The 57,671-nt window shown below is 35.4% G+C and carries 50 protein-coding genes, 2 tRNA genes, 2 pseudogenes and 1 riboswitch (1 of these 55 running past the window's edge); of the genes and pseudogenes, 48 read left to right on the top strand and 6 right to left on the bottom strand.

Annotation, left to right across the window (positions count from 1 at the left end; translation table 11 throughout):
* The 5 genes from asd to FYJ58_RS08160 form a co-directional block, all read left to right on the top strand.
* A protein-coding gene (gene asd, locus FYJ58_RS08180; protein WP_154519253.1) for an aspartate-semialdehyde dehydrogenase crosses the window boundary here: on the top strand, nt 1-742 show its 3' portion. The gene continues 344 nt to the left of window position 1, outside the view; the window shows 742 of its 1,086 coding nt (coding positions 345-1,086); the start codon falls outside the window, past its left edge; the stop codon is at nt 740-742.
* 17 nt (nt 743-759) lie between these two features.
* Nucleotides 760-1,203, top strand: coding sequence for an ACT domain-containing protein (locus FYJ58_RS08175; RefSeq protein ID WP_154519252.1), 444 nt, complete (start codon nt 760-762; stop codon nt 1,201-1,203).
* Nucleotides 1,204-1,221: 18 nt separating this feature from the next.
* Nucleotides 1,222-2,424: a homoserine dehydrogenase gene (locus FYJ58_RS08170; protein ID WP_154519251.1), complete on the top strand. Its 1,203-nt coding sequence runs from the start codon at nt 1,222-1,224 to the stop codon at nt 2,422-2,424.
* A 61-nt stretch (nt 2,425-2,485) separates the two neighbouring features.
* Nucleotides 2,486-3,688 carry a cofactor-independent phosphoglycerate mutase gene (locus FYJ58_RS08165; protein ID WP_154519296.1) on the top strand — a complete coding sequence of 401 codons (1,203 nt, stop codon included), beginning with the start codon at nt 2,486-2,488 and terminating at the stop codon, nt 3,686-3,688.
* A 21-nt stretch (nt 3,689-3,709) separates the two neighbouring features.
* Complete coding sequence (locus FYJ58_RS08160; RefSeq protein WP_154519250.1) at nt 3,710-4,921, top strand: aspartate kinase; 1,212 nt, start codon at nt 3,710-3,712, stop codon at nt 4,919-4,921.
* A gap of 58 nt (nt 4,922-4,979) precedes the next feature.
* Here the strand turns inward: FYJ58_RS08160 and FYJ58_RS08155 are convergent, their stop codons facing one another.
* Nucleotides 4,980-6,104, bottom strand: a complete 1,125-nt coding sequence (locus FYJ58_RS08155; protein WP_154519249.1) for a hypothetical protein — start codon at nt 6,102-6,104, stop codon at nt 4,980-4,982.
* A gap of 343 nt (nt 6,105-6,447) precedes the next feature.
* Between FYJ58_RS08155 and FYJ58_RS08150 the strand changes: the two genes are divergently transcribed.
* Genes FYJ58_RS08150 through FYJ58_RS08140 form a run of 3 tightly spaced genes read left to right on the top strand, consistent with a single transcriptional unit; the run spans nt 6,448 to nt 8,351 of the window.
* On the top strand, nt 6,448-6,936 hold the full coding sequence (locus FYJ58_RS08150; RefSeq protein WP_154519248.1) for a hypothetical protein: 489 nt from the start codon (nt 6,448-6,450) through the stop codon (nt 6,934-6,936).
* A 30-nt stretch (nt 6,937-6,966) separates the two neighbouring features.
* On the top strand, nt 6,967-7,776 hold the full coding sequence (locus FYJ58_RS08145) for an N-acetylmuramoyl-L-alanine amidase family protein (protein ID WP_154519295.1): 810 nt from the start codon (nt 6,967-6,969) through the stop codon (nt 7,774-7,776).
* 20 nt (nt 7,777-7,796) lie between these two features.
* Nucleotides 7,797-8,351, top strand: a complete 555-nt coding sequence (locus FYJ58_RS08140; protein WP_154519247.1) for a DJ-1 family glyoxalase III — start codon at nt 7,797-7,799, stop codon at nt 8,349-8,351.
* Here FYJ58_RS08140 and FYJ58_RS08135 read toward each other — a convergent pair.
* Complete coding sequence (locus FYJ58_RS08135) at nt 8,332-9,651, bottom strand: alanine/glycine:cation symporter family protein (protein ID WP_154519246.1); 1,320 nt, start codon at nt 9,649-9,651, stop codon at nt 8,332-8,334. The genes FYJ58_RS08140 and FYJ58_RS08135 overlap by 20 nt on opposite strands.
* A gap of 265 nt (nt 9,652-9,916) precedes the next feature.
* Here FYJ58_RS08135 and FYJ58_RS08130 point away from each other — a divergent pair, with 265 nt between their 5' ends.
* Nucleotides 9,917-11,734 carry a helix-turn-helix domain-containing protein gene (locus FYJ58_RS08130; protein WP_154519245.1) on the top strand — a complete coding sequence of 606 codons (1,818 nt, stop codon included), beginning with the start codon at nt 9,917-9,919 and terminating at the stop codon, nt 11,732-11,734.
* Here FYJ58_RS08130 and FYJ58_RS08125 read toward each other — a convergent pair.
* On the bottom strand, nt 11,731-11,880 hold the full coding sequence (locus tag FYJ58_RS08125; protein ID WP_154519244.1) for a hypothetical protein: 150 nt from the start codon (nt 11,878-11,880) through the stop codon (nt 11,731-11,733). The two genes, FYJ58_RS08130 and FYJ58_RS08125, sit on opposite strands and share 4 nt — an antisense overlap.
* A gap of 209 nt (nt 11,881-12,089) precedes the next feature.
* Here FYJ58_RS08125 and FYJ58_RS08120 point away from each other — a divergent pair, with 209 nt between their 5' ends.
* From FYJ58_RS08120 to yihA, 10 genes are all read left to right on the top strand, one after another.
* Entirely contained in the window at nt 12,090-12,353 is a 264-nt protein-coding gene (locus FYJ58_RS08120) for a hypothetical protein (RefSeq protein WP_154519243.1), read from the top strand.
* 237 nt (nt 12,354-12,590) lie between these two features.
* The gene (locus tag FYJ58_RS08115) at nt 12,591-12,815 is read left to right on the top strand and encodes an alpha/beta-type small acid-soluble spore protein (protein ID WP_154519242.1); all 225 of its coding nucleotides are present in this window, start codon (nt 12,591-12,593) and stop codon (nt 12,813-12,815) included.
* 502 nt (nt 12,816-13,317) lie between these two features.
* Nucleotides 13,318-15,024 carry a methyl-accepting chemotaxis protein gene (locus FYJ58_RS08110; RefSeq protein WP_154519241.1) on the top strand — a complete coding sequence of 569 codons (1,707 nt, stop codon included), beginning with the start codon at nt 13,318-13,320 and terminating at the stop codon, nt 15,022-15,024.
* A 263-nt stretch (nt 15,025-15,287) separates the two neighbouring features.
* Complete coding sequence (locus FYJ58_RS08105) at nt 15,288-17,645, top strand: InlB B-repeat-containing protein (RefSeq protein WP_154519240.1); 2,358 nt, start codon at nt 15,288-15,290, stop codon at nt 17,643-17,645.
* Between the two features lie 284 nt (nt 17,646-17,929).
* A complete protein-coding gene (glmM, locus tag FYJ58_RS08100) occupies nt 17,930-19,276 on the top strand; it encodes a phosphoglucosamine mutase (protein ID WP_154519239.1) in 1,347 nt (448 codons plus the stop codon).
* Nucleotides 19,277-19,390: 114 nt separating this feature from the next.
* The gene (tig, locus tag FYJ58_RS08095; RefSeq protein ID WP_154519238.1) at nt 19,391-20,677 is read left to right on the top strand and encodes a trigger factor; all 1,287 of its coding nucleotides are present in this window, start codon (nt 19,391-19,393) and stop codon (nt 20,675-20,677) included.
* A gap of 45 nt (nt 20,678-20,722) precedes the next feature.
* The gene (gene clpP / locus FYJ58_RS08090) at nt 20,723-21,307 is read left to right on the top strand and encodes an ATP-dependent Clp endopeptidase proteolytic subunit ClpP (protein WP_154519237.1); all 585 of its coding nucleotides are present in this window, start codon (nt 20,723-20,725) and stop codon (nt 21,305-21,307) included.
* Between the two features lie 41 nt (nt 21,308-21,348).
* The gene (gene clpX / locus FYJ58_RS08085) at nt 21,349-22,647 is read left to right on the top strand and encodes an ATP-dependent Clp protease ATP-binding subunit ClpX (protein WP_154519236.1); all 1,299 of its coding nucleotides are present in this window, start codon (nt 21,349-21,351) and stop codon (nt 22,645-22,647) included.
* 85 nt (nt 22,648-22,732) lie between these two features.
* Nucleotides 22,733-25,075 carry an endopeptidase La gene (gene lon, locus FYJ58_RS08080; RefSeq protein ID WP_154519235.1) on the top strand — a complete coding sequence of 781 codons (2,343 nt, stop codon included), beginning with the start codon at nt 22,733-22,735 and terminating at the stop codon, nt 25,073-25,075.
* A 22-nt stretch (nt 25,076-25,097) separates the two neighbouring features.
* On the top strand, nt 25,098-25,700 hold the full coding sequence (gene yihA, locus FYJ58_RS08075; RefSeq protein ID WP_154519234.1) for a ribosome biogenesis GTP-binding protein YihA/YsxC: 603 nt from the start codon (nt 25,098-25,100) through the stop codon (nt 25,698-25,700).
* Between the two features lie 138 nt (nt 25,701-25,838).
* On the opposite strand, the gene FYJ58_RS08070 is transcribed toward yihA, so the two are convergent.
* Genes FYJ58_RS08070 through FYJ58_RS08060 form a run of 3 tightly spaced genes read right to left on the bottom strand, consistent with a single transcriptional unit; the run spans nt 25,839 to nt 28,469 of the window.
* Nucleotides 25,839-26,357: a DUF4364 family protein gene (locus tag FYJ58_RS08070; RefSeq protein WP_154519233.1), complete on the bottom strand. Its 519-nt coding sequence runs from the start codon at nt 26,355-26,357 to the stop codon at nt 25,839-25,841.
* Between the two features lie 37 nt (nt 26,358-26,394).
* The gene (locus FYJ58_RS08065) at nt 26,395-27,321 is read right to left on the bottom strand and encodes a TIGR01212 family radical SAM protein (RefSeq protein ID WP_154519232.1); all 927 of its coding nucleotides are present in this window, start codon (nt 27,319-27,321) and stop codon (nt 26,395-26,397) included.
* Nucleotides 27,315-28,469 (bottom strand): NAD(P)-dependent malic enzyme, encoded by a 1,155-nt coding sequence (locus FYJ58_RS08060; protein ID WP_154519231.1) that lies wholly within the window; start codon nt 28,467-28,469, stop codon nt 27,315-27,317. The genes FYJ58_RS08065 and FYJ58_RS08060 overlap by 7 nt, the downstream gene beginning before the upstream one ends.
* Nucleotides 28,470-28,711: 242 nt before the next feature.
* Between FYJ58_RS08060 and rho the strand changes: the two genes are divergently transcribed.
* The 29 genes and pseudogenes from rho (at nt 28,712) to FYJ58_RS07915 (ending at nt 57,440) form a co-directional block, all read left to right on the top strand.
* Nucleotides 28,712-30,250 carry a transcription termination factor Rho gene (gene rho, locus FYJ58_RS08055; RefSeq protein WP_154519230.1) on the top strand — a complete coding sequence of 513 codons (1,539 nt, stop codon included), beginning with the start codon at nt 28,712-28,714 and terminating at the stop codon, nt 30,248-30,250.
* Nucleotides 30,251-30,408: 158 nt separating this feature from the next.
* Entirely contained in the window at nt 30,409-30,618 is a 210-nt protein-coding gene (gene rpmE, locus FYJ58_RS08050; protein WP_154519229.1) for a 50S ribosomal protein L31, read from the top strand.
* 159 nt (nt 30,619-30,777) lie between these two features.
* Entirely contained in the window at nt 30,778-32,022 is a 1,245-nt protein-coding gene (locus tag FYJ58_RS08045) for a DUF1385 domain-containing protein (protein WP_154519228.1), read from the top strand.
* Nucleotides 32,019-32,846, top strand: coding sequence for a peptide chain release factor N(5)-glutamine methyltransferase (gene prmC, locus FYJ58_RS08040; RefSeq protein ID WP_154519227.1), 828 nt, complete (start codon nt 32,019-32,021; stop codon nt 32,844-32,846). The genes FYJ58_RS08045 and prmC overlap by 4 nt, the downstream gene beginning before the upstream one ends.
* 20 nt (nt 32,847-32,866) lie before the next feature.
* Complete coding sequence (gene prfA, locus FYJ58_RS08035) at nt 32,867-33,943, top strand: peptide chain release factor 1 (protein ID WP_154519226.1); 1,077 nt, start codon at nt 32,867-32,869, stop codon at nt 33,941-33,943.
* A 262-nt stretch (nt 33,944-34,205) separates the two neighbouring features.
* Nucleotides 34,206-34,442 carry a KilA-N domain-containing protein gene (locus FYJ58_RS08030; RefSeq protein WP_154519225.1) on the top strand — a complete coding sequence of 79 codons (237 nt, stop codon included), beginning with the start codon at nt 34,206-34,208 and terminating at the stop codon, nt 34,440-34,442.
* Between the two features lie 314 nt (nt 34,443-34,756).
* A pseudogene (locus tag FYJ58_RS08025) lies at nt 34,757-35,514 on the top strand (methyltransferase domain-containing protein).
* Between the two features lie 316 nt (nt 35,515-35,830).
* Nucleotides 35,831-37,204 (top strand): TrkH family potassium uptake protein, encoded by a 1,374-nt coding sequence (locus FYJ58_RS08020; RefSeq protein ID WP_328597818.1) that lies wholly within the window; start codon nt 35,831-35,833, stop codon nt 37,202-37,204.
* 20 nt (nt 37,205-37,224) lie between these two features.
* Complete coding sequence (locus FYJ58_RS08015) at nt 37,225-37,878, top strand: potassium channel family protein (RefSeq protein WP_154519224.1); 654 nt, start codon at nt 37,225-37,227, stop codon at nt 37,876-37,878.
* Between the two features lie 20 nt (nt 37,879-37,898).
* Nucleotides 37,899-38,684, top strand: a complete 786-nt coding sequence (locus FYJ58_RS08010; RefSeq protein WP_154519223.1) for a TrmH family RNA methyltransferase — start codon at nt 37,899-37,901, stop codon at nt 38,682-38,684.
* Between the two features lie 164 nt (nt 38,685-38,848).
* Entirely contained in the window at nt 38,849-42,823 is a 3,975-nt protein-coding gene (locus FYJ58_RS08005) for an efflux RND transporter permease subunit (RefSeq protein ID WP_154519222.1), read from the top strand.
* A 37-nt stretch (nt 42,824-42,860) separates the two neighbouring features.
* Nucleotides 42,861-43,496, top strand: coding sequence for a TetR/AcrR family transcriptional regulator (locus tag FYJ58_RS08000; RefSeq protein ID WP_154519221.1), 636 nt, complete (start codon nt 42,861-42,863; stop codon nt 43,494-43,496).
* Between the two features lie 92 nt (nt 43,497-43,588).
* Nucleotides 43,589-44,032, top strand: coding sequence for an NfeD family protein (locus FYJ58_RS07995; protein ID WP_154519220.1), 444 nt, complete (start codon nt 43,589-43,591; stop codon nt 44,030-44,032).
* Nucleotides 44,023-44,964: an SPFH domain-containing protein gene (locus tag FYJ58_RS07990; protein WP_154519219.1), complete on the top strand. Its 942-nt coding sequence runs from the start codon at nt 44,023-44,025 to the stop codon at nt 44,962-44,964. Before FYJ58_RS07995 ends, FYJ58_RS07990 begins: the two co-directional genes overlap by 10 nt.
* Nucleotides 44,965-45,080: 116 nt before the next feature.
* A pseudogene (locus tag FYJ58_RS15040) lies at nt 45,081-45,407 on the top strand (N-acetylmuramidase domain-containing protein); the annotation flags it as partial.
* A gap of 47 nt (nt 45,408-45,454) precedes the next feature.
* Nucleotides 45,455-47,791 (top strand): Tex family protein, encoded by a 2,337-nt coding sequence (locus FYJ58_RS07980; protein ID WP_154519217.1) that lies wholly within the window; start codon nt 45,455-45,457, stop codon nt 47,789-47,791.
* 427 nt (nt 47,792-48,218) lie between these two features.
* Nucleotides 48,219-49,949, top strand: coding sequence for a methyl-accepting chemotaxis protein (locus FYJ58_RS07975; RefSeq protein WP_154519216.1), 1,731 nt, complete (start codon nt 48,219-48,221; stop codon nt 49,947-49,949).
* A 61-nt stretch (nt 49,950-50,010) separates the two neighbouring features.
* Nucleotides 50,011-50,133, top strand: a riboswitch (FMN riboswitch).
* Between the two features lie 190 nt (nt 50,134-50,323).
* On the top strand, nt 50,324-50,935 hold the full coding sequence (locus FYJ58_RS07970; protein WP_154519215.1) for an ECF transporter S component: 612 nt from the start codon (nt 50,324-50,326) through the stop codon (nt 50,933-50,935).
* 183 nt (nt 50,936-51,118) lie between these two features.
* Nucleotides 51,119-51,622 carry a YcxB family protein gene (locus FYJ58_RS07965; protein WP_154519214.1) on the top strand — a complete coding sequence of 168 codons (504 nt, stop codon included), beginning with the start codon at nt 51,119-51,121 and terminating at the stop codon, nt 51,620-51,622.
* An 8-nt stretch (nt 51,623-51,630) separates the two neighbouring features.
* A complete protein-coding gene (gene tsaE / locus FYJ58_RS07960) occupies nt 51,631-52,062 on the top strand; it encodes a tRNA (adenosine(37)-N6)-threonylcarbamoyltransferase complex ATPase subunit type 1 TsaE (protein WP_154519213.1) in 432 nt (143 codons plus the stop codon).
* Entirely contained in the window at nt 52,059-52,784 is a 726-nt protein-coding gene (gene tsaB, locus FYJ58_RS07955) for a tRNA (adenosine(37)-N6)-threonylcarbamoyltransferase complex dimerization subunit type 1 TsaB (RefSeq protein ID WP_154519212.1), read from the top strand. Before tsaE ends, tsaB begins: the two co-directional genes overlap by 4 nt.
* Entirely contained in the window at nt 52,771-53,229 is a 459-nt protein-coding gene (gene rimI / locus FYJ58_RS07950) for a ribosomal protein S18-alanine N-acetyltransferase (RefSeq protein WP_154519211.1), read from the top strand. The genes tsaB and rimI overlap by 14 nt, the downstream gene beginning before the upstream one ends.
* A 93-nt stretch (nt 53,230-53,322) precedes the next feature.
* Entirely contained in the window at nt 53,323-53,547 is a 225-nt protein-coding gene (locus tag FYJ58_RS07945) for a hypothetical protein (RefSeq protein ID WP_154519210.1), read from the top strand.
* Nucleotides 53,548-53,572: 25 nt separating this feature from the next.
* A complete protein-coding gene (locus tag FYJ58_RS07940; RefSeq protein ID WP_154519209.1) occupies nt 53,573-54,487 on the top strand; it encodes a ribonuclease Z in 915 nt (304 codons plus the stop codon).
* A gap of 30 nt (nt 54,488-54,517) precedes the next feature.
* Nucleotides 54,518-55,120: a DUF6715 family protein gene (locus FYJ58_RS07935; protein WP_154519208.1), complete on the top strand. Its 603-nt coding sequence runs from the start codon at nt 54,518-54,520 to the stop codon at nt 55,118-55,120.
* An 85-nt stretch (nt 55,121-55,205) separates the two neighbouring features.
* Nucleotides 55,206-56,234 carry a tRNA (adenosine(37)-N6)-threonylcarbamoyltransferase complex transferase subunit TsaD gene (gene tsaD, locus FYJ58_RS07930; RefSeq protein WP_154519207.1) on the top strand — a complete coding sequence of 343 codons (1,029 nt, stop codon included), beginning with the start codon at nt 55,206-55,208 and terminating at the stop codon, nt 56,232-56,234.
* Nucleotides 56,235-56,386: 152 nt separating this feature from the next.
* Complete coding sequence (ispD, locus tag FYJ58_RS07925; protein ID WP_235912587.1) at nt 56,387-57,112, top strand: 2-C-methyl-D-erythritol 4-phosphate cytidylyltransferase; 726 nt, start codon at nt 56,387-56,389, stop codon at nt 57,110-57,112.
* Between the two features lie 98 nt (nt 57,113-57,210).
* A tRNA-Ser gene (locus tag FYJ58_RS07920) sits at nt 57,211-57,296 on the top strand.
* A gap of 55 nt (nt 57,297-57,351) precedes the next feature.
* A tRNA-Ser gene (locus FYJ58_RS07915) sits at nt 57,352-57,440 on the top strand.
* Nucleotides 57,441-57,671 lie beyond the last annotated feature (231 nt).

Raw genomic sequence — 57,671 nt, 5'->3', positions numbered from 1 at the left:
TGCTCACAGATGGACAAAAGATGTTCCAATGGTTGTACCGGAAATTAACCCGGAACATTTTGAGATAATTGAAGCTCAAAAGAAACGTTTAGGCACAAAAAAAGGATTTATTGCTGTAAAACCAAACTGCTCTATTCAAAGCTATGCACCGGCTTTAACAGCTCTGATGGAATTTAAGCCAAAAGTTGTAGTTGCGACTACATACCAGGCTATCTCAGGAGCCGGAAAGACATTTAAGGATTGGCCTGAAATGGAAGGAAATATTATCCCATATATTGCTGGAGAAGAAGAAAAGAGTGAACAGGAACCATTGAAATTATGGGGAAAAGTTGAAAATGGTGAAATTAAAAAAGCGGACGGACCATTGATTACAACCCAATGTATTCGTGTTCCGGTATTAGATGGACATACGGCAGCAGTTTTTGTTTCATTTGAAAAGAAACCTACCAAAGAAGAAATAATCGACCGCTGGGTGAATTTTAAAGGTCTTCCACAGGAATTGAACCTTCCAAGTGCGCCAAAGCAGTTTATTCAATATTTAGAAGAGGATAATCGTCCACAGGTTGTCTTAGATCGGGATTTTGAGCGTGGTATGGGAGTTTCAATGGGACGTCTTAGAGAAGATACAGTATACGATTATAAATTTGTTGGACTTTCCCATAACACAGTTCGCGGAGCAGCAGGTGGAGCAATTCTTTGTGCCGAGTTATTGAAAGCACAAGGTTACATTGCGAAAAAATAAGAAAATGGAGTGAAAAGATGCACGATAAGGATAAATACTTTATTGTAAAACGAAAAGCACTTCCTGACGTATTAGTAAGAGTGGTGGAGGTTAACCGCATCTTAGAGTCTGATAAAACAATGACCGTTCAGGATGCTGCGGATGCGGTTGGAATCAGCCGAAGTTCTTATTATAAATATAAAGATGATATAGTACCATTTCATGATACTGCGAAAGGAAAAACAATTACATTTATGCTTCAGATGGCAGATCAGCCAGGCTTGCTTTCTATGGTATTAAATGAGATTGCAAAAGACGGGGCAAATGTACTGACAATTAACCAAAGTATTCCAATCAATGGGATTGCACCTGTGACAATCAGTGTGGAAATTCTTCCAACAACAGTGGATGTGATGGTAATGTTAGATGCAATTGAGAGCATTAGGGGGATTCATTCCCTTAAAATATTAGCAAGAGAGTAATGAACTAGGAGGGTAGTAATGATACAAATCAGCGTATTAGGATATGGCACAGTTGGAAGCGGTGTAGTTGAAGTATTAAATACGAATAAAGAAAGCATTGCCAAACGTGCCGGTCAAGAAATTAATGTAAAATATGTGTTAGATTTGAAAGACTTTGAAGGGGATCCAATTCAAGAAAAAGTCGTTCATGATTATAGCTTAATAGTTAACGACCCGGAAGTGAAAATTGTGGTAGAAACTATGGGAGGAGTAAACCCAGCTTATGAATTTGTGAAGGAAGCTCTTTTAAAGGGGAAGAGCGTTTGTACTTCCAATAAGGAACTTGTTGCATCACATGGTGCAGAGTTATTAGAGGTTGCGAAAAAGAATAAAGTAAACTTTTTATTTGAAGCAAGTGTAGGAGGCGGAATACCAATTATCCGTCCTTTAAATCAATCTTTGACAGCTGATGAGATTCAGGAAATTACAGGTATTTTAAACGGAACAACGAATTATATCCTTACTAAGATGAGCCAAGAAGGGGTTGGCTTTGAAACCGCATTAAAAGATGCACAGGAAAAAGGGTATGCAGAGAGAAATCCGGAAGCTGACATAGAAGGGTATGATGCCTGCAGAAAGATTGCAATTCTTACTTCATTGGCATATGGAATGCATGTGAATTTTGAAGATATCTATACAGAAGGAATTACAAAAATAACCGATGTTGATATCCGTTATGCGAAAGAAGCCGGTGCAGTTATCAAAATGTTTGGTACAAGTAAAAAAGTTGATAATAAAGTTTTTGCAATGATTTCTCCGGTTATGATAAATAGTACCAATCCATTATATAGTGTAAATGATGTGTTCAATGGCATCTTTGTAAAAGGAAATTTGTTAGGGGATGTTATGTTCTATGGAGCAGGAGCTGGAAAACTTCCAACTGCCAGTGCTGTAGTTTCAGACGTAGTAGATGCAGTAAAACATTTGGGAATAAACATTATGCAGATTTGGAGCAGTAAACCATTGGAGCTTGCAGATATAAATGACTCTGTCCATCGTTATTTTGTCCGTATTCCAAAAGAAGAGGAAGATAAAGCAAGAGAGGTATTTGGTGCAATTGAAACTATTGATGCAGGTGTATATGGTGATTTTGGATTTATAACAGGAGAAATGACAGAACGCGAGTACAAAGAAAAAGCAGAAAATCTAATTATTCGAAATATGATTCGTGTGGCGTTCTAAATAAGAAACTGGAAAATTATAAGTGTGGTCAACATAGAAAAGGGGAACAAGGGTGAATGATATGAAATATATTATTGTACTTGGAGATGGCATGGCAGATGATCAAATTGAAATGCTGGGAGGAAAGACTCCGCTTGCCTATGCAAAGACACCAATGATGGATCAGTTATCGAAATATTCGGAGATTGGGATGGTACATACAATTCCAGAAGGGATGAGTCCGGGAAGTGATACGGCAAATCTTGCTGTAATGGGCTATAATCCCAGAAAGTACTATACAGGTCGCTCACCATTGGAAGCATTGAGTATCGGCGTGCCAATGAAGGATACCGATATTGCATTGCGCTGTAACATTGTTACATTATCAGAAGAAGATGTCCCATACGAACAGAGGACAATGATTGATCACAGTGCAAGTGAAATATCGACAGAAGAAGCCCGAATTTTAATTGAAGCAGTTAAAAAAGGACTGGAAAATGAAGAGTTTTCATTTTATACTGGAACTAGTTACCGCCATTTGACAATATGGGATCATGGTAAGGTTATACCACTTACACCTCCGCATGATATCTTGACGAAAAAAATTGGTGCGTATCTTCCAACAGAAGAAAAGCTAAAGGTAATGATGGAGAAAAGTTTTGAGATATTAAAGAATCATCCAATTAATCTGGAACGGGAAAGCAAAGGACTTCATAAAGCCAATTCCCTTTGGTTTTGGGGAGCAGGCACAAAGCCTGCACTTGATTCCTTTGAAAGTAAATTTCAAAAAAAGGGAGCTATGATTTCAGCTGTTGATTTATTAAAAGGAATTGCTGTCGGTGCTGGTATGAAGGTGATTAAAGTAGAAGGTGCAGATGGAACTCTTCATACGAATTATGAAGGGAAAGCGAATGCAGCGGTCAAAGCTCTATTACAAGAAGATTGCGACTTTGCATATATTCATGTTGAAGCCCCAGATGAGATGGGACATCAAGGTAATATTAAAAACAAAGTTCTTTCGATTGAATACTTAGATCAGAGAATAATAAAACCGGTTGTAGAGAAGATGAACCAGTCCGGTCTGCCATATCGGCTATTAGTATTACCGGATCATCCAACTCCGATTGCAATTCGTACACATACAGCCGGTTCTGTACCATATATGCTATATTCCAGTGCCGAAACCATAAAAAAGGACTGGGACTATAATGAAAAAGAGGCAGAAAACAGCGGTAACTATATAGAAGAGGGTTATACTCTGATAGAAAGACTATTTGAGGGATAACGGGCAATATAGGAGGAAATTATGCTAATAGTTAAGAAATTCGGCGGTACATCGGTAGGTGATAAAGATAGAATTTTTAACGTAGCCAGACGATGTATTGAAGATTATAAAAAGGGAAATCAGGTTGTTGTTGTATTATCTGCTATGGGTAAGACAACAGATGAACTTTTAGCAAAAGCAAGAGAAATCAATCCGAATGCGTCAAAGAGGGAGTTAGATATGCTTCTCACAACAGGAGAACAGACTTCTGTTTCACTGATGGCAATGGCGATGGATTCACTTGGAGTTCCGGCGATATCACTGAATGCATTTCAGGTTGCAATGAATACAACTTCAACTTATGGAAATGCCAGATTAAAAAGAATTGATACCGACCGAATCAAGCACGAACTTTCTAATAAGAAAATAGTAATTGTAACAGGATTTCAGGGAATTAATAAATACGATGATTATACTACACTAGGTCGGGGCGGCTCTGATACTACAGCGGTTGCATTAGCTGCTGCATTACGTGCAGATGCCTGTGAGATTTATACAGATGTCGATGGCGTCTATACAGCAGATCCAAGAATTGTACCTACTGCCAGAAAAATTGATGAAATTACATATGATGAAATGCTTGAGCTTTCTTCTCTTGGGGCTGGTGTACTGCATAACCGTTCCGTGGAGATGGCAAAAAAATATGGCGTGCAGTTAATTGTACGTTCCAGTTTGAATAATAAAGAAGGAACGGTTGTTAAGGAGGTAGTAAAAATGGAAGAATTGCTAGTGAGCGGAGTTGCCTGTGACAGAAATACAGCAAGAATAGCAGTGATAGAACTGGAAGACAGACCTGGTGTTGCGTTTAAATTATTTAATCATTTAGCAAACCATGGTATTAATGTAGATATTATTCTTCAATCAGTTGGAAGAAATGGAACAAAAGATATCAGCTTTACCGTTGCGGAAGATGTTGCCGAAGAGGCCGTAAAAATTATTGAAAGACACCGTACAGGAAGCTTGAAATGTTCCAGAGTAGAATTAGAGAAAAATGTTGCGAAGGTATCTGTAGTAGGTGCCGGAATGATGACAAATGCAGGTGTTGCAGCTAAAATGTTTGAAGCACTATATGATGCAAACGTAAACATCAAACAGATTTCCACATCAGAGATTCGTGTAACCGTACTGATTGACGAAAAATTCGTAGAAACAGCCATGAATGCAGTACATGAAGCATTTGCATTAAGTAAGTAAATTTAATCTCCTAAAACAGATATGGTATATAACAATAATCTGCTTTAGGAGATTTCTATTATTGCGGTAGTGCTTTTTGACTAAAAACATAAATAATAATGTATGTTAGTAATAAAGTCATTATTTCTAAAAGGATGCTGATAGGTAATATTTTTTTTAAAAAAGCTACAGAAAGAAATACGCTTAGAAGAAATGCAATTCCATAAGGAATAATGATATGGAAAGTAAAAATTCTTATATAGCGATACTTTTTTTGTTTTTTTGTAGAGTTCGTATAGTTTGCTTTAAAAATAAGGCGGAAAATTTTAATACCTATTATGTTTATTAAAATGAAGATAGCTATCATACTAAAAATAAAAATTTTTTGATGCTCTTGTATGAATAGGAGTAACTCTATATTTTGTATTTGAAAATTGTCAATTCCTACGAAAGAAAAGTTTGTAAAACCTGTTTGGTTTGCTATTTCCTTTATATCTTTTAAAATCTGTGTTTCACTAACAAAAGGTACAATATCACAGTTTACCATAGCAAAATACAATAAGGATTCAAATTGAAAATCATCGTTAACCTCCCAAAGGCTTGGAGGATATGGAATAAGCATATATGTATCTAAATTAAGATCAGATATATTTTTGTACTTTATAGAACAGCCATCTTTTAAAAAACCAATAACTTCAAAATCCACATCTTTACTGTAATAATTGCCTTTGATAATATCTCCATAATGATAATATTTTTTATAATCAGGACCTAATAAAACAGGAATATGCTTGTCTTTGTATGAAATATCATCCCAAGGTATTTCAATACCGTTGTCAATTTCTATCTTATAAAAGTGGTAAGCTTTCTGATTAAGTTGTAAAGACTTTATGTTAACATTTAAAGGTGTGTGCTTTTCAATAAATTCTTCCGAGTTATAATAAAAGTTATTGTCACCTTTAAAATCTGTCACTTCAATAGCTTGATTAAATGATGTTAAAAGATCAAAATCCTCTGATGAATTTAATTGATTATAAAAATTATCAACCATTTTATACAAGTCATTTTTCGAAGAAAAAGTTTTAAAACCCCCGTTCTTTAACGGAACAGAAGTTAAAAATGGGGTTAGTATACCGAAAAATGTGAAGTATATTAAAAAAATGATAAAAGAAAATATTGTTAAAAACGATTTTTTTGTATGCATGAAATACTCCTTAGTATAGTTTTATTTTTGAATAGATGTAAAAAACGAAGCACCTAAAAGTATCTTGAATTTTTTAGGGGATTTACCGTCATTTCCTATATTTGTAAGGAAATGTTATCATATAAGCTATGAGAATGTCAATATATTTAACAAAAACAGAAGTAAATAGCAAAATATTCAGTGAAAATAACAATAAAATGAATTGCTTAATAATAAATTGAAACTATAAGCAATAGAATTTCAAATAAATATGTGGTAAAATATAGTTGATTAATAAAATGAATTTGAAACAAATCAGTCATAAGGAATTATAAGGATAAAGAGTTTGGAAAGGAGGATCTTTATGCTAGCAGGAATTGGAGCCGATGGGCAATTAAATTATTTGTATCCACAGTATCAGGTAGAACCGGTTAACAGAGTACAGGGAGTGAACAGAGTTACAGGTAAAGAAGGAACAAATGAAATTGATAAGACGAAAGAAACAGAGTGTCAGACCTGTAAAGCAAGACGATATGTAGATGGTTCAGATGAAGGAAATGTATCGTTTAAAGCACCCGGTTATATTTCACCAGAAGCTTCTGGTGCGGTTGTGCGTTCTCATGAACAAGAGCATGTTGCAAATGCAGAAAGCGAAGGGAGTACACCTGGGAAAGAATTAATTTCCGCTTCCGTTTCATTAAAAGTGGCCGTATGCCCTGAGTGTGGTAAGTCTTATGTTGCAGGTGGGACAACGACTACGACAATGAAATATTCGTCCAATCCATATGATCAGGGAAGAAAAACAATAGAAGGAAGTTTCTTAAAAGGAAAAAATGTAGATTTGGTTGCTTAAAAGTGAAAGGACGGGTAAAAAAGCAAAGTGATGTACAGAAAAGACAGGAAAAAATATAAAAAATGGAATAAAAGATGTAGCATCTGTTTTTTATTGTTTATTGTTGTGCTTTTGTCTGCTAATATATCAGAAGCAGAAAATAAACCAGTGCAAACAAGAACGAAACACACAATAGAAAAAAGTTCTAAGGTAATAAGAACTAAGAAGAAAAAAGCAAAAAAGTTGATTGGAATTGACCCAGGGCATCAGATGGTTGGCAATTCTTCTTTGGAAGCAATCGGACCTGGTGCGAAAGTAAAAAAAGCAAAAGTTGCAGGAGGTACGACCGGTTTATATACAAAAGTTCCAGAGTATAAACTGACTCTTTCAATTGCTAAAAAACTGAAGAAAGAATTGTTAAATCGTGGTTATGATGTAGTTATGACTAGGACAAAAAATGATGTGGATATTAGTAACAAAGAGCGTGCAGAAAAAATAAATAAAGCGAAAGCGGATATTTGTATCCGGCTTCATGCAGATGGGAGCAATAGTACTTCGGTTTCAGGTGCGAGTGTGTTATACCCGTCCAAGGAAAATAAATATTGTTCTAAAATCAGCACAAAGAGTAAAAAGCTTGCAGAATCGGTTATAAAGTCTTATTGCACGAAGACTGGAATGAAAAATCGTGGGAAAATAGTACGAGATGATTTGACGGGAACAAATTGGAGTAAAGTCCCTGTTATTGTCCTTGAGATGGGATTTATGACCAATAAACAGGACGATATTTATATGCAGACAAAAAAAGGTCAAGATAAAATGGTGCAGGGAATTGCCAATGGTGTGGATAACTATTATAAATAAATGATAAATGGAGAATTAAAATGGAAATAGTGTATTTATTTTTAGCTGAAGGCTTTGAAGAAGTAGAAGGTCTTACGGTAGTAGATTTATTACGTCGGGCAGACATGGATATAAAGATGGTTTCAATAGAAGAAAGTCTTATGGTACAAAGTTCTCATGGAGTAGTGGTAAAAGCGGATATGAAGTTTGAAGACGTAGACTTTGAGCATGCAGATATGATTGTGCTTCCGGGCGGAATGCCAGGCACAAAACATTTGCTTGAGCATGAAGGATTAAAACAGAAGTTACTTGAATTTCATAGAGAAGGAAAAATGCTGGGAGCAATCTGTGCGGCACCGATGGTTCTTGGTGAAAATGGTATTTTAGAAGGAAAAAAAGCAGTATGTTACCCTGGTTTCGAAGAACATTTAAAAGGTGCAGAAGTTGGAACTTGGGAAGCAGTCCAAGACGGAAATGTGATTACAAGTCGTGGTCTTGGAACTGCAATTGAATTTGGTTTGACAATTGTGTCCCATTTTAAAGGGACAGAAAAGGCAGAGAAAATCAGAAAGTCAATTATGTACAAGGTGGTTTAATCTCATGTTTTAAAGCATAAAGTGAGATTAAATTAGGAATAACCATAAAGAAATTAATAGTATCGGTTATTTCCCATACAAGATCAAGGGATAACACCGCACCTAGGAAAATCATGACCAGATAAAAGGTCTGATAAATTCCTAGGTGTTTTTTTGGGAATAAATAAAGAAATGCCTGCTGTCCAAAATAAGACCAGCCGATTAAGGTGGCGAACGCAAATAAAATAAGGCACACACCCAATAGGGGAGCACCGATATAAGGAATAGATTCAAATGCAGCATGGGTAAGATTGCCGCCAGACATTCCAATAACAGATTCTGGATAACGGAGAATATTGCTGATAATAACGAGTCCGGTAATCGCACACATTACAACCGTATCCCAAAATGTTGCAGTCATAGAAATTAGAGCTTGTCGTTCAATATTTTCTGTATGACTGCCAGCGGCGGCAATTGCGGCGGAACCAATTCCTGCCTCATTTGTGAATAGTCCTCTGGCGATGCCATAACGTGCGGCTGCTTTTATAGAAGCATTTAAAATACCACCTGCAATTCCAGAGCCTGCAGCTTTTAAGGAAAAAGCCTGTTTTAATATTATGGTGATGCTTGCCGGTAAAAATTTGTAATTTATGATAAGAAGAATCATACATCCGGCAAGATAAAGAAATCCCATAGAAGGTACAAGTTTAATGCAAAAAGATTCAATGGAAGAAAAACCTCCTATAATTACTAATCCTACTAAGACAGAAGCGAGAATTCCAATAATTGTAGGAGAAAAGTTCCAAAGGTAGGTTACAGTTTCTGCAATAGAATTCGATTGTGTAGTACATCCAACACCAATTGAAGAAAGAAGAACACAAAAGCTATAGAAACGTGCAAGTCCCTTTTTATGTAGTCCATCTTCTAAAACATACATAGGACCACCATAGTAAGTATTGGATGATGTTTTTCTACGATAACGCATAGAAAGATAGCATTCTCCATAAGAAGTTGCCATACCGAGAATACCTGTAAGCCAACACCAAAATACTGCACCAGCACCGCCAAAAAAGATAGCAGTCGAAACACCAACGATATTACCGGTTCCTAAGGTAGCAGCTAAAGTAGTAGCTAAAACACCAAAACCGCTAAGTCCGTTTGAATTATTTTCTTCGGGAGTGATAGAAAGTTTAATTGCATGAAATGTTTTTTTCTGTACGAAACCAAGATGGAGTGTAAAGAAAAGATGTGTTCCAAGTAGAGTGACTAATAGTGGAATTCCCCATAAAATGGAATTAAGCGAACGAAAGAAATTGAGCATAAGATTCATCCAATTTATAAATGATTACTTTATACATATGTGGAAAAAGAATTTTTTAGAAGAAAAGCATGAAAACAAATATATAAATAAAAGGAAATAATGTTTTCGTGAAGTATTATTAAGATTTCTTGAAAAAGAATGTAGAAATGATATAATTATAGAAAGATACTATCTTAAGGTGTTAATTTGTTATTGATGCGAATCTGTTGGGTGCTTATGAAATACGACAGAAAAATTCTAGTTAGTTAGAGAGAGGTTAGGAAGAATGAATAAAGATAATGTAGGGAGCATCATCTTAACACTTAGAAAGAGAATGCATATATCTCAAAAAGATTTGTGTAGAGGACTTTGTACAAATAGAACGTTATCAAGAATTGAATTAGGAGAGCGGATTCCCGATAAACTTTTGTTAGATGCCCTTCTTCAAAGACTGGGAAAATCACCAGATAAATTGGAAACCATACTATCAGAAAAAGAATATATGCTTTTTTGTCAACGAAGAGCAATTGAGCGTGACATTATAAAATATGATTTTGAGAAGGCAAAAAATAAATTAGAAGATTATAAAAAGCGAAAAGAATGTAAAGATATCTTACAACGCCAATATGTATATAAGATAGAAGCTGTTTTAGCAGATGAGATGGAGCATAACGTGGGGAAAAGTATTTATCTGTTAAAACAGGCAGCAGAAATGACTATGCCAAACTGGGAAGAAGAAGATAAAATTAACTTCTTATTAGGAATTGAAGAAGTTCAGATACTATTAATCTTAGCACAAAACTATTCTAAAATTGGATGTGAGAAAAAGGCAATTAAGCTATTAATAAAACTATATATTTATTTGGAAACAAAGTATTCAGATGAAGAAGAGAAAGTTAAAGTTTATCCTAGATGTGCGTACTTGCTCGCAAATTTACTTTGGAAAAATGAGCGTTATGAAGAAACGGTTAAAATATGTGAGAAGGCAATTGATTTACTGACAAAAAATGGGGTTATTAATTACTTAGAGGAATTAATGAATATATATTCTATGGTTCTAAAAAAACAAGGGAAGTTGAAACTGGCAAATAAAATTGAAAGACAAAGAGAAAATCTTTTGGAAGTTTATAGTGAGTATGGAATGGTAATGAATGAAAGAAAAAGTAGCATTTTGTTAGTTAATACTCAATCAGAATTGTTTTTATGCAATGAAATTATAAGATATGAAAGAATAAATAGTGGGAAGACACAAGAACAATTGAGTGAAAGTATTTGTAGCCCGGAAACTTTATCAAGAATTGAGTCTGGAAAAAGAGCGCCTAGTCGTAGAAACTTTAATGCAATAATGAATAAATTGGGAATAGAAAAAAGCATTTATAGTAGCTATATTAGTGCAAACGAATTTGAAGTTTATGAACAAAAGAGAAATCTTAGTAAACATATAGCTAGGCATCAGTATGAAGAGGCATACAATATTTTTAATTCATTAAGAGAGAAGATGGATTGTTCCATTGTTGAAAATAAGCAATTTATTTTGTCAACAGAAGTTGTGCTAAATCATATTTTAGGGAAAATATCTCGGCAAGAAGCTTTAGAAAAAATTTTAGAGGCATTATCATATACGTTTGAGGACTATGAAAATGGAATTTATCGTACATTGTCAAGGCAAGAAACGGTTATTTTGAATCAAATTGCGGTTATTTATAAAAATTTAGGAAATCGTAAGAAAGCTATACAAATATTAAAAGATGTATTAAAAAGCTATGAAAATAGTAAGATAGATGTTATGTATCATTATAGTATGTGTGCTTTGGTAATGATTAATTTATCGGCTTATTTAGAAGAAGAACAAGAAATTAATAGTGCGATTGAAATTTGTGATAAAGGCATTAAATTAGACCTGAAGTGTGGAAGAGGAAACAGATTGGGAGCTTTTTTAACTAATAAAGCATGTTCATTAGAACATGCCAGTGATAAGGAAAGGTGCATAAAGTATTTTCGACAAGCTTTTTATTTAAGCGATTTAATGCAAAATATTGATGATAAAGAAACTATCAAAAAATATTTTGAACAAAAATATAATTCTGATGAAATTTGGTATTAATATGATTCAAGAGATTCTTTAAGAATGCTACATACTTGAATATCACAATGTGCTACATTAATGTGATTAAATGCTGTGATTCCAATGATACTAATTAGTAATAACACAGCAGTAATTTTAACAAAATCATTTCTAAAATTTTTCATGTTTATACCTCCAAGTAATCTAATCTACGGGTCATTATAGTTAAGAATAAATAAAAAAACCATGACGTTTTTGGAGAACATTGACATGCTATATTTTTATATTCTCCAAAAACGTCATGGTTTTTACTTACCCTATATTGTATTATAGAAAAAGCTTATACAGAACAATTTGTTGGTAATGTTAAAAAAAGAAAAAGGAGTGGGTGAGGATGGAAAGTTATCTAGTAGCGAAGCCGATAAAGGTAATAGAAATGGAGAACAAAAAGTATGTAGTATCCATGCCTGATGATTTGGCAAAGCTGGAGGTAGATGATTACATATTAAAATTTTTGGAACTAATAGGGGAGAAAGAGTGCTTAAAAGTAAGTGAAGTTGATGAGCATATTAGAAATATGAGTGTAGAAAATCAAGAGCAATATTTGATTGCGTTTCGAAAATTTATTGATGAAAGATTATTGATACCGTTTAAATAGCAAACGAGAAGATAAGGTAGATAAGATGGGGTAGAAAGTAGAAGATAGAGAGCTGTTGTTAGTGCTATATATTTGCAAAAATTACCAACATAAAATAATGGAACCGGAACATAATAATACCAAGATAAGCAATAAAAACAATTCGCTGTCAGGCAACAGAGGTGAAAAGCAATGACAGTAATAACTTTTATTTCTTATCAAATACAATAAACAATATGTTTACGGAGGTAAAGAATTATGGCAAGTAACAACAGCGGATCCAATAGAATGGAAGTACCACAAGCAAAAGAAGCAATGGATCGTTTCAAAATGGAAGTAGCATCTGAAATTGGTGTACCATTAAAACAAGGTTATAATGGAGATTTAACAAGTAAACAGACAGGTTCTGTAGGTGGAGAAATGGTTCGTCAGATGATTAAACGTCAGGAAGAATCTATGTCCGGACAATCTGGAACAAACTAATTTATTAATAAGACGTTAAAAAGCCAGAAGGAGAAAGTAAAGCTCTTTCTGGTTTTTTGCATGTAAAAAATTAATTTCATAGAATTATATATAAAACATAAAAATATTGTTAAAAAGAAAGTTATATTGATGTAAAAATGAAGAATAGGAAGAAAACAACGAAAAAATATATTTTTGAAGTAATAAATGATAAAATAAAACAGTATTAACTGTAAATATTTATTTGTGGGATTGACTTTAGAAATCAAGAAAGGTAAAATGAAAATATATAACTATGATAGTAATAATAAAACTACACAAAAAGAAAAAGGAGGATTGAAAAAAGAAATTATCTATATAGCAAACAACTATTTGTGCTAAATTAGATTTTATTACTTGCTGCATTGCGAATTGGTTTAATGGATTCTCTGAAATTATTGTGGGAAAAGATTAGTTTTATGAAGTTAATGTGGACTGGAAAAGGTATCTTGGGTGTAAGTAAAAAGAAAGGAAGCGTAGAGCAATGATTAATTTTAAGAAGATGAGAATAAAAAAGAGATTGACTACTGGCTTTATTATGGTGTCGGCAATTGCGAGTGTAGCAGCAGTGGTTGGCTGTATTGCAATGATAATTATATCTAGCAGATATGCATATGCACTACAAAACTATGGTTTCGCACAAGGGGATATCGGAAAAGCAATGGTAACTTTTGCAGATACCAGAAGTGCAACACGTGCGGTTATTGGATATGATGATGCTGATGCGATTCAGGAAGTTTTGCAGACACATGATGCGAAAAAGGAAAAATTTGAAGAGTACTTTGAGGCAATTAAGAAAACATTAGTATCAAAAGAAGTGGAGGAAGCATATAATAATGTTGCATCCGAATTAGATGAATATTGGAAAAAAGATGATGAAGTTATTTCAGCAGGTGTCACAAATGACAAAGAGAAAAGTCGTCAGGCTCAGAAGATAGCAATGGAAGAACTTTCTCCTATGTATGATGAACTTTATGAAAACATGGAAAAGTTACTTGAATTAAAAGTTGATAAAGGAAATGAATTAAGTCATTCATTAGGAATATTAAGAATCATATTACTTATTTTAATTATCATTATTATCGCAATTGCAGTAGTTATTTCTACTAAATTAGGTGACTCGATTGCAGAGGGCATTGCCAATCCATTGGGAGAATTGTCAGCACGGTTAAAAGAATTTGCCCAGGGTGATTTAACTACACCTTTTCCAAAAGTAACTACAGATGATGAAGTTGCGGATATGGCAAAAGAAGCAAGACAGATGGCAATTGATTTGTCAGCAATTATAAAAGATGCAGGTGAATTATTAGGAGCAATGGCTGAAGGCGATTATTCAGTCAATACAAAAATTGAAGAAAAATATGTTGGTGAGTTTGGAATATTAAAAGAGGCAATGAGAAAAATGAACCGCCAGATGAGTGAAACATTGCATCAAATTAACGATGCTTCCAGTCAGGTATCGGCAGGATCTAATAATATGGCAGAGGCAGCACAGGCATTGGCAGAGGGCGCAACAGATCAGGCAGCCTCTGTAGAAGAACTTCAGGCAACGATTGCCAATATAACAAATGCAGTTCACGAAACAGCAGAACATGTAGAAAAATCTTACGAACAGGCGAAAAAATATGCGGAAGAGGCAGATAATAGTCGTGGAGAAATGAAAGCAATGGTAACGGCGATGGATCGAATTAATGATGCTTCGCAAAAGATTGAAAATATTATTTCTGAAATTGAAGATATTGCAAGTCAAACGAATCTTTTGTCTTTAAATGCAGCAATTGAAGCGGCAAGAGCAGGTGAGGCAGGAAAAGGCTTTGCCGTTGTAGCGGATCAGATTCGTAAGCTTGCTGAGCAAAGTGCACAATCTGCTATTGATACCAGAGAGTTAATAGAAGGTTCACTTCAGGAAATTGCAGAAGGAAATAAAGCAGCGGAGCGTGCGGCAACTTCAATTGAAGAAGTTGTGGAAGGTATCAAATCAATTGCTGATTCTTCGAAACAATTGAGTGAAATTTCTGAAAAACAGGCAAACGCCATGGAGCAGGCAGAACTTGGTGTAAATCAGATTTCAGAGGTAATTCAGTCCAATTCCGCAACAGCAGAAGAGTCATCTGCAACGAGTGAAGAGTTAGCTGCACAGGCAATATCTATGAGTGAGTTGGTTGGAAAGTTTATTTTGAGAGAAAGATAGCGTCATTTATAACGAGTAAAAAAATATTACTTAATACGATGAAGCAGTGTATTACTGTCAGTAAAAAAGCTGACGGTATGCACTGCTTTTGTTTTGGTTGGAATTATGGTAGGAACCACCTTAAATAAAAAATTGACTTTTTAAAGAGTTTAAGGTATAATTGTTCCAATTATACTATTTTTTAAAACTTATTAGTTTAATAATGATTTTTAGTTTGCAACTGGACAAAAAAAGAGCGTCTGGAAAGGATGGTAAAGAGGGTTATGAGAAGAATAAAACAGGTTTTATTTGCTCTGTTTTGTCTGAGCACGGTTTTGGTAATAACACCGGTTACAGCAAATGCAGACAATTTGGAAGGTGGCAATCCAGATATTGCCAATGTGCAGGAAGAGGACATTCTAAATGATGAGCTTTATAAGAAGTGGGCATCTGAAAGTAATGGGAAATTTACCCCAGAGGCGTTAAAAGAATTTGCCCTAGATTTGCAAAAGGAGTATGTTCCGAGGATTTTGAGTGGAATAACAGAGAAGTTTTCATTTGCAAAGCCTACTGTGGAAGGCATGAAGATTGGATTAGAGTTTTATAATCGCGATGTGAAAGGGGCGGCCTTAGCATTGGTTACTTCCAACGGCATAGAATATAAGCTTAGCATTAATATGGCAACATTAACGGCAACCAAGGAAGGAAAAGTAGATGCAGATGCCAAATATGGGGAATTGTATGGATCCATTGCCCATGAGATGATGCATGCGGTTATGTTTGATGTCACTACCACCGGGATGCTCGGAGACGGATACTGGACCAATACATATAATGAAACCGTAGACAGATTCCCAGGTTGGTTTTATGAGGGGATAGCCCAAACCGTAGGTGGTGGGCTTGAGTGGTGTGGAAAGCTGACTAATGATTTGTATTTCCGAGAGCCCAGAGAGGAGAAAATCAAACAATGGCTGAGTGAATTTTACTACCTCGGGTATGAGCAATATGCACAGGGGTATATTGCGGTACTTTATTTGGGGCATATTGCAGGTGGTGAAACCGCCAGTATTACAAGTGATAACATTATAAAGGGATTAGATGCAATTGTGCTGGACGTGGAGGATGGATATTCTCTCAGTCAGGCTATTTGCAGACAAACAAATCAAAAGTATACAAGCATTGAGGATTTTCAGGAGAAGTTTGCATACGATGCTTATGATTTTACAATAGATTTTATGAAGCTGATTGATGTCGAAACAGAGGACATAAACTGGCATCCTACAGGATCACTTTTGGCTAGCAGCGGATTAGCTGTAAGTAAATTAGAGATGTATCATGAATTATCAGGGGAGTCTGACTATTTTGTTTTGGATATTTCTTCCGGTGGAATGTTCGACAATTCAAATGTGCTGAAAGGTAGAAATATACGTACGGGTGGTGGAAAGACGAAAACAAAAGGATTACGGAGGGATGAGACAGTAAATAAGGATGCAAGAAATCATTGGACGCCTGATTCTTATAAGGAAAATAATGATATCGAAGAAGGGGATGATACAGAGGAAAAGCAGCATAAAATCACTTTGATTGCGAAAGAAAGTAGCGGAGGGACGGTAACAGGAGACGGGGTTTATAAAAAGAATTCTTCTGTAGTTGTCATTGCAAAAGCTAAGGAAGGTCATAAGTTTGTTTGTTGGATGGAAAATGGTGAAAAGATTAGTACAGATGACTGCTATAAGATAACAGTTGCAGGAGATAGAGTTCTTACGGCTGTTTTTGAAAAGATAAATTTACCGGATTCAGGCGGAACGCCAAAACCTCAACCATCTCCGGGGTCAGATGAAGGCTCAGGTGGAAGTTCAGGCTCAGGTGGAAGTTCAGGCTCAGGCGGAAGTTCAGGCTCAGGTGGAAGTTCAGGCTCAGGCGGAAGTTCAGACTCAGGTGGAAGTTCAGGCTCAGGCATGGATGCAGAGTCAGGTTCAATTTCAGATCAGGAAAAAGCTCCGGTTTCCAAAGAAAATCCTACAGAGAAGACAATGGTTGTCTTAAAAGGAAAAATGGATAAAAATAAATCCGCTACTGTATCGGTGACAAAGGGGAGCGTGCAAAAAGCAATAGATAGCTGTTCTGAAAATGGAAAAAGTACTACCCTTGTATTTAAGGTAACAACTGCTGGTAAAGCAGATATTTTTTCTATTAAATGGTCGGAAGCTGCCCAGAAAAAATTATTGAATTCCAATATAAAAGAAGTAAAAATGGAAATGGATGGGATTCAAGTTTCTATTAGTCCGAAAGTGTTCAAAAAGATAGAAAAAGTTGAAGGTGCCACAGCGGTGACTAAAATAGAAAAAATACCTGCATCGATGCTTTCTGAGACAACATCTAAAGTTGTAAATAAGCATTTTGTTTTCAAAATAGACATCACAAATAAGAAGGGACAATCTGTTAAGAAATTTGAAAAAGGTACTGTATCTGTATCGATACCATATACATTAAGGGATAACGAGGAAAAAGATAAGGTATGTGGTGTGTATATAACCGAGAAAGGAAAAATAAAAAAGGTGACCGGATCTTACTATGATTCCGCTACGGGAATGCTGATAGTAGATGTAAATCAGACAGGAGTTTATGGGATCCTATATTAACAATCGTAAATAAAGATGAAAGTCCTTTATGAAATAGGATTATTATGGAAAAGGGGTCTTTGCCCGACTGTTCTTCTTTGGGAGAATAGCCGGGTGGAGACTTATTACAATTTGGGGATTTTTATAAAACGGTTTGTCACAATATATGGGAAAATCAAATATTTTTGGATAAAACTGCGTAAACAGAAGGAACGAAATAGTTGAATTTCTCATAAAAGTATGATACTATGAAAGCTGAGACATTTTTTTTTGTCAGTAGAAACCTAAATAAAGGAGCAGAAAAAATGGGTAAATATTTTGGTACAGATGGTTTCCGTGGGGAAGCTAATGTTGGGTTGAATGTAGTACACGCATACAAAATAGGAAGATTTTTAGGACATTACTATGGAAAAGACCATAAAGCAAGAGTTGTCATAGGAAAAGACACCAGACGTTCCAGCTATATGTTTGAAGATGCATTATCAGCGGGATTGACAGCAAGTGGTGCCGATGTGTACCTTTTACATGTAACTACAACACCAAGTGTTTCCTATGTAATACGTAGTGAAGATTTTGATTGTGGTGTAATGATTTCTGCAAGCCATAATCCATATTATGATAATGGAATCAAAATATTAAATGGTAATGGACAAAAGCTAGAAGCGGAAATAGAGAACTTAATAGAGAACTATATTGATAGTGAAGAAGATACATTACCATATGCGACAAAAGAAAAGATAGGATGTGTCATTGACCATTCGGTTGGTCGTCACAGATACATAGGATATCTTATGTCTTTAGCAACCCGTTCCTTTAAAGATGTCAAAGTAGGCTTGGATTGTGCAAATGGTTCAGCCTCTTCTGTTGCAAAGGGAGTATTTGATGCATTAGGTGCAAGAACGTATGTAATTCATAATGAGCCGGATGGAACGAACATCAATAAAGATTGTGGTTCTACACATATTGAAGTGTTGCAAAAATTTGTAAAAGAAAATGGTCTTGATGTTGGATTTGCATATGACGGAGATGCAGACCGTTGTTTAGCAATTGATGATAAGGGAAATATTATTGATGGTGACTTAATCCTTTATATTTGTGGTGTGTATATGAAAGAAAGAGGTAACCTGGCTAATAATACAGTTGTCACAACAATTATGTCCAATTTAGGATTATATAAGGCATTTGATGAAGCCGGAATTTCTTATGAGAAGACAACAGTAGGTGATAAATATGTATTTGAAAATATGATTCAGAATGGTCATGAGCTGGGTGGAGAACAGTCCGGACATATTATTTTCCGAAAATATGCTACAACAGGTGATGGTGTTTTAACTTCTCTTATGTTAATGGAGGTAATGTTAGAAAAGAAAACAAAGTTATCGAATTTAATAAAGGACATTACAATCTATCCTCAGTTATTGAAAAATGTAAGAGTTGCAGATAAACGTGCAGCGACTAGCGATGAAGAAGTAAAGAAAGCAGTGGAAGCTGTTACGGAAAAATTAGGCGAAGATGGAAGAGTCCTATTGCGAGAGAGTGGAACAGAACCGGTTTTACGTGTTATGGTAGAAGCGAAGTCACATGATTTATGTGAAGAATGTGTTGATTGTATTGTAACTGCATTAGAAAAGCAGGGATATGTAATAAAATAGAGCAATACAGGCAAATATTTATGGAAATTTAGGATAACTCGTGCTATACTGTATAGCGAATGTACGGATAGTCGGAAACAACTATAGATACAAGTTTAAGGAGGAAATTTTAGAATGAGTTTACAGGTAGAAAATTTAGAAAAGAATATGGCAAAGCTTACAATAGAAGTAAGTGCAGAAGAATTTGAAGCAGCAATGGATAAAGCTTATCATAAAAATAAAGGTAAAATCAATATTCAGGGATTCCGTAAAGGAAAAGCACCTCGTGCAATGATTGAAAAAATGTATGGTGCAGGAATCTTTTATGAAGATGCTGCTAATTCAATTATCCCAGGTGCTTATGAAAAAGCAGCTGATGAATGTGAATTAGAAATTGTATCTCAGCCAGAAATTGATGTAGTACAAATTGAAAAAGGAAAATCTTTTATTTTTACAGCTACAGTTGCAGTTCGTCCGGAAGTAACACTTGGCGATTACAAAGGTTTAGAAGTTGAAAAACAAGATGCCAAAGTAACAGAAGAAGATGTAACAAAGGAACTAGACCGTGTAAGAGAACAAAATTCCAGAACAATTACAGTAGATGACCGTCCAATTCAAGATGGTGACTTAACAGTAATTGATTTTGAAGGATTTGTTGATGGTGTTGCATTCGAAGGCGGAAAAGGTGAAGATTATCCATTAACAATTGGTTCTCACTCTTTCATTGATACATTCGAAGAACAATTAATTGGAAAGAATTTAGATGAAGATGTAGAAGTAAATGTTACTTTCCCAGAAGAATATCATGCAAAAGAACTTGCAGGAAAGCCAGCAACATTTAAAGTAAAAATTAAAGAAATCAAAGTGAAAGAATTACCGGAATTAGATGATGATTTTGCACAAGACGTTTCTGAATTTGAAACATTAAAAGAATATAAAGAAGATGTACAGAAACATTTAGAAGAAAGAAAAGCTGAGGAAGCAAAGAAAGCAAAAGAAGAAGCTGTTGTATTAAAAGCAGTTGAGAATGCTACAATGGAAATACCAGATCCAATGGTAGAATCCCAAGTAAGACAAATGGCAGATGAATTTGCACAAAGAGTTCAATCTCAGGGATTATCAATTGAACAGTACTTCCAGTTTACAGGATTAGATGCAAAGAAATTCTTAGAAACACTTCGTCCTCAGGCATTACAACGGATTCAGACAAGATTAGTTCTTGAAGAAATCGTAAAAGCTGAAAATATTGAAGCAACAGAAGAAGATATCGAAAAAGAAATCGAAGATATGGCTGCTATGTACAAGATGGAAGTTGAAAAACTAAAAGGACTTCTTGGTGACAATGAAAGAGAACAAATTGCTCTTGACATGGCTGTTCAAAAAGCAGTAGACTTAATTGTAGATTCAGCAGTTGAAGCATAATCGTTAAACATATTAGCAGAGTTTGAAAAGACTGGAGGGAATTATATGAGTTTAGTACCTTATGTCATTGAACAGACGAGCAGGGGTGAAAGATCCTACGATATCTATTCAAGACTATTAAAAGATAGAATCATATTTTTAGGTGAAGAAGTAACCGATGTATCTGCAAGTGTAATTGTAGCACAGCTATTATTTTTAGAGTCTGAGGACCCTGGAAAAGATATTAACTTATATATCAACAGCCCGGGTGGTTCTGTTACCGCAGGTATGGCGATTTATGATACAATGAACTATATCAAATGTGACGTTTCCACTACATGTATCGGAATGGCAGCCAGCATGGGAGCATTTCTTTTAGCCGGTGGAGCAAAAGGAAAGAGATTTGCTCTTCCAAATGCCGAAGTAATGATTCACCAGCCATCTGGTGGGGCAAAAGGTCAGGCTACTGATATTAAGATTGTTGCAGACAATATTTTAAAGACAAAGAAAAAATTAAATGAAATTCTTGCAGCAAATACAGGAAAGCCATTGGATGTTATTGAAATCGATACAGAAAGAGATAATTATATGACTGCCAAAGAGGCACTTGATTATGGTCTTATTGACAGCATTATTACAAAGCATGCTTAATCCTTGGCGACAATCAGTTTGATAGATTAGGAGAAAAAAGAATGGCAAATCGAGGAGATGAAAGAAAGCAGTTAAGATGCTCGTTCTGTAATAAAACACAAGATCAGGTTCGTAAGTTGATTGCAGGACCTAATGTATATATTTGTGATGAATGTATCGAGATTTGTTCCGAGATTATAGATGAGGAATTTGAGGATGCCAGTGAAGTAGAAGAGGGAATTAATCTTTTAAAACCAATTGAAATCAAAGAATTTCTGGATCAATATGTAATTGGTCAGGATGAAGCAAAAATGGCATTAGCAGTTGCTGTCTATAATCATTACAAACGTGTTATGGCAGAAAAAGACCTTGATGTCGAGATTCAAAAAAGTAATATCATTATGGTAGGACCAACCGGTTCTGGTAAGACGTTTTTAGCGCAGACATTAGCAAAGCTTTTGAATGTACCATTTGCGATTGCAGATGCGACTGCATTGACAGAAGCAGGTTATGTTGGTGAAGATGTTGAAAATATTTTACTTAAAATAATTCAGGCTGCCGACTATGATGTTGAGCGTGCTGAGCATGGTATTATTTATATTGATGAGATTGACAAGATTACGAGAAAGTCTGAGAATACATCAATTACCAGAGATGTGTCTGGTGAAGGTGTACAGCAGGCACTCTTAAAAATCTTGGAGGGAACGATTGCAAGTGTTCCACCACAAGGAGGCAGAAAGCATCCACATCAGGAATTTATACAGATTGATACGACAAACATTTTATTTATTTGTGGCGGTGCATTCGATGGATTAGAGAAGATTATAGAATCTCGTATTGGAGAAAAATCAATTGGATTTAATGCAAAGATTGCAGACAAGACAGAAGAAAATGTTGGTGAGTTATTTAAAAAAGTATTACCACAAGATTTTGTAAAATATGGTTTAATTCCAGAGTTTGTCGGACGTGTTCCGGTCAGCGTTGGATTAGACTTATTAGATGAAGATGCATTGGTTCGAATTTTAACAGAGCCAAAAAATGCAATTACAAAACAATATAAGAAGCTATTTGAATTAGATGGTGTCGACTTAGAATTTACAGATGAGGCGATTAGAGAGATTGCACATCGTTCGTTTGAGCGTAAGACAGGAGCCAGAGGCTTGAGAGCAATTATGGAATCCGTTATGATGGATTCTATGTACAAGATTCCTTCTGAAAACGGAGTTACCCGTTGCGTGATTACAGGTGATGCCGCAAAGGGACTGGATGAACCGGAACTAATCTATTCAATTGAAGATAAGCCTAAAAAAGCAATAGGTAAGAAATCTTCAAGAAAAAGTAATGATAATGAAATAGCTTAATAGAGGGAACACTATACTGCTTCGTTCGGTATAGTGTTCTATTTGTAAATGGTGTAAAAACCTTTAAAGAAAGGAAGCTAAAGAGATGAGCAAAAATACACGCATAATGCCTGTTATTGCATTAAGAGGAATGAATGTCCTTCCGGGAATGATGATTCATTTTGATGTAGGAAGAAAGATAACAGTTGCGGCAATAGAAGAAGCTTTACTTTCCGACCAGACAGTATTTATTGTTGCCCAGCAGGATGATATGGTGGAATTACCAAGTCGGGAAGACTTATATGATGTGGGAACAATTTGTATCGTGAAACAATTAGTACGATTACCGGAAGAACAGATGAGGGTAATGGTAACGGGAATTGAGCGGGCAACATTAGAAGAAATGCTAGATGAACCACATTATTTAAAAGCAGTTGTTGAAGTGCAGGAAGATACAGATAGAGAGCATCTTAGTTTAATCGAAGAAGAAGCAATGCTTCGGCAGTTAAAAGAATTGATGAACATTTATGCTGCTGCAAACGGAAAATCTTCGATTGCATTTTTAAGAAAAATAGCGGATATAAAAAATGTGGACAAGATGATTGATGAGATAGCCGGGAATATAGCAATAAGTTTAGAAGATAAACAGGCAGTATTAAATGAATTGAATCTGGAAGACCGTTTTAATTGTCTTGCTACCATATTAACAAAGGAAATTGAGGTAATTCGAATAAAAAAGGAATTCCAGGCAAAGGTAAAAGAAGAAGTTGATAAAAACCAAAAAGAATACTTGCTTCGGGAACAATTGAAAGTAATTCGTCAGGAATTAGGAGAAAGCGATGTAGTAAGTGAGGCGGACAAGTATATGGAAGCCTTAAATAAGTTAAAAGCATCAAAAGCAATAAAAGATAAAATAAAAGAAGAAATCGCACGTTTTCGTACTATCTCTTCAAGTTCTGCCGAAAGTGCAGTAAGCAGAGGATATATCGAAACATTACTTTCTCTTCCATGGGACAAAAAAAGTAAAGACAGTAATGACATTAAGCATGCCGAAGATGTTTTAAATGAAGACCATTATGGCTTGAAAAAGGTAAAAGAGAGAGTGCTGGAATTTTTAGCAGTCAGGGCGTTAACTTCAAAGGGAGAAAGTCCAATTATTTGCCTGGTAGGACCTCCGGGAACAGGAAAAACATCAATTGCCCGTTCTGTGGCAAGAGCATTAAACAAAAAATACGTAAGAATTTGCCTTGGAGGTATTAGAGATGAGGCAGAAATTCGTGGGCATCGAAAAACCTATGTGGGAGCAATGCCGGGACGTCTTGTGACCGGACTGCGACAGGCAGGGGTAAAAAATCCACTGATTTTATTAGATGAAATTGATAAAGTCAGCAGCGACTATAAGGGAGATACTTCCTCCGCTCTGTTAGAGGTATTAGATAGTGAACAAAATAGTCATTTTGTAGACCATTATGTGGAACTTCCAATGGATTTATCAGAAGTATTATTTATTGCCACAGCTAATTCAACCCAGACAATCCCAAGACCATTGTTAGACCGTATGGAAATAATAGAAGTAAGCAGCTATACAGAAAATGAAAAATATCATATAGCGAAAGAGCATTTAATTCCAAAAACAAAACAAAAAAATGGTCTGAAGGAAACAGACCTTTCCATTTCCGATCGCGCTTTAGAACAGATTATTCATGGATATACAAGAGAAGCAGGAGTCCGCACGTTAGAGCGAAGACTTGGAGAAATATGCAGAAAATCCGCGAGAGAACTGTTGGAGAAACAGACAAAGCGTGCAGGCAAATCGGTTCAGCCAAAACAGGTCAAAGTTACAACTAAAAATCTGGAGCAATATCTTGGAAAGGTAAAATACACCTATACCGAATTAAACGAACAAGATGAAATAGGTATTGTAAGAGGATTAGCATGGACGAGCGTTGGTGGTGATACGTTAGAAATTGAAGTAAATGTCATGCCGGGAAAAGGTGAATTCAAGTTGACAGGACAATTAGGTGACGTGATGAAAGAATCAGCGATGGCAGGAATCAGTTACATACGTTCTGTTAGTGAGCAAAAAGGGATTGATAAAGAATTCTTTGCAGAGCATGATATTCATATCCATATTCCGGAAGGTGCTGTACCAAAGGATGGACCATCAGCGGGAATAACAATGGCAACAGCAATGTTATCAGCGATAACAAACAAGAAAGTGCGAAGAGATGTTGCGATGACAGGAGAGATTACATTAAGAGGAAGGGTTCTTCCGGTTGGAGGTTTAAAAGAAAAAATATTAGCTGCCAAAGCAGCGAAAATAAAAACCGTATTAGTTCCAAAGAAAAACGAAAAAGATATTGAAGAAATAGAAGCTGAAATTAAATCAGGACTTGAAATTCAGTATGTAGAACAAATGGAACAAGTATTAGAATACGCATTGTGTTAAAGTGTGTTAGAAAGGAAAAAATATGAACGTAACAAAGGTGAATCTGGAAACGGTATGTGGAATTACAAGCAAACTTCCTGAAAATGACAAAATGGAGGTAGCCTTTGCGGGAAAATCTAATGTAGGAAAATCTTCCCTAATCAATGCACTTATGAATCGAAAATCATATGCAAGAACATCACAACAGCCTGGAAAGACACAGACAATTAATTTTTATAATATCAATGATGCATTGTATTTTGTAGATCTTCCGGGGTATGGTTATGCCAAAATCTCAAAAGAAATGAAAGTCAAATGGGGAAAGATGATAGAAAATTATCTGAAGAAAACAAAACAGCTTCGCATTTTATTCCTTTTAGTAGATATTCGCCATGAGCCGGGACAAAATGATGTAGATATGTATAATTGGAGTGTAAATTATGGTTATAATCCAATTATTATTGCAACAAAATCAGATAAAATCAGCAAAGGACAATTGCTTAAGCATACAACGATGATTCGAAAAAAATTAAATTGCATCGAAGGTACGCCTATTATTCCATTTTCTGCTTTGAATAAAAGTGGTCGGGATGAGATATGGGAGTATATTGAAGATATGATGGAGTTTTATCAGAGTGAAAAATAGGATTGTACTTGTAAATTTTTTGCTTTTTTATATTTGGAATTCATAAAAGGAGAAAACTAATTTAGAATAACGGGAAGAACGGAGCGATGGGGAAATGCTCCGTTCTTCCCGTGTTTCGAAAGATAGTTCCGTCCTTACCTAAAGCATCAATTCTTTCATAGCAAACGCATAAATCTTTTGACTTTTATCTCTCCAATGATTACAGATTTCGATTGCCTCTTCTTCGGTAGGAACACTTAGGCTGATTTCAATTACTTTGCTATCCATTTCTTTTACGTAGCAATGTGCGATATATTCGCCTTTTTTTGCCTCATAATAGTCAGCAACCGTAGAAACTTCTTCACGCAATTCATATTTATTCTCCTTCAAATAGTCAAGAATTTCTTCTTTGATGGCATCTGAAATTTCTTTATTGAAAAAGCTTAATGTTTCGTGTCCTGCGTCTGTGATTTGGAAATAGGAACTGTTTCTAATTGTGTCCCCTTTAATTAACTCGGAACTTTCCAATTCATTGATTGCCTGTTGAATTGTAAAGTAGTTTGTATACTCCTTCTCCAAAATCAGATTGGATATCTGAGCATTGGTCAAAGGAAAGTCAACTTTATCTAAAATAAATAGAATAATTAACTTATATAAGGTCATAGCATTTGATTCCATATCTGATCAACTCCTTAATTATTTAATGCCGGCAGGACTAGATAAGACGTCCCTGCCAGGTATCCCTAAGTTTTAATTCGCGATTGATTTGATTCATTACCATTTTTTTGTGGGAGCTCCATTGTGGCTCTAATAATAGTTTTTTTGGTCCATCGCCGGTAAGTCGGTGAATTACGATGTCCGGTGGCAGATGTTCGAGGCACGAAATTACCCAGTCGATATATTGCTCCATAGTTAGAATAGGAAATGTCCCTAAATAATCCGCTAAGTCTGTTCCTTTTAAGACATGAAGAAGCTGAAGCTTTATTCCTTGTATAGGAAGGGAAGCGACGTGGGCAATTGTTTCTAAGAGCATTTCTTTTGTTTCGTTGGGAAGACCTATGATGATATGAACGATGATGTCTATATTTCTTTTTGTCAGTTGTGCGACTGCCTGGTCAAATACGCTTAGTGGGTAACCTCTTCGTATGAAACGGGCAGTTTCATCATGACAAGTCTGAAGACCTAATTCAATCCAGACGGGTTTTATCTTGTTGAGGCGTTCTAAAAGGTCAAGAATGTCATTCCCCAGACAGTCCGGTCTTGTTCCAATTGATAAGGCAACAATGGAAGGGTGGTTAATTGCCTCTGTAAAAATACGCTCTAAATGGTCAATTGGGGCGTAAGTGTTTGTATAAGCCTGAAAATATGCAATAAATTTGTTACCCACGGATTTCGCTTTTTTAATTCCGTCGATTGCAAGATTAATTTGTTCGGTTACATTTTTGCATATTGGAGCGGCAAAGTCGCCTGAGCCTCCGGAACTACAAAAAATACAGCCACGTGTATCTAACTTCCCATCCCGGTTTGGACAGGTCATGCCACCATTCAAAGCTACTTTGTATACCTTTTCGCCAAAGATTTGTTTTAAGTAGTAGTCAAGGGAGTAATATCGCTTTTCGCCCCATGTTTTTCGTTCTAACATGGGATATGTGCCTTTACTGCTTCACTTACAACTTTGGCAACTTGTGGGTCAAAAGCCTCTGGCATGATGTTTGTAGGGCTTAAATCTTCTTCTTTTACAAGTCCTGCAATTGCAAGAGCGGCTGCAAGCTTCATTTCTTCTGTGATTTGACTTGCACGTCCCTCTAAAGCTCCTTTGAATATACCGGGAAATGCCACAACGTTATTGACTTGGTTAGGGAAATCAGAACGTCCGGTTCCGACTACTTTGGCACCTGCCAAAAGTGCCTCATCTGGCATAATTTCAGGCACAGGATTCGCCATTGCAAATAGGATAGCATCTTGATTCATAGAAGCAACCATTTCTTTTGTTACGATGTTAGGAGCAGAAACACCAATAAAGATATCAGCTCCTTTTAAAGCCTCTGCTAATGTTCCTGTTACATTTGAACGATTAGTGACTTCCATCATTTCTTTTTGCTTCCAATTTAAATCAGATGAATTCTTAGACAGAATACCTGATTTATCGCACATGATAATATTTGGGAAGCCATAAGAAAGTAGAAGCTTTGTAATTGCAATGCCTGCTGAACCAGCACCATTTACAACTACCTTACAATCTTCTTTTTGCTTTCCTACTACTTTTAAAGCATTTATTACACCTGCAAGAACAACGATTGCAGTTCCGTGCTGATCATCGTGAAATACAGGGATGTCCAATAATTGTTTCAAACGTTCTTCAATTTCAAAACAACGTGGTGCGGAAATATCTTCTAAATTGATACCGCCGAAAGCAGGGGCAATATTAACGATTGTTTTTATGATTTCTTCTGTATCTTGGGTGTCAAGGCAAATTGGAAATGCGTTTATTCCGCCAAATTCCTTAAATAATACTGCTTTGCCTTCCATAACAGGCATGGCAGCGTATGGACCAATGTTGCCAAGACCTAAAACAGCACTGCCATCTGATACAACAGCAACTGTATTCGATTTTATTGTATATTGGTAAGCAGCTTCTTTGTCTTTTGCAATAACCCTGCAAGGTTCTGCAACCCCTGGGGTATAGGCAAGAGAAAGAGCTTCTCTGGATTTTACAGAGCATTTGGGTGTTGTATCAAGTTTTCCGTTCCATTCCTTGTGAAGTTCTAAAGCTTTTTCATTTACGGTCATTTTTTTTCTCCTATTGTTTCTTATTACAATATATAATATGAATATGGTTTACAATAACATGTTAATCATAACACTATAAAAATCTGAAATCAAGATAAGGATTATTGGGTCTTTTGTAGTAGAGAAAAAATTTGCATTTTATAAAATAATGTGTATAATGAAATTATTAGCTATAGTTTTAGATACATATCGGAGTCTTTTCTGGCATATCTGCTATGAAATCCAGTATTAAAGGAGAAAATATGAATAATAATTTAGAGAAAATGTCCCTTGCCCAGTTAAAAGTATTGGCAAAAGAAATGGGGATAAAAAGTATTTCTACGTTGAGAAAACAAGAATTGATAGATGTAATGACAGAAACCCAAGAAAATAAAAAGGTTTCTATTGAAGCAAAAGAGAAAGCGAAGCAGGGTGAGACAGATACAGATAAGAAAACGAAAAAAGGAAAAAACGAAGAATCAAAAAAACAAACTTTGAAAACAAATGCAAAATCGACAGAAAAGAGCAAAGAAAGTAAGTCAAATCTGAATAGTGCAAATCATAGAGAATCTTCTCATACAGATAATGTAAAAGAAACCCAAAAAGAATATGGTAAGGAAAGCAGAGAAAATAAAGAGAATAGAGGAATAGCAAGTGAGATGGAACAGCTTGATAGCGGTGAAACGAAGGAAGGAATTTTGGAAGTTTTACCAGATGGCTATGGATTTATTCGCTGTGATAATTATCTGCCGGGAGAAAATGATGTCTATGTATCTCCAGCACAGATTCGTCGTTTTAATTTGAAAACTGGTGATATTGTAATTGGAAATACTAGAATTCGTAACCAGAATGAAAAGTTCAGTGCTTTACTTTATGTGAAATCTGTAAATGGTTTTCATCCATCCGAAGCACAAAGACGTAAGAAATTTGAAGATATGACACCTATTTTTCCAAATAGAAGAATCCACTTAGAAACACCGGGTGCGGGGATCGGAATGAGAATGGTTGATTTGGTTTCACCAATTGGTAAAGGGCAGCGAGGAATGATTGTATCTCCTCCAAAAGCCGGCAAAACTACTCTTTTGAAGCAAGTTGCAAAAGCTATAACCAAAAATCATCCGGAGATGCATTTAATTATATTGTTAATTGATGAACGTCCTGAAGAAGTAACAGATATCAAAGAATCAATTGAAGGCAAAAATGTGGAGGTTATTTATTCAACATTTGATGAATTACCAGAAAATCACAAAAGAGTATCGGAAATGGTAATTGAGCGTGCAAGACGATTGGTTGAGCATAAAAAAGATGTCATTGTATTACTTGATAGTATTACAAGACTTGCAAGAGCTTACAACTTGACAGTACAGGCAAGTGGGCGTACACTTTCCGGAGGGCTTGATCCAGCGGCTCTTTATATGCCGAAGAAATTTTTTGGTGCTGCAAGAAATATGCGTGAAGGTGGAAGCCTTACTATTTTGGCAACTGCACTGGTTGAGACAGGAAGTCGCATGGATGACGTAATTTTTGAAGAGTTTAAGGGTACTGGTAACATGGAATTAGTATTAGACAGAGGATTATCGGAAAAAAGAATCTTCCCTGCAATTGATTTAATGAAATCCAGTACACGAAGAGATGATTTATTGCTTACACAGGATGAAACAGAGGCAAATTACTTGATGCACAAAGCATTAAATGGAATGCGTTCCGATGAAGCTTTGGAACAAATTATTAATATGTTTTTGAAGACGAAGAATAATAAAGAATTTATTGAAATGATACGAAAAGTTAAAATTTTAAATTAATTATAGTATAAAATTTGTGTTCGCGGTACTTGTCGCTGTAAGGATAAAATATGGCTTGCATAAAAGGATAAGCTATGTTATAATGAAAAAGCTGTTTATAGAAACGTAGAAACACAAATCGGTTGGAAACCGATAAAAATTGTAAAGAGGTGAATAATATGAGAGAAGGAATCCATCCAAATTATTACCAGGCAAAGGTTACATGTAACTGCGGTAATGAGTTTGTAACAGGATCAACAAAGGAAGATATCCACGTAGAAGTTTGTTCTAAATGTCATCCATTCTACACAGGTCAGCAGAAAGCTGCTGCAGCTCGTGGTGCAATTGATAAGTTCAACCGTAAATACGGTTTTACTCAAAACAACTAATAAGTATAAAACTAGGTTGAGATTCCGTAATCTCAGCCTATTTTTGAATTTGAAGATATAGTTTGTATACGAAAGTTTACAATTAGAATAGATGGATTATAAAGAGGTTATTCGGGTAAATAAAAATATGAGTTTGATGAGCGGGAAAGTGGTGAGTATATGAAGTCATCTGGAATAGGGGGACAGGCTGTTCTTGAGGGCGTAATGATGAAAAATAAAGATAAGTACGCCGTTGCAGTAAGAAGACCAGATCATAAGATTGAAGTTAAAATAGAAGAATATCACAGTGTAGGAGAGAAACATCCAATTGCAAGATTTCCGATTATTCGAGGTGTTATAGCATTTATAGAGTCAATGGTAATTGGAACTAAGACGTTGACTTATTCTGCAAGTTTCTATGAAGAAGAGGAAGAAGAAAAAGAAAGCAAGTTAGAAAAGACAATGGGGAAGCTTTTTAAAGAAAAAGCGGAAGCAGTTGTAATGGCATTGACAATAATTGCATCAATTGCAATCGCAATTGGAATTTTCATGATTCTTCCGTTATTTGCAGCAGAGTTTTTCAGCGGGCTAACTGACAATATAAAGATTCTGGCATTGGTGGAAGGATTAATACGAATTACATTGTTTATAGCTTATGTACTTATGATATCGCAAATGCAAGATATAAAACGGGTATTTATGTATCATGGGGCGGAGCATAAAACAATCAATTGTGTTGAAAATGGAAAAGAACTAACGATAGAAAATGTAAGGGAATGTTCAAGACAGCACAAACGTTGTGGAACGAGTTTTATGTTTTTGGTTATGTTTATAAGTGTAGTTTTCTTCATTTTTTTGCGGTTTGATAATTTATGGATGAGAATGGTTTCGCGAATTTTATTAGTACCTGTAATTGCAGGAGTATCTTATGAATTCATTCGTCTGGCAGGAAATAGCGATTCTTTTCTTGTAAATTTCTTTAGTAAACCGGGACTTTGGCTTCAGAATCTTACAACAAGGGAACCTGACGATGCTATGATAGAAGTTGCAATCCAATCAGTGGAGGCAGTATTTGACTGGCGTGCATATCAGGAAGGTGAAAGACAAAGAAGTGGAAAAATGAAGCTGCTTTCGAAAAATCCAATCGAAGAGGCTTCTGTGACAAAAAGCAATGATGAGGAAGATACATTAGACGGTTTGTTCTTAAATCAGGAAACAAAAGAAACTTTGCAGAAAAGCAAGCAGACTAAGTCAAAAGTAGTTGATTTAAAATCCGCAAGAGAAGCAAGAAGAGCCAGAGAGTTGGAAACATCATCTTTAGAACGAGATTTGCAACGAGATAGTCTTTTAGACGGAGAAGAAGATGATGAAATCTTGAGAGCGTTGGATAAGTTTTTTATATATGAAGAGAATAAAAGAGAATGAAAACGATAGAAGAATTACTTCGAAATGGTGAATCAAGGCTAAAAGATGCTTACATTGAAGATGCAAAATTAGATGCCTGGTATCTTATGGAATATTGTTTCCATATGAGTCGGGTATCTTTTTTGCTGGACAGGAATAAGCCTGTTTCAGAAGAAAAAGAAAGAGAATATATTACATTAATTGAAAAAAGAAAAAGTCATATTCCTCTGCAACATATAACTGGTGAACAGGAATTTATGGGATATTCGTTTTATGTGAATGAACATGTATTAATTCCAAGACAGGATACAGAAATTTTAGTAGAAGAAATAGTTCCATATGCTTCCGGCAAGAAGATATTAGATATGTGTACAGGTTCAGGATGTATTTTGATTAGTTTGTCAAAAGAAGTCGATTTGCATGTAGGAGTTGGAGCAGATATTTCGAGTGAAGCATTAAAAGTTGCTAAAAAGAATGCAGTTCGAAATCAAAGTGAGGTTAGATTTGTTCAAAGTGATTTATTTACTCAAATAAATGAAACATTTGATATTATTGTTTCCAATCCTCCTTATATCGAAAGCAGGGAAGTTGACTGTCTTATGCCGGAGGTGCGATTACATGAGCCTAGAATTGCACTGGACGGGATGGAAGATGGACTTTATTTTTATAAAAAAATCATAGAGCAATCCGTTTTTCATCTTAATCAAGGAGGAAGAATCTTTTTTGAAATTGGGTATAATCAGGGAGAAGCAGTCAGCAGACTTTTAGAAGAAGCAGGATATAGTGAGATTAAAGTAAAAAAAGATTTGGCACAACTCGACCGTGTTGTAAGTGCTAAGCTTTAAAAATATATGGAGGAAAAAAGATGTTTGATAAGTTAGAAGATATTTTAATTCGTTTTGAAGAAATACTAAATGAATTAGCAGAACCAAGCTGTATTAATGATCAGGAACGTTTTCGTAAATTAATGAAAGAGCAGACAGACTTAAATCCAATTGTAGAAAAGTATAAAGAATACAAAGCAGCAAAAGAAGGAATTGAAGATAGTCTTGCAATTTTAGAAGAAGAAAATGATGAAGAGATGCGTGAGCTTGCAAAAGAAGAATTAAATGACTGTAAGGCAAAATTAAGTGATATTGAAAATGATTTAAAAATATTATTACTTCCAAAAGACCCTAACGATGAGAAAAACGTTATCGTTGAGATCCGTGGTGGTGCAGGTGGAGATGAAGCAGCTTTATTTGCAGCTGAATTATTCCGTATGTATTCTCGTTTCGCAGAGCGTAACCGTTGGAAAGTAGACATGATGAACTTAAACGAAAATGGAATTGGAGGATTTAAAGAAGTCATCTTTATGATAAACGGAGAGGGAGCTTACTCCAAGTTAAAATACGAAAGTGGAGTGCATCGTGTCCAACGAATCCCGGTAACAGAATCTGGTGGTCGTATTCATACATCAACTGCAACAGTAGCCATTATGCCAGAAGCAGAAGAAGTTGATGTACAACTTGATATGAACGATTGTAAATTTGACGTATTCCGTGCATCAGGAAACGGTGGTCAGTGTGTAAATACAACCGACTCCGCAGTAAGACTTACCCATATACCAACAGGAATCGTAATTTCCTGCCAGGATGAAAAATCCCAGTTGAAAAATAAAGACAAAGCATTAAAGGTATTACGTTCCCGTTTATACGAATTAGAACAACAAAAAGCACATGATGCAGAGGCAGAGGCAAGAAGAAGCCAGGTAGGAACAGGAGATCGTTCCGAAAAGATTCGTACTTATAACTTCCCACAGGGACGAGTGACGGATCATAGAATTAAATTTACGTCCCATCGATTGAATGATATATTGGATGGCGATTTGTATGAGGTGATTGATAATCTGATTGCGGCAGATCAGGCGGCGAAGTTAAGCCGCATGCAAAACGAAGGCTAAAACCATTGATTTTGCTGGAATTTCTGAAAAATATCAGTATATATGAATTGAATAAAATCGTAAAAGAAACGGTCTTTGACACATGTCATCGACCGTTTTTCTTTTTAGGTACTGTACACCCCTATTTGGGCGGCTTTGATGTATGTATAGCTCTCCCTGAAAATTACTTTCGTATCTCATAATGAAAGAACAAATGTTCTCGTGATTCTATGTTAATGATGATATAATTAATACAGAACAAATGTTTTGGACGCGGAAATCTATGAGTAAAATATTGGTCAATAACACAGAAATACAAGTAATAAAATTTGAGAAAGAAGATTATATATCTCTTACTGATATGGTAAGAAATATTGAAAATGGTGTTGTTTTAATAGAAAAATGGCTAAGAAACAAAAATACAATTGAGTTTTTAGGAATATGGGAAGATTTGTTCCGTGAGGGCGACCAAAGTGCGAAGTTGGCCAAGATGCAGGAGAACTATGGGAGATTGGCTTAGGCGAGAAAATAGATATGAGATGGAATGGAGTGCGTTACCTTGACTTTAAGCAGTTTAGGTAATATACTTTTTGTACAGTTGGAGTTATAAAGAGTGATAAATGAGTTGTGTGAAAGTTTAGATTGTTATATAATATAGAAATATAAATTTATATCTGTGGAGGTTAGAGATGATAAAGCGAATTAACTACTCGGTGCAGTTTTAAAACTGACAACAGATTGTATCGAGGTTAATAGAAAGTTTAGACTTATGTTGTCAGGAACTGCACCGAACCGTTACTCTGTAAATAATAGTTTGGAAAGGATGCAGTTAAAATGAAAAGAACAGAATTAAAAGCAATTTGGAGAAATGAAGAAAAAGTAGCACATATTCATGGTTGGGATTTTTCTCACATTCATGGTAGGTATGAAGAAGAGATGGATTTACCATGGGATTATGAAAAGATAATCAAACGGTATTTGAATGATGATATGAATATCTTGGATTATGATACTGGCGGTGGCGAGTTTTTATTATCTTTGAAACATCCATTTCATAAAACTGCGGCAACAGAAGGATACCAACCAAATGTAGAATTATGTAAGGAAAGATTAGTACCACTTGGAATTGCTTTCAGAGAATGTGATAATCCAACAAATATTCCATTTGAAAATGAAAGTTTTGATGTGATTATAAATAGGCATGGAGATTTTAATGCGGAAGAATTATACCGCTTACTAAAAAAAGGTGGAATATTTATAACCGAGCAAGTTGGTGGAGATAATGATAGAGATTTGGTAGAAATGGTACTTCCAATACAGAGAAACCATTTCCTCACTTAAATCTGAAAGAGCAGAAAAAAGTATTTGAAGATGCAGGATTTCATATTATTGAGGAAGCGGAAGCCTATCGTCCAATTAAGTTTTATGATGTTGGTGCGTTTGTGTGGTTTGCACATATTATTGAATGGGAATTTTCCGAATTTTCAGTTGATGGATGCTTTGAACATTTAATAAAAATGCAAGAAAAAATTGAAGATGAAGGAAAAGTTGAAGGTACTATTCATCGCTATTTAATCGTAGCAAAGAAATAGATTGTTGATGTGTAGCCAAATAAGGATAAAGAGCAAAGATTCTGTTAAAGGTTATTATCATATGTATTATTATATCCAGCTGTTAATAAAGTTTGAATAGTAATAGGATATAAAGGAAAGAATACATATTTTAATAACTTTTTTGCTGTTTAAAAGATTTTTGATTAGAAAGCGTTCAGAAACAATAATTAAGAATAGAAACCTATTGAAATTATATAAGGATTGTAGTAGAATACCATGTCAGTGGTATTTATGGAAGGAAATATATAGAAAAATTAACATAGAAGAAAATATTAGTTATTAGGAGGGTATTGAGGTGCCGACAATTGGGGGAAAAGAGTTAACGACTACACAGATTATTGCAAGTGGTTTTTTTGTCTGTATTATGATAGGCTCTTTGCTTTTAGCGTTGCCTATTTCTTCTAGGAGTGGGGAATGGACACCATATATAGACGCTTTATTTACATCAACTTCAGCCACTTGTGTGACCGGGTTAACGACAGTAAATACATTAGAGCATTGGAGTTTTTTTGGTCAGTTTATTATTATGTTGTTAATTCAGCTTGGTGGATTGGGAATCGTAACATTTACTACAATTGTTCTGATGGTTATGGGAAGAAGAATTACGTTAAAAGAAAGATTGTTAATTCAAAATGCTTATAATCTGGACACATTGCAGGGACTTGTTAAAATGACGATTCGCATTGTTGAAGGGACTTTGTTGATAGAAGGAATTGGAGCCTGTCTTTATGCGATACAGTATATTCCAGATTACGGGGTTTTGCAGGGAATATGGAAATCTGTATTTAATTCTGTATCTGCGTTTTGTAATGCGGGAATGGATCTTATAGGGGATTATAGTTTAACACCTTATCGGAACAACATTTTGATAAATCTAGTTACAATGGCGTTAATCATCATAGGAGGAATCGGATTTCCAGTTTGGTGGGATGTACTGCGTGTATGGCACTTGAGAAGAAAAGAAAAATTAAAGTTTCGAAAGTGTCTAAGTAAGTTTAGCTTACATTCGAAGCTTGTAATTTCTGTTACCTTTTTATTAATTGTAGGAGGAGCCTTATTTATATTTTTGTTAGAATTTAATAATCCAAAGACAATTGGAGAAATGCCGGTTTGGGAAAAGGTTTTGGCGTCTCTTTTTCAATCTGTGACAACAAGGACAGCAGGATTTTTAACAATCCCACAAGAGGGATTACATGAAACAACTTCATTTGTATGTATTGTTTTAATGTTTATAGGAGGTTCACCATCCGGAACTGCAGGAGGTGTTAAAACAGTAACGATTGCGATGATGTTGCTTGCAGTAATTTCGACAATCAAAGGAAATGAAGATACAGAAGTTTTTCACCGAAAAATTACAAATACGCTTGTGAAAAAAGGAATGGCGGTTGTTTTAATTAATATGGCAGTACTAATCGTTATGACAATAGCACTTTCCGCAATTGAGGGAAAAGATTTTTTAAATATATTATATGAAACGACTTCTGCATTGGGAACAGTTGGATTGACAAGAAATTTGACCGGTAACCTTACGATAATAGGTCGGATAATAATTATTATAACAATGTATATTGGAAGAGTTGGACCTATTACACTGGCATTGTTCTTTAACCGTAAACACTATGGCACACCTGCAAGGTCACTGCCACCGGAAAAAATATTAGTTGGGTAAATGAAGAAAGGATCTTTATAATGGGTAAAAAAGAATTTGTAGTTTTTGGATTAGGAAGATTTGGGAAGAGCGTAGCCCTTACGTTGGCGGATAGCGGATGTGAAGTATTAGTTGTAGATGACAATGAAGAGAAAATTCACGATATAGCTGAATACGTAACATACGCAGTAAAAGCAGATGTAACAGATGCAGAAACATTATCTACACTTGGACTTCGCAATTTTGATGGTGCAATTATTGCAATTGGAGAAAATTTAGAGGCAAGCGTTTTAGTTACAATCCTAGTAAAAGAGTTAGGAATTCCATATGTTCTCGCTAAAGTACAGACAGATACACAAGCGAAAGTTCTAAAAAAGGTTGGAGCTGATATGGTTGTTTTTCCGGAAAAAGAAACAGGAATACGTATTGCAAATAAATTGGTTCATGGTAACTTTTTTGATGCAATCGAGTTATCTACAACATTTAGTATGATGGAATTGGATGCACTTCCGGAATGGTATGGAAAGACTTTAAGCGAGCTTGATTTACGTGCAAAATATGATATTAATGTTATTGGTGTAAAAAATAGAGGAAAATTTAATTTTAATCCGACTGCAGAGGAAATCATAGACCGTGATGATATTTTAGTTGTAATTGGAAGAAATGAAACATTGAGTCAATTACAAAATCATTAGGAAGACAGGAGGTCCATGATTTGATTACTAGTACATCGAACCAGCAGGTCAAACAGATTATACAGCTTCAGAAAAAGTCAAAGCTTCGTGAAAAAGAACAGGTTTTTATTGTAGAAGGACGGAAAATGTTTGAAGAGGCAAAGAGCTTTTTAAAAAAGGTATATATGACAGAAGATTTTTATGAAGAACATAAAAACATACCATCATATTTTGAAGAAATGGATTATGAGCTTGTAACGGATAGTGTAATGAAAAGTATGTCTGACACGATGACGCCACAAGGCGTTTTGGCACTTGCAAAAATGCCAAAATATAACCTGGAAGATATGGTAAAAAAAGACCGAGTTACGTTATTGCTATTAGAAAACCTAAGGGATCCGGGAAATCTTGGAACTATTATAAGGACTGCAGAGGGCGCCGGAGTGACCGGAATTATTATGAGTAAGGAATCGGTGGATATTTTCAACCCGAAAGTAATCCGTTCTACAATGGGAGCAATTTATAGAATGCCGTTCATTTATGTGGAAAACTTTAAAAAGACGATGGAATATCTGCAACAGCAAAAGGTTATAATTTATGCTTCTCATTTGAAAGGAAAGAACGATTATGATGAGGAAAGATATGGAGCAAAAACAGCCATTATAATAGGAAATGAGGCAAATGGAATTACCGAAGAAACGGCAGAAATGGCAGATGTTCTAGTAAAGATTCCAATGGAGGGCAGTGTAGAATCCTTGAATGCAGCAGTTGCTTCTGCAATTTTAGTTTATGAGGTATATAGACAGCGTAGGAATCTAAAAAAATAAAAGATAAAAAAGCAAAAACCAGGGGCGAATATAACCTAGTAAAATATTCGCTCCTGGTTTTATATTTTTTTAATTTGACAGAGAACATAGAAATGATTATAATTCAGATAGAAAATGACCGACCAGTCGGTCGGATAAATACGCAAATAAAAAAGGAGGCAGTCATGTTATCAAAATTTAGTGTAAAGAAGCCATATACCGTAGTGGTTTCCGTTCTATTAGTGATTATTCTTGGAATTGTATCATTTACAGAGATGACACCGGATTTATTGCCAAGTATTAATCTTCCATATGTAGTAATTGTGACTCCGTATGTAGGTGCCAGTCCGGAAACAGTAGAGCAAACGGTTACCCGCCCAATTGAACAGTCAATGGCAACAATTAATAACATTAAAAATATCAGTTCGACATCAAGCGAGAATTATTCTACTGTTATGCTAGAATTTGAAGAAGAAACAAATATGGATTCGGCATCAATTGATATTCGGGAAAAACTGGATACGGTATCAGGATATTGGGATGATAGCGTAGGAACATCGACGGTAATGAAATTAAATCCGGATATGATGCCTGTTATGGTGGCAGCAGTAGACGTAGAGGGGATGGACCATATAGAAGTATCTGCCTACACAGAAGATACCATTATACCTGCTTTGGAAAGTGTAGAGGGAGTTGCAAGTGTTTCTACGACAGGTTTAATTGACAAATCAATTCAAGTAGTTATTAATCAGGATAAGATTGATAAGATTAATAAAAAGCTGGAAAAATCGGTATCAGGAGATTTGGATAAGGCAGAGAAGAAATTAAAAGATGCAGAAGAAAAAATCAGTTCAGGAAAAGAAGAGTTAGAAAAAAAGAATAAAGAGCTTAGTGAAGGCATGACAGAGGCTTCCCAGAAAATTACAGAAGCCAAAATGGAGCTGTTAAAAAATGAGATAAAAATGGCAGATGGGGAAGAAGAACTGGAAGCAAAGGAAAAAGAGCTTAAAACGGCAGAAACCGAATTATCAAAAAATGAAATAGAGTTAAAGAAACAGAAAACCGAACTTATAACAAAGGAAAAGGAAGTAAAGCAAGGTTTAAGCCAGATAAATACCGGGTTAGATGAGATAGAAGAAAAAGAAACCGAATTAAAAAGTGGAAAAGAACAATTAAAAGCGAGTATAGAAGCAATTGATAATAATGACAGTTTATCAGAAACAGCAAAAGCGGTTCAGTTAAAGATATTAGAAAGTTCTTTGTCAGAAATCGAGAAAGGACTTACTACCATTGAAAAAACAAAAAAAGAACTAGAAGAAAAGAAAACAACAGCAGAAGCTGGTTTGAAGCAAATTACGGAAGGAAAAGAAAAAATTGAATCGGGTGAAAAAGAGCTTGCGAAAGCAAGAACACAGTTAGAACAGGGTAAAACTGCACTGGAGCAGGGAAAAAGACAGATTCAGCAGGGAAAAGCAGGACTAGAAACTGGAAAAAGTACATTAAATCAAAAAGAAAGCGAATTAAATCAGAAAAAAGCAGCGGCCGAGGCACAATTAAATTCTGCTGGTGCAGAACTTAATAGTGGTGAAAAAGAGTTAAATACAAAAAAGGAAGAATTCGATAATCAGAAAGAAGATGCGTTAAAGGCGGCAAATGTAAATGATAAGATTACATCTGATATGGTTTCGAATATCTTACAGGCACAGAATTTTTCAATGCCTGCCGGCTATGTAACAGAGGAGAAAAGTACATATCTGGTTCGTGTCGGAGATAAAATCGAGGACGTAGATGAACTAAAAAATCTCGTTTTATTTGATATGAATCGTGATGATATCGAACCAATTACATTATCCGATGTTGCAGATGTATTTTGGGCTGACAATGCAGATGAAACTTATGCGAAAGTAAATGGAAATGAAGGCGTGATGCTTTCTATGCAGAAGCAGACAACCTACTCTACAAAAGACGTGGCAGACAAGATTACAGAAAAATTGGAAGAGCTGGAAAATACGAATAAATCTTTACACACCACTTATTTGATGGACCAGGGAATGTACATTGATATGGTTGTAGGCTCAGTATTGAATAACTTAATTTTTGGTGGGATATTGGCAATTATTATTTTATTCCTATTCTTAAAGGATTTAAAACCTACAATTATTATAGCCTGCTCGATACCAATTAGTGTAATATTTGCAATTGTATTAATGTATTTTTCGGGAGTTACAATTAATATTATTTCATTATCAGGTCTTGCGGTTGGAGTTGGTATGCTTGTAGATAACTCAGTTGTTGTAATTGAAAATATTTACCGTCTGCGAAATAAGGGAGTTTCTCCAATTAAGGCAGCAGTAAACGGAGCAGTTCAGGTGGCCGGGGCAATTATGGCTTCGACATTGACAACTGTTTGCGTATTCTTGCCAATTGTATTCGTTAAAGGAATGGCAAGGCAGTTATTTACAGATATGGCTTTGACGATTGCATATTCTTTATTAGCAAGCTTAATTGTTGCTTTGACGTTAGTACCATCAATGGCAGCCGGATTATTAAAAACAACATCAGATAAAGAGCATAAATTATTTGATAAATTTATTGTATTTTATGAAGGGTTACTAAGAAAGGCATTAAAGATAAAACCAGTTGTCTTAATTGTTGCAGTTGCCATTTTAGTTGGAAGCATCTGGGGAGCAGTAAAGCAAGGGACTGCATTTATGCCTGATATGGATAGCACACAGATTTCAGTATCAATCGAAATGCCAGATGAGACAGAGCTGGAAGATACAATTAAAATGGCAGATAAAGTAATGAATAAAATCCAAAAGATGGATGATGTAGAAACTGTCGGTGCAATGTTAGCTTCTAACAGTATGAGTGGTGCAAGTGCATCCGATCAGGTAAGCATGTACGTAATTTTAAAAGAAGACAAAAAACAATCTAGTATGGATATTGCAAAGCAGATTGAAGATAAATGTAAAAACTTGGATTGTGAAGTTACAGCAAGTGGTTCTTCTATGGATATGAGTGCATTAGGAGGCTCCGGAATTGTTATTAATGTAAAAGGTACTGAGCTAGATGAACTGCAAAAACTTGCAAAAGATGTAGCGGCGAAACTTCGAAAGGTGGAAGGAACTCAAAATATATCAGATGGCTTGGAAGATCCGACATCTGAAATACGTATTACTGTAAATAAAGAAAAAGCTATGATAAAAGGTCTGACGGTTGCACAGATTTATCAAGACATTCAAAATAATCTTAAGACTTCCAAAACTGCTACGCACCTGACAAAGAATGGTACCGAATACGAGATTCAGGTTGCAAATAAAGAAAACAATGAGATGACAAAGGAAGATATTGAGAACTATGAAATTAAAGTGACCGGTCAGGATGGAACCGAGAAAAATGTAAAATTAAAAAATATAGCCAAAATCACAGAAACAGAAGGCTTGTCTTCTATTCGAAGAGATGCACAGCAAAGATTTATAGCAGTATCAGCAGAAATTGCAGAAGGATATAATGTAGGATTGGTTAGCAGGGAAGCAGAAAAAGCATTTAAGAATTACAAAACACCAGAGGGGTATGAGATAGAATTTGATGGTGAAAATGAAAATATTAATGAATCCTTGCAACAACTAGGAAAAATGCTCTTGCTTGCAGTTTTATTTATCTATTTGATTATGGTAGCACAGTTCCAATCTTTATTATCGCCATTTATCGTAATGTTTACGATTCCGCTGGCATTTACTGGAGGCTTTTTAGGGCTGATTATAGGTGGTCAAAGCTTAAGTGTAGTTGCGATGATTGGATTTATTATGCTAGCAGGAATTGTAGTAAATAATGGTATTGTGCTTGTAGATTATATTAATCAGTTAAGAAGAGATGGAATGGAAAAGAAAGAGGCAATCATTGAAGCAGGAAAGACACGTATGCGTCCAATTTTGATGACAGCATTGACGACCATTTTAGGACTTTTTACAATGGCAATAGGTGTAGGTATGGGTGCAGATATGATGCAGCCGGTAGCAATTGTAACAATTGGAGGTTTATTATATGCTACAATTACAACGTTGTTTGTAATTCCTACACTATATGACATATTGAACCGTAAGGAAATGAAGGTAATTGCGGAAACAGAGTTAGAGATATTAGATGATGAAATGTAAGTAAAATGATATAAGTAATAGAGAGGGATGGAATAGGATGGAAAATTCAGAGGAGATTAAAAAGGTAATTTGTGAAAAGCTTCCTCACAAAACAATTCGCATATTTGAAGCAGTTTTGGCGTTGAGAAATGAAGGAGTAGACTTAAATAATCTGACGGTCGCAGAAATTGCTAAAAAAGCAGGAATAGGAAAAGGAACCGTCTATGATTATTTAAGTTCAAAAGAAGAAATTATAGTAAAGGCGTTAGCTTATGAATATTGTCTTCAAGTGTATGAGTTTGACTATAATATAAGAAAAGAAGTCAAATTCGAAGAGCAGGTTGAGGCAGCTTTTCGCTGGGTGGAAGATAATATGAAAAAAAGTTTTTTTCTCATGAGGCTTGTACAGGTCGATCAAAGTTTTATGAAGCTGGGACGTGAGTTTTGTGAATCACTTTTTCCAAACATATCAAAACCGGAGGCATTTAATGACACAATTGATTATGTTTTAAGTACAGGGGCGAAAGAAAATAAAATACGGTATCCGAAAGATAATTTAGAGCGGGATATGGTAATAAACGCAATTGGAGGAGCCTTATTTGCTTATCTTATGGCACCTGAAAAATATGTAGCATTTGAGTATACAAACGTAAAAGAATATGCAAAAGAGTTTTTATTTCGCTTGTTGGCATAAAGGCAAAAGCTGTAAAAAATAGTATGAAATATCTTGTAAAATAGAAGTGTTTAGAGTACAATTAAGAAGACATAAGAAAGGGGGATAATAAGATGGAACCTGTATATTGGCTGATTGCATTAGTTGTTTTGCTGATTATTGAGATTGTTACGCTTGGTTTAACAACAATCTGGTTTGCGGGTGGTGCACTTGTAGCATTTTTAGTTGCGATGCTTGGTATGAATACCGTTCTGCAGGTTATTGTGTTTTTAGCAGTTTCATTTTTATTACTGTTTTTCACAAGACCAATTGCAACAAAATACTTTAACGGTCAGCGGATTCGGACGAATTCAGAAAGCCTGATTGGTCAAGAGGCAAAGGTAACTGCAAAAATTGATAATTTTAATCAGCAGGGAACGGTAGTAGTAAATGGACAGGAATGGTCTGCACGAACGGTAGATGACCAGATTATTGAACCAGGTGAACCCGTAATAATTCTTGAGATTTCAGGAGTGAAACTAATTGTGAAGGAGAAGGAGGAGCAGAAATGGAGCTAATTATTAAGCCTATTTTAGTATTGTTTTTAATTGTATTCGTACTGATTATCATATCTTCATGTATTAAGATTGTACCTCAGGCACAAGCGTTTGTAATTGAACGACTGGGCGGTTATCAGACAACATGGGGTGTTGGTCTGCATTTTAAAGTGCCAATTATAGACCGTGTTGCAAAGAGGGTACTTTTAAAAGAACAGGTTGTAGACTTCGCACCACAGCCGGTTATTACAAAAGATAACGTAACAATGCGAATTGATACTGTCGTATTTTTTCAGATAACAGATCCTAAGCTATATGCTTATGGTGTTGAAAATCCAATTATGGCGATTGAAAACTTAACAGCAACCACACTTCGTAATATTATTGGTGAATTAGAGTTAGACCAGACATTAACTTCAAGAGAAGTAATTAACACGAAGATGAGAGCTTCTCTTGATTTAGCAACAGACCCATGGGGTATCAAGGTAAACCGTGTAGAATTGAAAAACATCATTCCTCCTGCAGCAATTAATGAGGCAATGGAGAAACAAATGAAAGCAGAACGTGAAAAAAGAGAAGCTATTTTAATTGCACAAGGAGAAAAAGAATCTGCTATTTTAGTTGCACAGGGAAAGAAAGAAGCAGCAATTTTAGATGCAGAAGCCGAGAAACAGGCAGCAATTCTTCGTGCAGAAGCTAAGAAAGAAGCAATGATTCGTGAAGCTGAGGGTGAAGCCGAAGCAATTCTTAAAGTACAGCAGGCGAATGCAGATGGTATCCGTTTCTTAAATGAAGCAGCACCAAATAAAGAGGTAATTCAGATAAAGAGCTTAGAAGCCTTTGAAAAGGCTGCCGATGGAAAGGCAACAAAAATTATTATTCCATCTGAAATACAGGGACTTGCAGGTATGGTAAAATCAATTACTGAAGTAGCGAAGGAAGATATAAAATAATAAAAAAATGAAAGAAAAGACTACTGCTCTCTTGTTAAGGGCGGTAGTCTGTTTTTAATGCATAGGAACGTCCTATGAATTAAAAATTCGTCTGGAAAAATCACCAATATCGTAAGTCAAAAAACGAGGCATGGAAAAAGTGTCATGTAAATCAATCGGTAGAATACGATGCATTTGAGTTTGCAAAGAAAAAAAATAAAGAGGCGGCGTACAATTCAATTAGTATGGGAATGGGACAGATTATGGGATGTAAACAAAAAGCACCATCTAAAAAGATATTGCCAACGGGTGAAAGACAAACAAAGAGTGTGACACTGGAGGATTGGGGAAAAGTAAATTTTGTATCTTTATTTCCTGATTCTGTGGAGAATCCAGTGCGGTTTTATTTAACAAGTCGTAAAGTATTTAAAAGTAAAATAACTTTACTTGCGAAGCTTTTCTAAATGACATATAATAATTGATAATGTACGATTCGGAATGGAGGAATAGAATGGATATCTTAAAGAAGATAAAAGATGAATTGTCAATTGAACTGTGGCAGGTAGAAGCAGTAGTAAAGTTAATAGATGAAGGAAACACAATACCATTCATTGCAAGATATAGAAAAGAAATGCACGGAGCATTAAATGATGAACAGCTTCGTAACTTAAGTGAGCGTTTAACTTATTTGCGGAACCTGGAAGATAAAAAGGCACAGGTATTAGCAAGCATCGAAGAGCAGGGAAAATTAACAGAAGAGTTGAAGAAACAGATTCTTTTGGCGGAAACGCAGGTTGTGGTGGAAGATTTATATCGTCCATATCGTCCAAAGAGAAGGACGAGAGCCACAATTGCGAAGGAAAAGGGTTTGAATGGTCTTGCGGAATATATTATGAAGCAGGAAGCAACAGAGGAAGTGGAACAGGAAGCTTCAAAGTATATCTCAGAAGAAAAAGACGTAAAAAGTGCAAAGGATGCAATTGCAGGAGCAATGGATATTATTGCGGAGGCTATTTCTGATGAAGCAGACCACCGTATTTATATCCGTAAAGTCACAATGGAGGAAGGAACGATATCTTCCACTGCAAAAGACGAGAAACAGCAATCGGTCTATGAAATGTATTATTCTTATGAAGAGCCAATCGAAAAAATAGCAGGTCATAGAATATTAGCTTTAAACAGGGGAGAAAAAGAAAAGATTCTGGTAGTAAAGGTAAATGCACCGGAAGAACGAATTCTTCGCTATTTAGAAAAAAAAGTGATTTTAAATGAAAATCCATATACAGCTCCAATATTGAGTGCAACAATAGAAGATAGCTACAAACGGCTAATTGCTCCGGCAATTGAAAGAGAAATAAGAAATGATTTGACGGAACAGGCGGAAGATGGAGCGATAAAAGTATTTGGAAAAAATTTAGAACAGCTTTTAATGCAGCCTCCGATTGCAAATCAAGTTGTATTAGGATGGGACCCGGCATTTCGTACCGGTTGTAAACTTGCAGTTGTAGATTCGACAGGAAAAGTTTTGGACACGACGGTAATTTATCCGACTGACTCTCCGAATAAAAATATTCCGGAAGCAAAAAGAATTGTAAAAGAATTAATTGAGAAATATGGAATTACATTAATTTCAATTGGGAATGGGACAGCTTCAAGAGAATCAGAGCTTGTTGTTGTTGAAATTTTAAAAGAAATAAAACAACCTGTGCAATATGTTATTACAAATGAAGCAGGTGCCTCTGTGTATTCCGCGAGTAAGCTGGCGACAGAGGAATTTCCTAACTTTGATGTAGGTCAAAGGAGTGCAGCGTCTATCGCAAGAAGAGTTCAGGATCCATTAGCAGAGCTTGTAAAAATTGATCCAAAGTCTATCGGTGTTGGTCAGTATCAGCATGATATGAACCAGAAAAAGCTAAGTGAAGCACTTTCGGCAGTGGTAGAAGATAGTGTAAATCATGTAGGGGTGGATTTAAACACAGCATCTGCTCCATTATTAGAATATGTATCTGGTGTGTCAAAAGCAATTGCTAAAAATATTGTTGCTTACAGGGAGGAAAATGGTAAATTTACAGATCGCAAGCAGTTATTAAAAGTAGCAAAGCTTGGACCAAAAGCCTTTGAGCAATGTGCAGGTTTTATGAGGATTACAGATGGAGAGAATCCACTGGATGCAACCAGTGTTCATCCTGAATCTTATAAGGCAGCAGAAGAACTGTTAAGGGCATTAGATTGGACAATGGATGATGTCAGAAAAGTACAGGCAGAAGCGGCAAAGAATAAAGGAAAAGAAAAAAAGCAGGCAGATGTTCCAAAACGAAAAGAAAAACACAAAAATATTCAAGTAAAGCAACGGAATACAGCGTTTGGACAAGCACTTCTTCAGGCAATGGGAGATGGTATTCCAGATACAGAAAGTATTCAGGCTTCAAATGAGGTAAAAAAAGAAACTGTTGGAAGTCTGGGTAAACGGATAAAAAATAAAGAAAAATTGGCGAAAGACCTTCAGATTGGAATTATGACATTGGAGGACATCCTAAAAGAATTAGAGAAACCGGGAAGAGATCCCCGCGATGAAATGCCAAAGCCAATACTCAGAACAGATGTACTTGAAATGAAAGACTTAAAAGAAGGCATGGTGTTAAATGGAACCGTAAGAAATGTAATTGATTTTGGTGCTTTTATAGATATTGGAGTGCATCAGGATGGTTTGGTTCATATTTCAGAAATGTCAAATAAAAAGTTTGTAAAACATCCATTAGATGTTGTCAGTGTAGGTGACATTGTAGAAGTAAAAGTGATGAGTGTTGATTTGCAGAAAAAAAGAGTTCAATTGACGATGAAGCTATAGGAAATAAGTAAAAAGAAACTACTACAAACTATAAATTTTTGATATTCTAATGTAAGCGAGATATAAGCTTATATTATGTTTATTTCGCGTTTAAGCTTTGTAGTAGTTTTTAATTATATAAATTAGTTTATCAATATGATAAACAGTTTAAGTATCAATTTGAGGATTAAATCATAATAAATGTTTTATTTGCAAAAAAACTTTGGTTTTATATCGAAGTTTTTTGTTTTTTGTGAAAAATATAGCATTAACAATGCTAAAAAGTGAATAAAAGAAGTATAAAATAAGAAAACAACAAAAGAAGTACAAAAACAATGAAAAAAACTTGAAATTAGTAAAAAATAATGGTAGCATCATAAGTATAAATGGATAATTGAAATAGAAATTTTATCTAACGTCTAAATAGGATGAAAGAGAGGTATGCTCTATGAAAAAAGAAACAAAAAAGAAGGGATTAAAAGGAAATGTAATAAATAATGATGAAAAGGTCAAAAAGCGTTTGAAAAAGGGATATATGATAATTCTTACGTTTTTGACGATTTGTATTGCGGTTAGTACAATTGCATTATTGAAAGTAAATAGGGATTATAAGTATACAATTAAAAATTATGGGTTTGCACAGGGGTATATCGGACAATTTGGTATTGAATTTAATACTATGACGACTAATCTAAGAAACCTGATCCTTGAAACCGATAATTCTAATATAGAAACGTTAAAAACTGCATTAGAAGAAGAACAAAATAATGTAGACAGTTACTTCAATAAAGTAGAAGCACTGGCAGATACAGAGGAAGAAAACCAGTTAATACAAGAAATGAATGAACCTTTGGACAATTATATCGAAATAAAGAAACAAATTATTAATTTGGCTGCAGAGAATAAGAAAGATGAAGCATATGAGTTATTGAAGTCAGATGGAATACCACCAGCGAATGTGGTTAAAGAAAATATTAATAAAATACTTGAATTAAATATTAATATGTGTGAAAAGAAAATGTATTCAGCTGCACTTTTTTCAAATATACTTATTGCATTTATAATTGTGCTGGGGGCAATTGCTTTTTTCCTGGGTTTAAAACGTTCTGAAGATGTTTCGAAATCAATTTGTGATCCATTGAATAAGGTGACAGAAGCAGCTCAAAAGATAAAAAATGGAGAACTGGATATTACAATAGAATATAATGGAAAAGATGAAATTGGAGAGCTTGCAGATAGTTTTCGTGAATCCTGCAGTTTTATGAAAGCAGTTATTAATGACACGGATAATATCTTAAAAGAACTTTCTATTGGAAATTTTCAGGTCACATCAAAAGATTTGTCTGTTTATCGGGGAGATTTTTCTAATATTTTGTTAAGTATGCGTGCATTACGGGATCAAATGAATAATGCGTTGCTTAATGTAAAAGAGGCATCCGGGCAGGTAGCAGCCGGAGCAACTCAAATGGCAGAGAGCGCTCAGAACTTAGCAGAAGGAGCTACAGAACAGGCTAGTGCAGTAGAAGAACTAGTAGCGACAATAGAGAATGTTTCTGTTAAGGTGAATGAAAGTGCAATAGGTGCGGAACAAGCATATTTACAAGCTACCCAATATCAGAAAGAAGCTGGAGAGAGTAATGAGGCAATGGAAGAACTTACAAAGGCAATGGAACAGATTTATACCGTTTCAAAAGAAATAGGAAATATTATAACAGAGATTGAAGACATTGCTTCGCAAACTAATTTATTATCATTAAATGCTTCAATAGAGGCAGCTAGAGCAGGTGAAGCAGGAAAAGGTTTTGCAGTAGTTGCTGATCAGATTGGAAAATTAGCTTCAGATAGTGCAAAATCTGCAGTTAATACAAGACAATTGATTGAAAGCTCTATTTCTGAAATTGAACATGGAAATCAAATTACCGAACGAACCTCAAATGCGTTGCTTAAGGTAGTTGATGGAATTAGAAAAATCGGAGAAAGTGCAAAAGAAAGTAGTGAGAGTGCAAAATTACAGGCAGAATCCATGAAACAGATCGAGAAGGGAATTGAACAGATTTCCTTTGTAGTACAAAGTAATTCTGCTGCGGCAGAAGAAACATCTGCTACAAGCGAGGAGTTATCGGCACAGGCCGTTACTCTCAATGAAGAAGTTGCTAAATTCCGTTTGTTTAAAGAATAAAAGATAAAAAAATTGACATAAATAGGAATCTGCTATATAATAATTACTATAAAATATAAAGGAAGTTCTTCGGGGCAGGGTGAAATTCCCGACCGGCGGTTATAGTCCGCGACCTGTATATTTACAGCTGATTTGGTGAAATTCCAAAACCGACAGTTTATAGTCTGGATGAGAGAAGAAAAAGCAATCAATTGGTTATGTCTATGGATTGCTTTATTCAAGAAACTTGGCTCCGATACTTGTATCGGAGCTTCTTTGTTATATTGGAAATTTTTTCGGGATTCCTGATATAATAAAAAATCTTCCGAGCAGGAACGCATTGTACCGGCGAGGAATCATCTCCAAAAAACTTCCCAAAAAAAGGAGAGAAGATTATGAATTATGTAACAAATCCAACAAAAGAGCAACATTTATTTTCGACGAAACAAATGGTAAGTTTATCTTTACTTACGGCATTGGCATATGTATTGATGCTGATTCACCTTCCATTCAAATTTCTGGGATTTTTGGAATTGGAATTTAGCGATGTACCGGCAATTGTGGCAACTTTAACGTATGGCCCTATTGCAGGAGTTGTTGTGGAATTATTAAAAAATGTAATAAAAGCAATTACAGCAACAACAACAGGAGGAGTTGGAGAAATTGCTAATTTTGTAATAAGTGCGTGTTATATTATCCCTTTGGGGGTAATATTTAGACGTGTTCAGACAAAGAAGAAGTTAATACTGTCATTCTTAGGCGGAATAATAGGGTTTGTTATAGCCGGAATTGTAGTTAACTATTTTGTAACCGTACCATTATACGCAAAATTATTTGGTGGAATGGAAGCAGTGATAGGTGCAGCCTCGGTAACGATACCTGCGATTAAAAGTTTAGCAACAGTTGTAATACTGGGTATTACACCGTTTAATATTGTAAAAGGAATTATGATGTCAGCAGTTGGCTATTATGTTTATAAAATGTTATATCCTGTTGTGAAAGCATAAAAAATATTAGAGAAAAAAGGTTGTCACAAAATGAATTTTTATATAAATTTATACTTTGTGACAGCCTTTTTTGATGTCGTTTTCTTCTAGGGTTCATTGTGTTTGAATTGCTATAGCACTTTACGTACCTTTATGAATCTGTTATAATTGCACATAGAACAAAAAAGAGGAGAAAGATAAGGAATGGAAAACGAAATTAAATTGAGTATAATGATAAATCCAAAAGATATGTTCCGGTTTTTAATGCGCCACTTCTATACTCATTTTTCAGGAATATTTGGTGTGATTTTAAGTCTTGGAGCATTAGTTGTCTTTTTCTTGAACATAGGAAAGGGAGAGCCTACCTTTATGATTGCATTATTTATAATGGCTTCTCTTTTTACAGTTTTACAGCCAATTCAGTTTTGGGTAAAAGCAAATCAACGGGTTAAACTGAATCCAATGTTTAAGGAACCTCTATTATATACAATGAATTCGGAAGGAATCACTGTAGAACAGAAGGAAGACAATGTACTTTTACCATGGAAGGATGTACGAAGCATAATTGAAAGTAAAAATGCGATTTTTGTATACTCATCTTCAGTGAATGCGTTTATTCTTCCCAAAAAGCAATTGGGACAAGATGTTCAAAATGTAAAAGAAATCATGAAAGCAAATACAGATAAAAATATTTGTAAATTAAAGTAGGAGCATGTATGGTAATCGAAAGTTATAGCAGTGAAGAAACATTTCAGTTTGGAAAGACACTAGGAGAGCAGGCAGAGCGTGGACAAGTATATTTGTTAATTGGAGATTTGGGAGTAGGTAAGACTGTATTTACCCAAGGGTTTGCAGCCGGATTGAACATTAAAGAGCCGATAAGCAGTCCTACTTTTACAATTGTGCAGGAATATGAGGAAGGACGTATTCCTTTTTACCATTTTGATGTGTATCGTATCGCAGATATAGAAGAAATGGATGAAATAGGATATGAGGATTATTTTTATGGAGATGGGGTATGTCTGATTGAGTGGGCAAATCTAATCGAAGAAATTCTTCCTTTCAATGTGAAAATGGTTACAATTGAAAAGGATTTAGAGAAAGGATTTGATTTTCGGAGAATTACACTGGAGGATAGTGACAGATGAAAATATTAGCAATTGATAGTTCAGGATTAGTTGCTTCCGTTGCTTTTGTGAATGATGGAACTATGGTCGCTGAATATACAACAAATTTTAAAAAGACACATTCACAGACTTTATTGCCTATGATTGATACAATTGTACAGATGACAGGAATTGATTTAAAAGAACTTGATGCAATTGCAGTAGCTGCCGGACCGGGGTCTTTTACAGGTCTTCGAATAGGTTCTTCGACTGCAAAGGGATTAGGGCTTGCATTGAAAAAACCAATTATTTCAGTTCCGACAGTAGAAGGGCTTGCCTATAATTTATGTGGAATCAGTACCGTGATTTGTCCGATTATGGATGCGAGAAGAAATCAGGTGTATACTGGGTTATATGAATTTAAGGAAAAAGAGTTCCAGATTTTGGCGGATCAAAAAGCTGTATCTATTGATGAGATAATAGAAGAAGTGAATCTTCTTGGTCGGGAAGTAACATTTTTAGGGGATGGAGTTCCCGTATTTAAGGAACAGATAAAGGAAAAGCTGAAGGTTCCATATTCATTTGCACCGGCACATATGGCAATGCAGAGAGCAGGAGCAGTAGCTGCTTTGGCGGCTGTTTATTGGGAAAAAGGGAAAATAGAAACTGCAGCGGAGCATAAGCCGGTCTATTTGCGTTTGTCTCAGGCAGAACGGGAGTTACAGGAAAAAAAGAAAAAGGAACGAGAACATGGAAATTCGTAAGATGGAAGAAACGGATATCGACCAGGTAGAGAAAATTGAGAATGAGATTTTTTCAATGCCGTGGACACGAAAGGACTTTATGGACTCTATTACGAATTCAAATCAGTTATATGTCGTTGCAGTGAAAGAAAATGAAGTGTTGGGCTATTGCGGTCTTTGGAATGTTGCAGGGGAAGGTCAGATAACCAATGTAGCAGTGAAGAAAACAGTAAGGAATCAAAAAATAGGATTTCAAATGTTAAGCTATCTAATAAAATGGGGGATGCAAGAAAAAATAACAGCATTCACATTAGAAGTAAGAGAAAGTAACAAACCAGCAATTCATTTATACAAAAAGCTTGGATTTCGTGCTGAGGGACTTAGAAAAAATTTTTATGAAAAACCAAAAGAAGACGCAGTAATTATGTGGAAATACAGCGAAGATACAGACATTAATTACCACTAGGAAATGATAAAAAATGTCGTTATAATGAACCGTAGTATAATAAAAAGTGTTATTTATTAAAAGGGAAAATATGACGATGATGGAGGATATAGCATGGAACAGCAAGGTAATATTTTTTGTAATGTTTGTGGGAAAAAAATAAAAATAGAACAGGGAATTTTACGGGAAGATGTTTTAAAAGTAGAGAAAGAGTGGGGGTATTTTTCAAAAAAAGATACTACGCGGCATGTGTTTCATATATGTGAAGAATGTTATGATGCTCTGATTCAGACTTTTGCCATCCCTGTTACAGTTACCGATGAAAATGAAATAGTGTAAATAAATAGGATAGAGAGGAAAGAGAATGTTAGATGTTTGTTTACTAGGGACAGGGGGAATGATGCCTCTTCCTGGTAGATGGCTTACTTCCTTAATGCTGAGATTAAATGGAAGTAGTCTGTTAATTGATTGTGGAGAGGGAACACAGATTGCAATAAAAGAGAAAGGATGGAGCTTCCATCCGATTGATATTATATGCTTTACCCATTACCATGGAGATCATATCAGTGGTCTGCCAGGGCTTTTATTATCTATGGGGAACGCAGATAGAACAGAACCTATAACAATAATTGGTCCAAAAGGGCTTGAAAGGGTTGTAAATGCTCTTCGGATTATTGCACCGGAGCTTCCGTTTGAAATTAAATTTATTGAATTAAATAGTGCCAAAGAGCATTTCGAGATAAATGGCTATGTGATTGATGCATTTCGAGTAAATCACAACGTAACCTGTTATGGATATACAATCTCAATACCAAGGGCAGGAAAATTTTTGGTTGAAAAAGCGGAAATGAATGATGTTCCAAAACAGGTTTGGAGCCGGTTACAAAAAGGGGAAATTGTGCAATTTGAAGGAAAAACTTATACTCAGGATATGGTGTTAGGACCGGAACGAAGAGGAATTAAGCTGACATATTGTACAGATACAAGACCAGTACAGGCTATAATAGATTTTTCAAAAAATGCCGATTTATTAATATGTGAAGGTATGTACGGGGAGAGGGAAAAGCAGTCAAAAGCGAGAGAATATAAACATATGACGTTTTATGAGGCTGCCCAAATTGCAAAAGAAGCAAAGGTAAAGGAACTGTGGCTTACACATTTTAGTCCTTCTCTTGTCAGACCGGATTTGTATTTAAAACCAACACAGGAGATATTTCCTCATACGAAATTGGGAAAAGATAAAAAAAGTATTGTGTTGGAATTTGACAAAGAAGAATAATTTATATAGTCTTGGATGGAGGAGATTGGTATGAAGAAATCAACAAAAAAGATTCTCACAACGATTCTAATAATGATAACAATTGGTGTTGCCATAGTTGCAGTGTATTATAATATGACAAAAGAACCATCTGAATCAGAAAAAAGTAAAACAACAGAAACAGAGCTGGAAAAAATTCTAAACAAAGATTTAGAAGCCAATTATCCTGGAACTCCAAGAGAAGTAATGAAATTTTATGGAAGAATTACAAGCTGTCTTTATAAAGGAGGATTATCGGACGAAGATATTGAAAAATTAGCAGATAAACTAAGAGGACTGATGGATGATGAATTATTAGAAAAAAATCCGGAAAGTCAATATATAAAGTCAGTTAAAAAAGATGTGAAAGAGTTTCGTGACATAAAAAAAATTATTATGAGTTATTCGGTTCAAAATGCGAGCGAAATTGAATATAGTGAAAGCAATGGCGAAGAATATGCAACTTGTACAATTTTATTTTTGACACAAGAAAAGCAAAAGAAAAAGAGTTATCATAAAGTGTATGAAAAATTTATTTTAAGACAAGATGAGAATGAAAATTGGAAGATTTTAGGATGGGAGCAGACGGATCCGGTCGAGTTGCCAGAGGACTAGATGGATTTTTAATTGATTTAAGGATATTTATATGGAATAGAAGCGATAGCAAACGTAATAAATGATCGCTTTATGGAGGCAAACTATGAAACGTGAAAATGATACTTTAATATTAGGAATCGAATCATCATGTGATGAAACAGCTGCAGCAGTAATTCGTAACGGAAGAGAAGTATTGTCTAATGTTATATCATCGCAAATTGAACTTCATAAATTATATGGTGGTGTCGTACCGGAAATTGCTTCAAGAAAGCATATTGAGAAAATTAACCAGGTAATTGAAGAAGCATTGGAAGAGGCAGATACAACATTAGAAGAGATAGATGCAATTGCAGTCACCTATGGTCCCGGACTGGTTGGGGCGTTATTGGTTGGTGTTGCAGAGGCAAAGGCGATAAGCTATGCTGCTGGAAAACCACTTGTAGGAGTACATCATATTGAAGGACATGTTTCTGCCAATTATATTGAGCATTTGGATTTGGAACCTCCATTTTTATGTTTAATTGTGTCCGGAGGACATACACACTTAGTGATTGTAAAAGATTATGGTGAATATGAAATTATAGGACGTACAAGAGATGATGCTGCTGGGGAAGCATTTGATAAAGTGGCCAGAGCAATTGGGCTTGGTTATCCGGGTGGACCCAAAATTGATAAGCTGGCAAAAGAGGGAAATAAAGAGGCGATTGCATTTCCAAGGGCTAAGATTGATGGAGCACCATATGATTTTAGTTTTAGTGGTGTTAAGTCAGCAGTATTGAACCATATTAATTCTTGTCAGATGAAAGGAGAAGAGATTAATAGGGCAGATATAGCTGCATCATTCCAAGAATCGGTGGTTGATGTTTTAGTTCAAAAAACAATAACAGCAGCAAAAAACTATCATATAAACAAAATAGCAATGGCAGGTGGTGTTGCCTCTAATTCCGCTTTAAGAAAGGGAATGGAGAGAGCGTGCACAAGAGAAGGGTTCCAATTATATTATCCTTCTCCAATTTATTGTACCGATAATGGAGCAATGATTGGTGTTGCCGGATATTATGAATATAAAAAAGGAACAAGACATGGATGGGACTTAAATGCGGTGCCAAATCTTAAAATTGGACAGCGGTAAGCTGTCCTTTTCTTGCTTTATAGGAAACTTCGTCTCCTATAAAGCAAAAACGCTCCGCGAGGATGTGCACAGATGCGAAAGGAGTATTGTTGCATAATAAAAAGGTAAAATAATAATCAATACGATAAAAGAAGAAAGAACGGAGAATGATTATGAAGTCAGTAGCAATTGTGCTTGCAGCAGGTCAAGGCAAGCGTATGGGAATGGATTGTCCAAAGCAGTATTTATTATTGAATGGTAAACCTGTCATATATTATAGTCTTAAAGCATTTGAAGAAAGTGATATAGATGAGATTATATTAGTAGTTGGGGAAGGCGAAAAAGAGTATTGTGAACAAGAAATAATAAACCGTTACCAATTTAAAAAGGTAATGCAAATTGTATCTGGAGGCAGTGAACGGTACCATTCAGTTTATAATGGACTGCAAGTGGTTCAAAACGCAGAATATGTGTTTATACATGATGGTGCCAGACCGTTTTTAAGCAAACAATTGATAGAGGACTTGTTTGAAACAGTCAGGGAAACAAAAGCATGTATTGCGGGAATGCCAGTGAAAGATACGATAAAACTTATAAATCAGAAAAAACAAGTAGAGAAAAGTTTAGATCGAAGTAAAGTATGGCAGATTCAAACACCGCAGGTATTTGAGTATCAATTGGTAAAACAGGCATATGACAAGCTATTTGAACAAAAAATTTCTGATGTGACAGATGATGCGATGGTAGTAGAACGAATGACAGGACATGCGGTTACATTAGTAAAGGCTTCTTACAAAAATATAAAAATAACAACACCGGAAGACTTAGAGATAGGTGAATGTTTTTTAGCAAATGAGAAAACGAAAAACGACAAATTTGAAGAATTAAAAAGGCGATAAATACAGGAAAAAAATATAAAATTGGAAATTTTGAAAAAAAATATAAAAAAAGACTTGACTTAGTAAAAATAAGATGATATACTAGGTGAGCAGTGTTCGGAGAGGTGTCCGAGTGGTTTAAGGAGCTGGTCTTGAAAACCAGTGATTCCGAAAGGGACCGTGGGTTCGAATCCCACCTTCTCCGTTTGCAACAATGAAGTTTGCATATTGAATATTGGAAAGTATGGCGTAAGCTAGTTGGAGAAGTACCCAAGCGGCTGAAGGGGCTCCCCTGGAAAGGGAGTAGGTCGTTAATAGCGGCGCGAGGGTTCAAATCCCTCCTTCTCCGTTTCGACTTTTTAAAAAAAATAAAAGTTGAAAAAAATAAAAAAAGTACTTGACAAACAAAACAGAGTATGTTAAACTATTAAAGCTGAGTCGATGAGAAACAGCAAAATAAAGAACCTTGATAATTGAACAATAAAACAACCCTGAAAATTCTAAGAGAACCATTTGTTTGAATGAGGATTTGAACAGATGAGAGATTCATAAGAATTTCAGACGAACGACCTTTGAAAAA

Source organism: Velocimicrobium porci, assembly GCF_009696045.1.
Lineage (GTDB): Bacteria > Bacillota > Clostridia > Lachnospirales > Lachnospiraceae > Velocimicrobium > Velocimicrobium porci.
The sequence above is the reverse complement of the archived record's forward strand: the minus strand, read 5'-3'. Positions and strand labels throughout refer to the sequence as shown.

Excerpts from the sequence above, each read along its gene's own strand:
- FYJ58_RS08175 (WP_154519252.1), top strand. The coding sequence starts at position 760 with ATGCACGATAAGGATAAATACTTTATTGTAAAACGAAAAGCACTTCCT.
- FYJ58_RS08170 (WP_154519251.1), top strand. The coding sequence starts at position 1,222 with ATGATACAAATCAGCGTATTAGGATATGGCACAGTTGGAAGCGGTGTA.
- FYJ58_RS08165 (WP_154519296.1), top strand. The coding sequence starts at position 2,486 with ATGAAATATATTATTGTACTTGGAGATGGCATGGCAGATGATCAAATT.
- FYJ58_RS08160 (WP_154519250.1), top strand. The coding sequence starts at position 3,710 with ATGCTAATAGTTAAGAAATTCGGCGGTACATCGGTAGGTGATAAAGAT.
- FYJ58_RS08155 (WP_154519249.1), bottom strand. The coding sequence starts at position 6,104 with ATGCATACAAAAAAATCGTTTTTAACAATATTTTCTTTTATCATTTTT.
- FYJ58_RS08150 (WP_154519248.1), top strand. The coding sequence starts at position 6,448 with ATGCTAGCAGGAATTGGAGCCGATGGGCAATTAAATTATTTGTATCCA.
- FYJ58_RS08145 (WP_154519295.1), top strand. The coding sequence starts at position 6,967 with ATGTACAGAAAAGACAGGAAAAAATATAAAAAATGGAATAAAAGATGT.
- FYJ58_RS08140 (WP_154519247.1), top strand. The coding sequence starts at position 7,797 with ATGGAAATAGTGTATTTATTTTTAGCTGAAGGCTTTGAAGAAGTAGAA.
- FYJ58_RS08135 (WP_154519246.1), bottom strand. The coding sequence starts at position 9,651 with ATGCTCAATTTCTTTCGTTCGCTTAATTCCATTTTATGGGGAATTCCA.
- FYJ58_RS08130 (WP_154519245.1), top strand. The coding sequence starts at position 9,917 with ATGAATAAAGATAATGTAGGGAGCATCATCTTAACACTTAGAAAGAGA.
- FYJ58_RS08125 (WP_154519244.1), bottom strand. The coding sequence starts at position 11,880 with ATGAAAAATTTTAGAAATGATTTTGTTAAAATTACTGCTGTGTTATTA.
- FYJ58_RS08120 (WP_154519243.1), top strand. The coding sequence starts at position 12,090 with ATGGAAAGTTATCTAGTAGCGAAGCCGATAAAGGTAATAGAAATGGAG.
- FYJ58_RS08115 (WP_154519242.1), top strand. The coding sequence starts at position 12,591 with ATGGCAAGTAACAACAGCGGATCCAATAGAATGGAAGTACCACAAGCA.
- FYJ58_RS08110 (WP_154519241.1), top strand. The coding sequence starts at position 13,318 with ATGATTAATTTTAAGAAGATGAGAATAAAAAAGAGATTGACTACTGGC.
- FYJ58_RS08105 (WP_154519240.1), top strand. The coding sequence starts at position 15,288 with ATGAGAAGAATAAAACAGGTTTTATTTGCTCTGTTTTGTCTGAGCACG.
- glmM (WP_154519239.1), top strand. The coding sequence starts at position 17,930 with ATGGGTAAATATTTTGGTACAGATGGTTTCCGTGGGGAAGCTAATGTT.
- tig (WP_154519238.1), top strand. The coding sequence starts at position 19,391 with ATGAGTTTACAGGTAGAAAATTTAGAAAAGAATATGGCAAAGCTTACA.
- clpP (WP_154519237.1), top strand. The coding sequence starts at position 20,723 with ATGAGTTTAGTACCTTATGTCATTGAACAGACGAGCAGGGGTGAAAGA.
- clpX (WP_154519236.1), top strand. The coding sequence starts at position 21,349 with ATGGCAAATCGAGGAGATGAAAGAAAGCAGTTAAGATGCTCGTTCTGT.
- lon (WP_154519235.1), top strand. The coding sequence starts at position 22,733 with ATGAGCAAAAATACACGCATAATGCCTGTTATTGCATTAAGAGGAATG.
- yihA (WP_154519234.1), top strand. The coding sequence starts at position 25,098 with ATGAACGTAACAAAGGTGAATCTGGAAACGGTATGTGGAATTACAAGC.
- FYJ58_RS08070 (WP_154519233.1), bottom strand. The coding sequence starts at position 26,357 with ATGGAATCAAATGCTATGACCTTATATAAGTTAATTATTCTATTTATT.
- FYJ58_RS08065 (WP_154519232.1), bottom strand. The coding sequence starts at position 27,321 with ATGTTAGAACGAAAAACATGGGGCGAAAAGCGATATTACTCCCTTGAC.
- FYJ58_RS08060 (WP_154519231.1), bottom strand. The coding sequence starts at position 28,469 with ATGACCGTAAATGAAAAAGCTTTAGAACTTCACAAGGAATGGAACGGA.
- rho (WP_154519230.1), top strand. The coding sequence starts at position 28,712 with ATGAATAATAATTTAGAGAAAATGTCCCTTGCCCAGTTAAAAGTATTG.
- rpmE (WP_154519229.1), top strand. The coding sequence starts at position 30,409 with ATGAGAGAAGGAATCCATCCAAATTATTACCAGGCAAAGGTTACATGT.
- FYJ58_RS08045 (WP_154519228.1), top strand. The coding sequence starts at position 30,778 with ATGAAGTCATCTGGAATAGGGGGACAGGCTGTTCTTGAGGGCGTAATG.
- prmC (WP_154519227.1), top strand. The coding sequence starts at position 32,019 with ATGAAAACGATAGAAGAATTACTTCGAAATGGTGAATCAAGGCTAAAA.
- prfA (WP_154519226.1), top strand. The coding sequence starts at position 32,867 with ATGTTTGATAAGTTAGAAGATATTTTAATTCGTTTTGAAGAAATACTA.
- FYJ58_RS08030 (WP_154519225.1), top strand. The coding sequence starts at position 34,206 with ATGAGTAAAATATTGGTCAATAACACAGAAATACAAGTAATAAAATTT.
- FYJ58_RS08015 (WP_154519224.1), top strand. The coding sequence starts at position 37,225 with ATGGGTAAAAAAGAATTTGTAGTTTTTGGATTAGGAAGATTTGGGAAG.
- FYJ58_RS08005 (WP_154519222.1), top strand. The coding sequence starts at position 38,849 with ATGTTATCAAAATTTAGTGTAAAGAAGCCATATACCGTAGTGGTTTCC.
- FYJ58_RS08000 (WP_154519221.1), top strand. The coding sequence starts at position 42,861 with ATGGAAAATTCAGAGGAGATTAAAAAGGTAATTTGTGAAAAGCTTCCT.
- FYJ58_RS07995 (WP_154519220.1), top strand. The coding sequence starts at position 43,589 with ATGGAACCTGTATATTGGCTGATTGCATTAGTTGTTTTGCTGATTATT.
- FYJ58_RS07990 (WP_154519219.1), top strand. The coding sequence starts at position 44,023 with ATGGAGCTAATTATTAAGCCTATTTTAGTATTGTTTTTAATTGTATTC.
- FYJ58_RS07980 (WP_154519217.1), top strand. The coding sequence starts at position 45,455 with ATGGATATCTTAAAGAAGATAAAAGATGAATTGTCAATTGAACTGTGG.
- FYJ58_RS07975 (WP_154519216.1), top strand. The coding sequence starts at position 48,219 with ATGAAAAAAGAAACAAAAAAGAAGGGATTAAAAGGAAATGTAATAAAT.
- FYJ58_RS07970 (WP_154519215.1), top strand. The coding sequence starts at position 50,324 with ATGAATTATGTAACAAATCCAACAAAAGAGCAACATTTATTTTCGACG.
- FYJ58_RS07965 (WP_154519214.1), top strand. The coding sequence starts at position 51,119 with ATGGAAAACGAAATTAAATTGAGTATAATGATAAATCCAAAAGATATG.
- tsaE (WP_154519213.1), top strand. The coding sequence starts at position 51,631 with ATGGTAATCGAAAGTTATAGCAGTGAAGAAACATTTCAGTTTGGAAAG.
- tsaB (WP_154519212.1), top strand. The coding sequence starts at position 52,059 with ATGAAAATATTAGCAATTGATAGTTCAGGATTAGTTGCTTCCGTTGCT.
- rimI (WP_154519211.1), top strand. The coding sequence starts at position 52,771 with ATGGAAATTCGTAAGATGGAAGAAACGGATATCGACCAGGTAGAGAAA.
- FYJ58_RS07945 (WP_154519210.1), top strand. The coding sequence starts at position 53,323 with ATGGAACAGCAAGGTAATATTTTTTGTAATGTTTGTGGGAAAAAAATA.
- FYJ58_RS07940 (WP_154519209.1), top strand. The coding sequence starts at position 53,573 with ATGTTAGATGTTTGTTTACTAGGGACAGGGGGAATGATGCCTCTTCCT.
- FYJ58_RS07935 (WP_154519208.1), top strand. The coding sequence starts at position 54,518 with ATGAAGAAATCAACAAAAAAGATTCTCACAACGATTCTAATAATGATA.
- tsaD (WP_154519207.1), top strand. The coding sequence starts at position 55,206 with ATGAAACGTGAAAATGATACTTTAATATTAGGAATCGAATCATCATGT.
- ispD (WP_235912587.1), top strand. The coding sequence starts at position 56,387 with ATGAAGTCAGTAGCAATTGTGCTTGCAGCAGGTCAAGGCAAGCGTATG.